Consider the following 57,671-nt stretch of genomic DNA (forward strand, 5'->3'; position numbering starts at 1 on the left):
AATAAAATATCAAAACCGTCTTTGGTCTTTTTCCAGTAATATCCGGAATATGGCCATGCGTCTGTCGCTGTTGAAATCACTTCCGGCTCACCGTATTTTTTCTTCAAGGCTGCCACCAATGATTCACTTTCTTTAAAATTTTTAGTTACAATAAAGTAACCCTGAAGCAGATTATCTTTCTGATTGTTGACCAGAAATCCGATCTCGCTTTTGAGAAACTTTTTTTCTTTGGGATAATCCACTACAAATTGGATGCCTCCATACTGATATTGGTCTACTTTATAGGTATTATAATAAGGATATCCCGTCGTTTGTTCAAGATCAGTTTGTCTCGTAGCATTTTTAAGGACAGCCTCATGATTCGCTCCGGGCTTCAGATCTGACAACTCCGTTTTTGATTGGGAGCTACAGCAATTAAACAATAGCAAAGTACTTATCAGTAGTATATTTTTCATATTATCCTTGTTGAATGAATGGTATTTGTGCAGATATTCCTGTAAATTTTTCCAGTTTTTGAATCACATCAAACTCAGGAAGTATCTGGTAGGTTTTATCAAAATCAACGAGTTCCATTTTTCGGTCTGTTTCTAAAAAACCTTTTTTAATGTACAATCCGACGCTGGCTTTTACCACTACGGTTGCAACGAGTCCGTCAAATTTCACTTCCGGCCTGTAATATAAGGTTTTTTGTGTACTGCTTTTCTGATCATACGTTAAACTCTGTCCGAAAGTAGCAGATGCTTTGCCGGTAGCTTTCAGTTTTCCTTCCGCATAGGCTTCCGCAATAATGACTACGAATTTAGCTTTTACTTCAATACCTGCGTCCAGTTCAATTACAATTTTGGTCGTCAGCTTTCCGTTTCCTCCGCCTGCATCTGAATTGGTATTAAAGTTCAGTTTGGTTTCTCCTGAAATGGTTCCTTTTACTTTTAAATCCATATACATGTTTAAAGTAACGGGATGGTCGTCATCAGCCAGCCATGCTCTTACCTCGTTCAAGACCTGTTTGGCTGCTACATTAGCCGTTCCTCCACTTACCACGCCTACTCCGGCCTGTATCAGCATATCGAGAAGGTCTACCGTAATGTCAATACCGATCAATGGCTCTGCTTTAAAATACATTTCCATGGCCGTTCCGATTGTTGGCAACGGTTTTCGGTTTTTCTGGCCTCTTTCCAGCTGCCATTCTCCCCCGAAACAGAAATTAGGAGGTTTCATTTCTATGGCTAAGGGAAGTTTACTGGTAAAGCTGTTCTTTCTGATTTTTCCTTTGGTCTGATCTGTCACTCCTTTTGAAAACTCTTTTAAAGAACTGAAGACTTTATAGAACCACTTGATTTTATCTTCAAACTTGAAAGTGGCATCAAAATGACCATTGTACTTATCATTGGCTACTTTGTCCCAATTGGCTTCCATAGTCACTCCAAAATCTACCGCCGTATTTTTACCTCTTTTTTCATTTCCGATTTTTCCAGCTTTGCTTTGCATTTCCTGATGTTTTTTCGGAGGGAGATTCTGCCATTTAACACTCAAGTCATTGCTCAAGTTTAAAAAGAAATGAAAATCCCATTTGATATCGGGAAACACATTCATTAAAACGGTCGTCTTTGATGTGTTGCTGTAAAACCTGCAACTATGGGCATGGAGATGAATTTTGTTTGGGGTTGTCCACTCCGGCCAGATATACTGCAGTGGAAGTGCATTGAATCTGGATAAATCGGAATACACCAGATAGTCAAAGGATGGAGAAGTAAATTTTCTTTCTTTATCACCTGCATCGATTACCTGACCTATATCCAGCAACCGAACTTCTTTGGCGTGGAGTGCTTTATTCCTGAAACAAGCTTTGGTATCAAGATCCGTCACTTCAATCGTAACATTTCTTTTGGTCGAAGAAGTGGGCCCAATGGTATGATAGATAATGGTATTGGCATCGTGGGGGAAATAATCAAAATAGATATCTACCCTACGGTTGTTTTTATATTCCTTTTCGTCTTTATGCTTGATATTATCGCCTCCTTTTTTATCATCGGTAGGGTTTACTTCACCTTTTCCCAACGATTTGATTCGTTTGGCATCCACACCTCCGTCTGTGAAGAACTTCTTGACAATGTCGGATCTTTTCTGGGATAGGGTTTTGTTGTATTCCATTTTACCGATCACACAGGCGTAACCGTCTACCGTAATCGTAGAATGCTGATGTTCCAGCAAAAAGCGAAGGATATTATTGAGTTTTGTTTCCCCGTCTCCTTCTATAATTGCAGAATTGAATTCGTAAAAAATGGTAGCATGGATGGTTTCTTTAGCTGCTGTATTTTTCACTCCTTTCCCGTTATCAAACACGGTAATGGGTGTTTTTACTTCTCCTTTTTTATCAAAACCAATGTCGGTGATATTGATCATTTCAAACTTACAGGGTTCGTAACGTTCAACATTTTTATCGGGCATGTAAACCTTGGTAGGCACTACATTTTGAGGTTGCTTGGGAGCCTGGGCCACCAGCTGATTTTTAATCCTTAAAAACCGGGCGTGAATGTCATCATTATTATCATCCACAATGTATTTTCCTTTGGAATCTTTTACTTTTACATAGAGTTCTTCGACATCTTTGATATCTTTGATCATCCCTTTCCATTGGGAAGTATTCTGGATTTTAACATTAATTTCACCGTCATTGACTTCTACATCCGTTAACGTTCTCAACAGGAGATCGTCTTTTGCTCCTCCTCCATATCGTATTCTCCTGTAAATTTCTATGGTAAGATCCTTCCTTCCATTAAGGCCTTCTGTACCCAGATACAGATAGATGATATGCCCGTAACTGAAATAATATTCTTTTCGTACGTCTTTTCCGCCTTCGGTTGTACTCCATTTGGAATCTACAATTCTCGGCGGACAGAATCCGAAAATATATTTTCCTACTTTGTTGACGGTATCGGGTTTTCCTCCTAAGCTGGCTTCAACATAATAAGAAAGAATTCCGCATTCTTTTTTGGTAAATTTATATTCAAATACATAGCCTGCCGGTCTTCTCAGCTGCTCGATGATTGTTTTCCTTGAAGATTTCTGCCTGATCCATACCACTTCTTTTTTCTTGTCTGCATCGGGAGTTCCGGGATACCATTCTGAAACGCTGAAACGGATGGGTTTTCCGGGTTCTACTCCAATCATATCTCCGCTGCTGACTACCACTTTTGCATTGTCAGCTCTTGGAGCAATATCTATTTTTTTATTCCTTTGTTTGCCATACAATCATTGTTTAAAAATCGTGTGATGGATCTTCATCATTTTTCTCATCTTTACGCATTTCCTCAGCATCCACCAAAGGATTGATCTGCTGCTGTACTTCAGGATCGGCATTTTTAAAGTTTTGCTGACTGGCTTCTGCTCTTTGTCCGTGGTCAATGATTTCGATGCAAGGGCTTCCGGCAACCGCACAAACTGCTTTGCTGTCTTCTACAATGATAAAGCCTCCGTTACTTAGCTGGACTTTATCATAAAAGTTCTGCCATTCGGTAACCATGATTTTACAAGGTGGCGGTGGGCCACCATGCTTTGTACAGTTACCAAATGTATTTTTTTCAAATGTAGCGCCTCCAATTTCTTTCGTGGTCACGATGAGTTTTTTGGAAGCATCTTTATCATTTGCATATTCTTTCTGGTGAGTAAGTACTTTGAGCTTATCGGGTGCCTGCCCAAACTGGCACTTGCACGTTGCTCCCTGTACTACAATATGTTTTTCTGCCATGGTTTATCTTCTCCTTTTTGACTGAAATGCAGGCTGCAAAAAGTAGAAGCCCATGCTGACAGTCTGTGTCTTAATTTAATTTTCATTTGTTTTGTTTTTTTATTCAGGAAGAGCGGCGATAGAAACAGAAATCTTCTTTTCTTGCCTCAAAAGAATGCTGCTTTCGAGATACATTGATTCGGGAAATATTGTTTTCTCATCCAGGTAATATCTCACCCTGAATTCACCATTATCGTTCATTACTGGCTCATCGTCAATTACCATAGAGAATGGAGCACCGTTCATAAAGTCAGATGCAGATCTCTCCTCATGTAATTTTCCGGTTCCGTCTATCCGGATGAGATTATGGTCATCTTTGAGAGGGTCAAGCTCCAGTTTTATTTTATATTTTGGTTCTATCGGATTATCTGTGACCGGGAAGCTTTGTATTTCTTCTATGCTAAAATCCTCTCCAAAGCTTTGATAAATCCCATAAAATAATGTTCTGATGAAATAATCATTTTTAAGATATAAATTAAGGGTTTCAGGAGCATCCAGTACTTTTTCAATCTGTCTGCAGTAGCGATCAACAGTCTCACCGTCAAATTCCTTGTACACTGCTTCTTTTACGGCCGGCCATCTTTCTTTAAAGACAGAAAGATTCTCAACTGTTTTAAATTTTCCGTGCTCATCGGTACTGATCTGCAGAGGATATAAAACTTTTGAGGTCTGATAAGCCAACATATCTGCTATTTCATTGACTTCTTCTTCGTTCAGATATATTTTGGAAATTCTGTTTATTTCAAAATAATGTTGTCGTCTTTCACTTCTGATCCATCGTACTGAAACTTCATATTTGAGCTCGTTGAGATGATCTCCGTTTTCAATAGTGACAACGGCACCGTATTTCCTGTATATTTTTGCAGGGTTAAATACCAGACTGTTAGCCCTACCCAGCGGTACTTTTTTATCCTGATCAACTGCTGAAGATCTGGGAATAAAAATCTCCTTCTGCCCGGTCAGCTCAATCAGAACCATATCTCTTACACTGCAAAGGTTATTGTGAAATAACTTCAGCGCATCTTTATCTATTCCATAAAGGGCTGCAATGCTTTTTAGGGTATCGTTTTCCTGAACGGTATGTATATTAAATTTCTGCATAATTATCCTGCTTCACAACGTGTTGATTATATTTTAATGCACCACTCTTTTCCTGTCTGACCTCGGGTCCATTCCTATGGCATACCGGTCGGCAGACCAGTGGAGGTATTTATTCCTTAAATCTCTGAGGTCTTTCTGCTCTGCGAGCTCTCTTATATAATCAGGATTAGTTTTATTATGGTTATATTTTTTATCCAGATCAGCAACCCACTTAAAATCATAAGGTTTTCCGTTTTTAAAGACATATCCCCTAAGTTTTTTTTCAACACGAACCAGAAGGGTATCTTTAGAAAAATCATAGGTCTTTTTTATCTTCGTCATGGATATCTGCTCACATTTAGCGGTATTGGCTTTTTCTGTCATAAATGTGAGGGGAATATAGCTGTAGGTATGCAGTAAATCTCTGACTCCTTTTAATGCAAAATATGCATTACCCCCAATGTAGGAGAGTTGATTTCTGTTATACCATCCTTCGGCAACCAATCTGTCTTCAAGAGGTTTAAGATCTCTTTTATCCGTCCAGTCGGTTTCTATTTCTCTTACCCATTCTGTTTCGGATAAGTAACTTCCTCCAATGTCTGAATGTACGCCCGGAAATGTTTTTTCTTCTCCATAGAAAACAGGAACCTGCTTTTTTCCTTTTGCATCTGTATCGTAGGCTACATTGGTAAGGTCGAAGTTCTCCCTGTGCTCATCAGTGGCAATAAAGTGTACAATTTTTTTGGCCGAGGTTATATCGTCCAGGTGTAATTCTTCTACATCATTGCTGAAGTTGGGCTTTGCAGAAACACCGGGATGATACGATGAAACGGTGTCATAAATTCCCAAAAAGCGAACGACAATCCGCTCAACGGTAATACCTGCCTCCATTAATTTTAATCCAAGATGTCCTCTTGGCGGCAGTTGGGTAATAGGCACTTCTTTTCCGTCATCATCACTGTAAAAGGTAACGCTTACTTTTCTTTTGGTATAGGTTTTCTTGTTTGCGGCGTACTTTCTTTTATTAATTTCATATACAAAGTTACGGGCTGCCGCCGCTCCTCTGCTGAATCCAAAGACATCCAATGTTAAGACGGCAACTTTCTTTTTATTGCCGAGTTTTTCCTTTAATCTTTTGACTGTTTCTTCACAGCCTTTTCTCACTTTCCCACGGATTCCTGTGTCTCCGCTCCCAAAAGCAAAGCCGCTATTTTCATCATCTTTACGGTCATCGGTTCCTATTCCTTCGATATAAATTCCATAATCAGCATTGCAGGCTTCCGACATACGAGCAACATTGCTCCAGCCATTATCATAACTGGTGTCTTTTTTCTCGCTTATCAGCTTTTTGGACCAGGTTTTAATCCCGTATTTTTTATAAACTTCCGTATTATTTTCCCGCTCTTTGGTATTGGCTTTATTGTTGAGCGTTCCATCAAAGAAAACTCCCAGTACAGCATCTATAGAATCATCTTCTATGTTTTCGGGAGTATAATTTCCAAAAACTACATTTGACATAGGTTTCTATTTGTTTTGCTTTACGTATTTATCGGTCTGTGTCACCGGATATTTTTTACCGTTTTGCTCGATATAAATCTCTGCAGTATTTCCACTGCTTATATCAATAACTATATCTGCAGAAGCTTCTTTATCTAATCCTCCAAATATTTTATACATATCGGTTTTTTCAAAATCCAGAGGAAGAAAAGTTCCGTTGTATACTTTATTGGCCTCTTTTATATATTGTGAATTCCCTGTACATACAATCTGTGAGCTTTCCTGTTTTCCGTCTTTATTTTTCCATTCGAAATAGAAAAGATACGGCACAGCTCTTTTGGCATACGGTAAAGCAGTAGCCGGCTGATCCTGCAGCGTACTTTCACGTTCACCGTTGGCCATATAAAAATTCCTTTTTTCAAGAGTACTTCCTGCAGGCAAGATAAGCTTGGGTCTCCAGTTTAATTTTTCTCTGAAATTTTCATATAAATCAGGGTTCGGGTAGCCTTCGTCTTTTATCTTTTGAGTAACGATGGGTTTTACGATTCCAGGGTCGTTCAGGATATCTTCTCTGTAGTTGGGTTCAAATACATATTTAAATTTATCGTAAGCTTCTGCTTGTGTAATTTGTATTTCTTTGCCCTGAAAATGTCCTACCTCAACCTGATGTCCGTCTCCATATAACCAAAGTATCAATTTCCCTTTTGGTCCTAAGCCAATGACAAAGGTGTCATATGTTCCTTTTTTTAAGGAATCAAAATAGGTCTGGCTGAATCCTTCATTAAACAATCGGGTAATTTTTTGGGTGTCCAACTCCCAATGTCCTGCATAAAATTTATTTTCTGCCAGAGAATACCAGGTAAATTCCAAGGTACGGGGAACTTTGACGGGATGATCTGTGCCCCCCATATGTTTTCCGGGTTCTCCCCATCCTCCGCCTGTAATTCCCCAGATATCAGAAAACGGAAACTGATAATCATCAGCGATCAGCTCTCCGTAATAAGCCTGCATCGGGTATTCATTGGGTGCTGACAAGGTTCCTGTCCATATATATTTTTCTTCCATTTTTTTATTTTGACATGTGATTAATGAGAAACTGCATACAATGAAAAGAATGAAAGTTTTCAATTTATTTATTCCCATGAGACATTATTTTTTTATTGCTGGACAAAATAAGATTTTCCCGCTGTGCTTCCACATTTATCTTTTGGGCAATCTTTTCTACCTTTTTTCCTACATTTAAATGATAAGAGTCTTTCACGGTGACCCGGATATTGGTTGCGGTTTTTCTAATGGCCATTTTAGAACAATTTTGATTTTTCAGCACTGTTGAATTCTACGATTTTTCCGCTCTGCATGGTCATATTTTCCAGCTCGCTGAACATGGATATTTCTCCTGCAATTTCATGAGAGGTTTCGGATTGTCTTTTGAATTCTTTTTCTACCATTTCGGTTCTGGTATCCGAAGATTCCCTGATATCACCGGAAGCGGTTTGTACAATATCCTGTCCTGCTACAGAAATAATATCATCATTAGCATTGCTCGTAATACTGTTTCCGGCTCCGATTGAAATTTCTTTTCCGGCTGTAATATTGATATTTTCTCCGGCATTCAATGTAAAATTCTTCGGGGCCTTCATATCAATATTTCCTTTACCATCCATGAAGTATACGTTTCCGCTTGGGTCAAGAATTTTCACACTTCCTTCTTCATCATTCATTAAAATCCTGATTCCGCTTCTGGTTTGTATCGATTTTAAATGGTTATTGATGCCACCTCCCAAAGCAACTCCTCCATGGAACATTCCTCCCATGACAAAAGGTCTGTCGGGATGGCTGTGCACGAAGTTTACCATGACCTGATCTCCTACTTCAGGAATAGCCACATATCCTCTGTTTTGGGTAATCTGGTCTGTACCCCCGCATCGGGGCTCATCATCCTGATAAAATGAGTGGTATCATTAGTTTGCCAGTCAAATCTTACCTGAATCCTTCCCTGCTTTTCAGGGTCTGTATTTGAAATTACGGTTGCCGTCTGCGGCTCGGCTTTAGGAACGGTATATTCTGGTCTGGGAAGGAAGCCTGTATCTGCAGCAATTCCGACAAAGCTTCCGTGATAATGGCCTATGGTATCAATTTCATGTTCCGACTCCGTAATCATGATTCTGGTAAAATAAGAAGTCTCATTGGAATCCGGTTTACGCATCTGCATATCTACGACACAACCCGGGTGCAGAAAAGGAACGGTTGTATTTCCTGAAACGGAAAAAACATTTACCGCTTCACTTCCTGAAGCACTTTTCTGTGAATATTCTACGTCAAGATGAGTAGAAGCTTTTATAGGAGCAACCTGTAATGCCGGTGTCTTATAAATAGAATCGTTATGGCTGTAAGCTGTCTTCGCAAGATCCCCCACATGTTTGATGGGTGTTGATCCGGAAGTTAGTTTTTCATTTTTATGACTGTTGTAACCGTAAAATTGTGGTCTGGTATGCACTGCTTTTAATTCAACCTTGATATCATTGGCACTGCTTCCGTAGGTTAAGATGATGGGTTTGTTCTGGGGAGGGAGTTTTCCGAAATGTACTACTTCGCCATCATAATAAAACTGTTCTCCGTATGCTTCCGCCATTCTTGCCAGATAATTATAATGCGTTTCATCATACTGGCTGCTGTAGATGATCTGTGAAAAATTATTAGCATCAACTCTTACGTCAAAACGGTTCTTATCTATTCCTTGTTTGATGACTTCTTCTGCAATAATTCCCATGTTGACGGGCTGATTTCCCCCAAAGCTCTGAATATGCGGAGCTCCGTCAAGAAGGATGGTGGGGCTGCTTCCGGTGAGTACGATATTTCCCAGGCTCATTTTTTCCTGACTGAATCCGACACCTGTAATGACTCCCACAAAAGTCCTTTCCGGACTGTTGTCGACATCTTTATAAGAAATAATGGCTGTGAGACGTTTTCCAAGAAATTTATTAGCATCTTCCAATGAATGGGTTTGCCTTTCTCCCAAGGTATCATGTGCCAAGGTGAGCGTAAACTCATGATGGCGTTTTGTACTTTGCTTAAGTTTAAAGTGTTTGTAATATTTGATCATCTTTCCCTCTATTACAAGAGAGAGTTTTACCAATCGGTTGATTCCTGTATGATGATTTTCAGATATACCGTCTGCATTTTGCGTCGGACGGAAAGTCCCCGCTTGATTCCCAGGCATGATTGACATATTGTGTAGTGATTTGTTAGGTTTTTAATTTTTTGAAGAATTTTAAACGAATAAAAATCCGGCAGATAATGACTTTCCAACAGGTAAAAAAAGACCGTCTTGTAAGGACAGTCTTTTAATATCTTGGAATGAAAGACCTAGCTCATTGGCCAAAGTCCTTCATAGAATGAGTTTCCGTAACTAATGCTTTCTGCACTTACTACAAAGCTGATCAGCATATTATTGCTGTCTAATGCATCAAAATCTACTTCATGCTGGATAACGTACCCGTTTTCCCATTTTAAAGTGATCAATGTACCTTCTTCGTGAGATTTGTTGAAATTGATTTCTCCTGTTGTAGGCTTGTATTTGCTGTTTAGTAAGCTTTCCAAAACATCAGATTTTTCTGTTGCTTCGATGGTTACTTTAATCAGTGCGTTTGACGGATCAGAGGCTACACGTCCTGAAACATCTGTAGCTCTTGATACACTGTAATTAAGCTTTAATAATTTTTGTCCCTCACCTCCATTGAATTTTAAGATTCCTCTTGAATTTCCTGCCATATTCTTACATTTTATTCTTTACTATATATTGTCCCTATAAGGTTTAATATAAACAAAGATAGACTTCATGTTCTAAACTGAAAAATTTTCGAGCAAGAGTTTCAGAAATTGTAGTAATTCTACGACTTTCAAATATCGGATATTATTATAAAAATCATAACCGACAGGTTTCTTTATCAGGTCTGTAAAAAAACATGTTTATACACATATGATCCTATAATGATCGTAAGATTGATGATAAGCAGGGCCATCAGTACAGGTCCATATTTTCTTTTCCTGTCTATAAAACTTATCCCAAGAATAAATAAAAACAACAATATGGTATATACTGCCGGATACATCTGAAACGCTTCTGAAAATTCCCCTTCAAATACGAGAACAACAGCTCTCTGCGCACCGCATCCGGGACATTCTACGCCCAGAAATCTTTTACTGGGACAAGTCAGCATGAAGTCATCAATATTCATTTTTCGGAAATGTTGGGATGATTTGATATTACGTTGAAATCTTTGCTCTGGTGTATTGATGAGGGAAGAAGCAGTCTTCATTCATTTCAAACGATCCCTGAACGGCGATATAGGGATTTCTTAAAATCTCTCTGGCAATAAAAATAAGATCTGCATCTCCGTTTTGAAGAATTTTCTCCGCCTGATCAATCTCTGTGATAAGACCTACGGCGCCTGTTTTCACAGAAGCTTCGTTTTTTACCTGAGACGAAAAAGGAACCTGATACCCGTCAAAAACAGAAATCTTCGCTCCATGGATATTTCCACCACTGGAAACATCTACCAGATCAACACCATGCTCTTTAAGCACTTTTGCCAGAGCCACGCTGCTTTCGATATCCCATCCGTTTTCGGCATATTCCGTTCCGGAAATACGTACAAAAAGTGCGGTATTTTCGTTTAATACTTCATTAACGGCATCTACGATTTCGATTAAAAACCTGATTCTGTTTTCAAAACTTCCTCCGTACTCATCCGTTCTGATATTGGAAAGCGGTGACAGAAACTGGTGAATCAGATAACCATGTGCTCCATGAATTTCAATGACATCAAATCCTGCTTTAACTGCTCTTTTGGCCGCTTCTTTAAAATTCTGAACCTGTTCTTTTACCTCACCGGTAGTCAAAGCATGCGGAATTCTTTCCGAAGGATGATATGGAATGGAACTGGGTGCAACGGTTTCCCAACCTTCTTCTACTGAAATCTGTTTATTATTCCAGGTAGATCCTTTTCTTCCTGCATGAGCTAACTGAATGCCTATTTTACTTTCAGAATTTTCATGCACGAAGTTGGCAATTCGTTGTAGTTTTTCAGCCTGTTGATCATTCCAGATTCCCATGCAGTGATTGGTAATCCTCCCTTTGGGTTCTACGCCTGTTGCTTCTACCACGATCAGACCTGTTCCTCCCTGTGCCCTGCTTCCGTAGTGTACAAAATGAAAGTCATTGGCCATCCCGTTTTCACATGAATACATGCACATTGGAGACATTACCCATCGGTTTTTGAGCTCAATATTTCTGAATTTTATTGGTGTATATAGCATTTTTATTATTTTAAAAATTAGAATTTGCGGGAAGAAGAATAAATATTGCCCACCTCATTAAAAAGAAGTAATTTTACCCCCCTTTTTTAGTCGACAATATATGAAAAAGACATACAGATCAGTTACGAATACTTTAAAAATAGCAGCGAACTGAGCGATATAGAGAAAAAATTATTTGAAAGAGCCAAAGAAGCTCGTGAGATGGCCTATGCTCCGTATTCTCAGTTTCTGGTGGGATGTTCTGTTTTGCTGGAAAACGGAGAAATCTATTCCGGGAATAATCAGGAAAATGCGGCGTATCCGTCCGGTCTTTGTGCTGAGAGAACTACCCTTTTCTGGGTGGCAGCGAATTTTCCTAATGTGAAAATAGAAAAGATTTTCGTCGTGGGTGGCCCGAAAGAATTCCATGAAAGCAACCCTCCGATTCCTCCATGTGGAGCTTGCCGTCAAAGCCTTATAGAATACGAAACCAAACAGAACGAAAATATAGACCTTTATTTCTCCAGCATGAATGAAGAAGTAGTGAAGGTTCATGCCGTGAAGGATTTGTTACCTTTTTACTTTGACTCTACCTTTTTGTAAAAAATAAGAAAGTAAATTTTATGAACAAATAACTAGTGGCTTTATATTAACCACAGAATTTTTGTTTTGATATGGGATCAGCTAAAGATCTTAAAAATCGTATTGATAATATTTAGTTTACAACCTGTAGTAATGAATGCTACAGGTTTTTTATTGGTGTTGAAAAAAATGCAAAGATTTAATAAATAACAAACCCTTTTACAACACAATAAAATCAAAGGTTTTCGTAAGAATTTTTATAGCCACTCATTCACGAATGATTTTATTCGTGCATGAGTGGTAAACCAATAAAAACTCCCGATACTTTCTATTTACGGAATCTCCCAAATCTGCGAGAAAATAAAAAAAACCGACTTTACTGACTAAAAAAAGGATAACCAATGTGCACCACATAAAATAGGCTGTCTTATTTCTAAAACAACCTTATTACTTTTTTATATCATCAGTTAATCTTCTGTTTCCTCTTCGTCCTCATCTTCATATTGCTCCAGATAGTAACTGAAAGTGAAATCTTCTACTTCTTCCTCCGCATCTTCCAGCGTAGTCAACAAGTCTTCAAAAATTTCCAACTGATCTACTGTCATATTAACAAACTCAAGGTGAAGCGGCATCTCGAGATCTCCCGTAATGGTATCAAAAAGTGCATCAAGATTATCCCCAAAATGTTCAGAAAGTTTTATTTTTTCCTTTAGCTGGGCGTAAAAATCTTCGTAATCGCCTATGTCTGTAAAATCTATATATATTGTCTTCATATCTAATTAAATTTCCAATTTTTATCTATTAAAAAAGCTTTGCATGTATTGCAAAAATCGGTCTCCTCATTGGTAGGATTTTTACCTTCTGCATCTCTCATAAAGCACATCTTCCTAGGGCAATGTGGCAGCCCTTGTGTATGTCCAAGCTCATGGATGGCTATTTTATAAAATTGTTCATTCGCATTCTCTTTACTGAGTCTGAATTTGGATGCTACACAGGCTTTTCCAGGTCTATACCCTAATCCCATAATTCCAAAATCTTTTATTTTCCCTCTGGTTGCACTTATATCTTTTGAGGTTAAACCAATCGTAACAAATCCATCTTTTGTTCTTTTATTCAAAAATTTAATGATTGAATCAGCCCTGTATCTATTTCTCTCTTTATAATAAGTATTCTTAGGAAAATCTATAGCCTCAAGAACCTGTACATTTGGGTAAACTTTTTTAATACCTTCTGTAACCGTTAACAAACTTTGAGAACTGACATCCTTAAAAGGTTGAATAAGTATAGTTATGAACTGTTTTTGCTCAATCTTCACTGTTTTATGTTTCTCTTTACATGAAATCATCAGAAGAAAAACCATAAGAAGATAAAAACTATAATTTTTCAAAATTAACTATTTAAAATAACTTATCAGGAATATCGGCTTTGTGACGAACGCAATGACATTATTGTTTATCAAAACTCTTATAATGATTTTTGGTAAGATAAACGTCTCCGCTTCTGGTAAAAATAATTCTGTCTGCCTGCCTGTTGCCGCAATGGTAATTCACATCCGCTTCAAAGTACTTTTCTCCATCCGGTAACCTTCCTTCACGGTTACCAAATTTATCTCCTCCAATAGCTTTTCCCGGGAGTACATCGCAAAGATTTCCTTTTGAAGGATTCCAGCCTTGTTTCCTGGCTTCATTTTTTGTGATATAATAGTCCGGTAATCTGTGATTTTGTTTAACATAACTGATAACGGTTCTTTCTTCCGTCAGTTTTTCAATGGGATCTTGACTTGCTGTATTTCCGACATTCAATTGATTTTCTGCAGAAGTACTTCCGTAGCTTACATTTTCTGTTTTTGCTATGTTTGCATCTCCTTTGTCAATAAAATTCTTGTAAATATACATCACTGACATCCCGAAAAGAAGTCCTAAACAGATGAAGAATACGGCTCTTATTTTACCATTCATAGTATTTTTATTAATATAACAATTTAACCTAGTTTCTCCATTCTTCAGGAATATCACAAATCGGAATAGGTTCCATTTTGTGTTTTGCGGCTTTATGCATTCTGTCAAAGATCAGGAATACTTCTTTATCTCTGCCTTCATAGTCGTCAGCTGTTTTGGTTCCGTATTCTTTCTGAATCTTTTCAAGTTCAGGATACGTGGCTCCGATCTGCTGTTCATCAGTTCTGTCTACATCCCAAAGTCCGTCTGTAGGAATAGCTTCCTGAATACTTTTGATAAGGTTCAATCCTTTCGCCAGGGTATACACTTCAGTTTTATAAAGGTCTGCAATTGGAGAAACATCTACTCCACCGTCTCCATATTTTGTATAGAAACCGATTCCGAAATCTTCTACTTTATTTCCTGTGCCACATACCAAAAGACCGTTCAGCTGGCCATAGTAGTACAGCGTAAGCATTCTTAAACGGGATCTTGTATTGGCAAAAGCCAGTTTTTCGTTGGGATACAGATCATCCTGCACATTAAATGTTTTATACAGTTCCTCGAAAGCAGGTGTAAGATCTACAGACATGATTTCAACATTGGAAAATTTTGATTTAAGATCATTCATATGGTCTTTCGCTCGGTCTACCTGATCGGCTTTCTGACGGATCGGCATTTCAATGAGCAGGGTTTTCAATCCTGTCATGGCCGCCAATGTGGAAACCACTCCTGAATCTACACCTCCTGAAACGCCTATTACATAACCGTTAACTCTGGCTTTTGTTGCATACTCTTTTAACCAGTCTACAATATGATCTATTACTTTTTGTGTCTGCATTATTTATATTTTTAATCTATACCAAATTCTTTAGGGTATTTCACCACCCCTTTTACATTTTTTAGTCCGTCTTTTACCAGCTCTATAGCCATTCCATTTTCTTCGGGAATTTCAAACGGAAAAGAAATCCCAAAATTACTTGTTTTTTCGTAACCAAACTTCGGATAATATTTTTCGTGCCCAAGAAGGATCACCGATTGATATCCTAATTCCCTGGCTATATGGTGTCCATGAAGGATAAGCTGGCTTCCGATTCCCTGATTCTGAAAGTCCGGCTTAACCGATACGGGAGCTAATGCCAGTGATTCAAAAGATTCTGAAGCATTTTCAATCCTGATTTTTGTAAACAGAATATGACCCGCAATTTCTCCGTCATCATCCTCCATTACCAATGATAATTCTGGAATGAATGCATCGGAAACTCTTAATTTTTCTACCAAAAACTGTTCCTGATGGTCACTATGCTCCATATTTCTGAATGCTTCTTCTATAAGTTGAAACACGCTTTCGTGATCATTTTCTTCTTCCTGTCTGATCCTCATGGTCTATGCAATATATTTTTCACGTTTCAGTTCGTACCAGAGACAAGGTATTCCCGAATCTTCAAACTCTCCTGTATTTTCAAAGCCAAGCTTTCTCAATATATGGTTGGAACCTGTATTTCCGGCATCTGCATAAGCATAAATAGTATCGGCACCCAATTCGTTAAAACCGTACTCAAGAGCAGCCCGTGCAGTTTCCATGGCATATCCTTTACCCCAGAACTCAGGGATAAAACGATAGCCGAGATCCAGAGTGTTCACATGCCCGTTGATGGGTTGTTTTAATAATTTCAGGCCGCTCCACCCTATCATCAGGCCACTTTCTTTTTCGATTACAGCTAGTCTTCCTACTCCGTTTTCGTCGTATTGCTTCTGAATCATTTTGATGGCTTCTTTTGATTCTTCAAGACTTGTCACGGGCTTACCAAGATATTTCATGACCTCAGGATCGGAATCCATCAGAAACATTCTTTCACAATCGGTCTCCTCAAGTTTTCTTAAAATCAATCTTTCTGTTTCTATTATCATCGTATTTTTTATTCCTTAGTTCCAAAAATTGTCACATCCGTTTTTGTGTCTTTTTTAATATCTGATTCTTTCATATTATTTCCTCCTACATTTATTGTTTGTAAGGCTGTATTGGCTGAGATATCTATTATCTGAATTTTATTATGTTCAATATTAAGCTTTTTCAGGTTTTTGAGTGTAGTAATATCAATAGTTTCTAACTGATTTAAAGATAATGTTAATTGTTCAACTTTTGGTGTTCCTTTCATTGAAATAGCCTGCATAAGATTATTATCTAAATATAATGATCCCAGGTTTTTTAAATTTTCTGCGGTGAATGAAGTGAGTCTGCATCCTGTACATGAAAACAATTCCAGTTTATCGAAATTCGCAATCCTTATATCAGGAATAGTATTATCATCGAGTACGGCCATTTTAACGTTTTTAAAATGCCGTAAATCATCAGCGGAAGTAATACCTTTCTGTACCAGAAATAAATTGGTTATCATTCCGGTTTCTACAGGTTCCATGATTCCATTTTTATTAAGGTCAAAATTTGCCAACACTGCTTTCTCAAAATTCTTGTCCTTAAACTCAAGCTTTTGACTATAAAAAAAGGAAGATCCGGCAATAAGGGCAAGGGTTGTAAATATTTTAATTTTCATCATGATATGTCCATTTAATCCTTACTTTTGTAAACTTAAATTCCTTGTAAAAATAATGAAGATTTTTAGATATATTGCGCTTTCTTCTGTTTTAATTCTGGGACTTGATTCCTGTAAAAAAGAGTCCGGAGATCAATGGAAAGTGGAAATAAAAGAACCTGTCGAAAAAATTAAAATCACGGATATTTCTAAAGAATTTTACAATCCGGGGATTCCGTTAGAACAATTTAAATCTAAGTTTCCATGGTTTCAGGGCACCGTTTCTGATGAAGATTTCGGAAAAAGAAGAACGGATGATGAAGAAATAAAAATCTATAAGGAAGCCATCGGAAAAATAGATCAGGCTAAATTACAAACAGAGCTTCAGGAGCTGTTTTCACATGTTAAATATTATTTTCCTCAGTTTAAGAGTCCGAAAGTTTATCTTTTTTCGTCTGCTTTACAGATGGTACAGGACCCGATCATTTATGACCGGAAAGGAAACTTCTTGTTTATAGACATTACAGGTTTCATGGGAGATGGTAATCCTCATTACAAAGGACTGGAGCTTTATTTTCAGAAATCTATGAATCCTCAGAATATTGTTCCGAAAGTGTCGCAGCTTTTTGCGGAAAACATCGTTACAGAATCTCCAGATCACCAGAAATTTATTGATCAGATCATTCTCAACGGTAAGGTGATGGTTTTACAGGATGCTTTCCTTCCTGACTTTCCGGATTATCTTAAAATAAATTATACCCAAAAGCAATATGATTGGGCTAAAGCCAATGAGGCCAACATCTGGAACTATTTCGTAGAAAGCAATTTGATTTTCGGAGATGACCCAAGATTGGGTGAGCGTTTTATTTCTCCGGGACCTTTTTCAAAGTTTTATACAGAAATTGATAATGAATCTTCCCCACAAATAGGGATTTTCACAGGATGGCAAATCTGCAAAGCCTACTTGAAAGAAAAACCTGAGACGAAATTAACTGATTTTCTGAAAATGGATGCGACCAGCATCTTTAACCAATCCGGATATAAACCTGTAACAAAGTAGAGAACATCACATACCTATAAAAGACCTTTTGTATTGCAAAGGGTCTTTTTTATTTTCAACACAAATCAACATGCACATGGAAAATTTAATTAGTATTCGGAATTTAAATTACGGATTTACGAGGGACAAGCTCATCCTGAAAAATATAGATCTTTCGGTTCCCAAAGGAAGTATTTTTGGTTTTCTGGGAGCTAACGGAGCGGGAAAATCCACAACTATGAAAATGCTGATCGGCAGTATTCCCGACGACCAAAATTCTATTCAGATTTTTGAAAAAGATTTATCAGATCTGTACCCGGAAGGCTTTCAGAAAATCGGTAGCCTGATTGATACAGCAGCATTCTACGACCATCTTTCCGGCTGGGATAACCTTGTCATTATTTCCAGACTTCGAAATTTACCCGGGTCTGAATGTGAAAGAGTTCTACATCTTGTGGGGCTTTGGGAAAGCAGAAAAATGAAAATGAAAAAGTATTCCCTGGGAATGAAGCAAAGGCTCTCTATTGCCATGACTCTCCTTGGGAAACCTGATCTGCTTATTCTTGATGAACCTGTAAACGGGCTGGATCCTAACGGAATGCTGGAGATGAGGGAATTACTCATCAAACTTAACAAAGAAGAAGGAGTTACTATTTTTATATCAAGCCATCTGCTTCAGGAAATTGAAAAAATGATCACTCATCTTGCTATTATTTCTCATGGTGAGATTCGCTTTACAGGAAGTATACAAGATCTTAACGAACTCTACAGATACAACCATATCCGAATTGGAATCATAAATGCAACTCGGTTTATTGATGAAGTTCCTGAGAATTATTCTCCTAAAATTATCAATGACCACACCATAGAAATCACTGCAGAGTCTAAAGAAAATATTGCAGCTCTTATCAAAAAGCTGGTTTTGGCTCAAGCCGAAATCTTTGAGGTAAAAAATAATGCGGGTCTTGAGGACTGGTTTATGGAAATAACAAAAAACTAAACACAGATGAAAAAATTATTAACCGCCATCGGTACAGAATGGCTAAAAACAAAAGGGTTGGGATTGACCTATATTGCCATTGTCCTTGGAACTCTAATCCCTTTTCTGAGCTTCGTTCCTGGGTTTTTCAAAAAAAGTCTCGTTATAGAAGGGACACTTAAGTATTCAATATTTGAAGATGCTATCGGTGGAGATGCCATCAAGTATTTTACATTTTTTATTGTACTGTTATTTGTCATTATTACAGCCAACAGAATAGCACAAACGGATCATAAAAATAACGGTTGGCAGCTGATGGAAACACAACCTGTGAGCAAATTTCAATTGTATCTGTCAAAATATATTATTCTCATATTCTTATGTTTTATATGTATTGTTTCTTATTTTGGATTCAATATTATTTTAGCCGTTGCAGATTATTATATACATCCTGATCCAGCCAAACTTATGACCTTTGATATCGTATGGATGATTAAGACCTTTATCAGAATTCTGATCACCATTTTAGGAATTGCTGCCCTTCAACTATGTGTTTCAATTGCTTTTCAAGGCTTTATCTGGTCATTTCTTATTGGCTCGCTGGGATTGGCTTCAAATATTACCTCCCTTGTACAAAAACAGGCCTACTTTTTTAATCCATATAGTTCTCTGTATACGTTTTGGAATGCCCCGGAAATAAAAAATCTCAACAGTTTTATTTCTCATTCTGAATACATGAGCCTTTTCTGGATGGTCATATTTCTTGTTCTTGGCTATTTCTGGTACAGTAAAAAAGGATTTAAAAATGCATTCCTTAAAAATAAAAAGCAGATTTTTATCTCCGCTGCTGCCTTAATTATTGGCTCCGGATTGCTTTATATTTTCCAAAAGCCCACATCATATCGCAGCGATGGTACCGGAGTTGTTATCAAAGGAAAGCTGGAAACTGATCTCAAAATAGATTCTGTACGAATTTATTCCAAAGATTTTCACAAGAAAATCGGTGCAGCCATTGTTAAAAATAACACATTCAGCTGGTTGACCACACAAGCACTCCCTCTTGATGAATATATCCTGGAAATCGGAAATAAAAAAATACATTTCATTATGGCCAGTGGTGATTGGTTTAATTTCGATATCAAGCTTAATACAACCCAGATTGTATCTTATGTACAATCAAACAGGAAAGCTGATCAGGTGTATAAAAACAGTGAAAATTCTTTTGGGTATGAATTTCAATATGCACTGGAGAAACAAAATTACAGTAATGATCCCACAAAATTTTATGATGTGGCAGAATCCGACTGGAAAGAAAACAAAAGAATTCTCAATATATTTGCTGACCCGGAAAATAACGCCCTTTCAGAGGACTATAAACAATACAGAAGACAACTCATGGCCATAGAGTATCTGAATGAGATTAATAATTACATAAAAATGACTTCTCTGACAGATACCAAGTTTGCACCACCCGCTCCTTTTTAAAAGAGCTTAATGAAAATATTCAGAAGCCGGGTAAACTTGTAAGCAAGAATGATAAATATCTGCAATATAAACTGGATCTGCTTTTGTCTGATAAAGAACAGGTTTCCAATCCGGATAGTATTCTTTTTGTGAAAATTGATCATATGCCAAAAGGACTTTCAAAAGATCAGCTGCTATCAAAACATTTAACAAAATCCATAGAACTACAAACGGACAGCATTGCAAGAAACAAACTTTTTAATGCTGAAATCGGTAAAGTAAGTAATATTGATTACAAAAAAGCTCTCTACTCAAAACTTGACGAAATCAATAGGTCTCAGAAGGGGTCTGTATTTCCGGATATTGCTCTTCTTAATGATAAAGGGATTACCCAAAAACTTTCAAAATATAAAGGCAAATATGTGATAATAGACTTCTGGGCAACCTGGTGTGGCCCGTGTAAACAGATTCGCCCTATATTTGAGTCGAGAAGTTACCAATACAGACATTATGATAATATTCAGTTTATTTCTATCAGTCTGGACGAAGAACAATCCAAATGGACAAATTATTTAAAAACAAAAACGTCTAACATACCACAGTTCTGGCTTATTAATGCAGAGCAGTTTATGAATAAATACAAAATACAGTCTATCCCAAGATTTATTATTGTTGATCCTGAAGGTAAAATTTTTAACTTTAATACACCATTTCCTGATGAAGATAATTTCGTAGAAATTTTAGATAAGCTCAAGAAGTATTAACTTTGCTGAAAATTTTAAATTGATATGAGAAAAACTCAGATTACGATAGATGTAGAGCTGGATGAAAACCACGTTCCTGAAAACATCACATGGAATGCTCAGGACGGTGGTATTGAAAAGGAAGAAACAAAAGCGACAATGATCTCTGTATGGGATGATAAAACAAAAGAAGCTTTACGAATCGATCTTTGGACAAAAGAAATGCCCGTGGATCAGATGAAGATGTTTATCCACCAGATCTTAATCTCTTTAGGAAACACTTACCAGAGAGCAACAGGTGAGGAAGATGTGGCACAGTGGATGGAAGAAATTGCAGAAGAGTTTGCGGTGAAATCAGCCATAAAATAAAAATATAAAAATGGATCAGTTTACTGATAAAACAATGCTGAAATATTGGTAAATTGGTACATTATTAGATTGGTAAATTATAAAATATTATGAATTTTAATACAAAAGTAATTCACGGAGGGCAGCATCATGAGTCTGCAACAGGTTCTGTAAATGTTCCTGTATTTCTAACCTCTACATTTGCACAAAAAAGTCCCGGAGTACATTCCGGATATGAATATTCAAGAGCTGCCAACCCTACAAGACAGGCATTGGAAGACTCTTTGGCAAGTATTGAAAACGGAGCGAGAGGTTTGGCTTTCGGTTCAGGTCTTGCAGCAATTGACTGTGTTCTGAAATTGTTGAATCCAGGTGATGAGGTAATTGCTGTGGATGACCTTTATGGTGGTACCTACAGAATGTTTACCAGACTTTTCGAAAAATATCAGTTGAAATTTACATTCGTGAATTTTGATGATGTTTCTAAAATTGCTGACGTTATTACTGACAAAACAAAACTGATCTGGGTGGAAACTCCAACCAATCCGTTGATGAAATTGGTAGATATCAAGGCAGTAGTAGACATTGCTAAAGGAAAGGATATTTTAGTTGCGGTAGACAACACTTTTGCCACGCCTTATATCCAGAGACCTATTGATCTGAGAGCTGATATCGTAATGCACTCTGCAACAAAATACCTCGGAGGTCACTCTGACGTTATTGCAGGAGCTCTTATTGCTAAAGATGCCGAATTAGGTGAAAAACTTCACTTTATTCAATTTGCAAGTGGTGGTATTTTAGGACCACACGATTCTTACCTTGTATTGAGAGGAATCAAAACATTGGCGTTAAGAATGCAGAGACATTCTGACAACGGTCTTGCGGTTGCAAAATATCTTGAAACCCATCCGGCCGTTGATAAAGTCATTTATCCGGGATTGGAATCTCACCCTCAGTATGAGCTGGCTAAATCTCAAATGAAGGAATCAGGAGGAATGGTGTCATTCACTTTCAAATCCGGAAAAAAAGAAGATGCCATCAAGTTTCTGGAAAAAGTAAGAGTATTCACACTTGCTGAATCTCTGGGAGGTGTGGAATCATTGGCCAATCATCCTGCATTGATGACCCACGCTTCTATTCCGGCAGAAAAACGTGCTGAACTGGGAATTACAGATGACCTTGTTCGTTTAAGCGTTGGAATTGAAGATGCAGAAGATCTTATTGCAGATTTAGAGAAAGCTTTTTCTTAAACAAAATAAAATAATGAGAAGGGATTTAATAAAAATATTCCTTCTCATTTTATTTTACACCAAAACACTATCTTATTATGAGAGATATACGAAAAGCAATCATTTCCGATTTGCCAAAACTTGCAGAACTCTTCGATCAGTATAGAATATTTTATCATAAAGACTCTGATATCCCTGCCGCTACTCATTTTCTTCAGGAAAGACTGGAAAACAAAGATTCTGAAATTTTCGTTGCCGAAGAAGATGGTATGTTAACTGGATTTGTACAGCTCTACCCTATTTTTTCTTCCACCAGAATGCAGCGATACTGGTTGCTTAATGATTTATATGTCAACGAAAAGCACCGTGGAAAAGGGTTTTCCAAAGCACTCATTGAAGAATCAAAAGACCTGTGTCGATCTTCCAAAGCCTGCGGAATTTTATTGGAAACAGGAAAAGGCAATGATATCGGAAATCAATTGTATCCGGCTTGCGGATTTGAACTTTATGATTCCGTGAATTTTTATGAATGGAGCAATTCATAGAAGCACATCAAAAATTACTAACTTATAACTCAAAACAATATGTCAGATTTTCAAAAATACGTTCAAAGATATTTAGATCAGATTCCGTCAGGAGATTGGTTGAAAGAATTAAAAATTTCCGGAGAAAAAACAATCGGAATCTATTCTAATCTCACAGAGGAACAATCCCGTTTCGCCTACGCTGAAGGAAAATGGACCCTGAAAGAACTTTTGCTTCATTTATCAGACTGTGAAAGAGTCTTTCAATACAGAATGCTCGCTTTTGCAAGAGGTGATAAAAATAATCTTCCTGGATTTGATGAAAATGAATATGCTGAAAAGTCATTCGCTCACGAAAGAACTTTAGAATCTTTAATTGAAGAATATACGCTGGTAAGAAAATCTACTCAGATTTTAGCTGAAACCCTAACTCCTTCCGCTTTACAAACGACAGGTATCGCCAACGGAAATGAAGTTTCCGTAGAAACAATCGGAAAATTGATCGTGGGCCACAATTATCATCACCTGAATATTATTGAGGAAAGATATTTATCTAAATTGGGATGGATGTAAATATAAATTTGTTAATGGGCCAAAGCCCATTTCTATTGACAATTTCCATATTTATCTTAATATAAAACAGACAAATCAAAATCAACAGGAACGGGCTTTAGCCCGTTTTTCAATAAATACATCTTCCATTGGCTTTAGCCAAAACTTAAAAAATAATTCAACATCCCGTTTCATTTACAGGTTAATTTTTTGTCTAAAAAACCTAGATTTTCTACCTTTATCGACTGATTTGAATTCAATACAATTATGGAACATATTATAGATGTTTTAAAATCCGGCGGAACTATTCTTTACCCTACCGATACGATTTGGGGAATCGGATGTGATGCCACCAATATAGAAGCTGTCAATAAAATTTTTGACATTAAAAAAGGGAAAAGAATAAGTCTATGATTATTCTGGTAGAGTCTGAAAAAAGGCTTCAGGATTTGGTAGATGTTCCTGAAATGGCCTGGGAAATCATTGACCTGAGCGAAAAGCCGGTAACTATCGTATATGAAAACCCACGAGGTCTTCCTAAGGAATTGCTTGCTGAGGATGGCAGTATAGGAATCAGATTGGTAAAAAATGATTTTTGTAAAAAATTAATTACAAAACTGAATAAACCTTTGGTATCTACCTCAGCCAATTTCAGCGGTGATAAAAGTCCTTTGAAATTTTCGGATATTTCTCCGGAAATGATCAAGCTTGTCGATTATGCAGTGGAAGAAGACAGAGATAAAGTTTCAAAATATTCAGGATCTTCGGTGATTAAAATATGGGCTGATAACAGAATAAAAGTCCTCAGGGAGTAATAAATTTTGTCTTACCTGATTTATTTTTGGAGTCTTGCCTGTACATATCGGCAGGATTTCTTTTTTTAGTTTTATCTTTGCAAAACTTCACCTCATAAAATACATGCTATGAATCATCAAAAATTTGCTCAGATGTGGGTAGATACCTGGAATTCTCATGATTTGGACGATATTCTTTCTCATTATTCCGAAGAAATCGAAATCACAACCCCGATGATAGCAATGGCTACCGGTGGTAAAGAAAGTTCATTACACGGAAAAGAGGCTGTTCGTGAGTATTGGAGGAAGGCATTGGAAAAATTTCCTGGTCTTCACTTTGAATTGATTCACTCAACTGCCGGAGTTGATTCAGTAGCATTATTTTATAAGTCTATTATGGATAAACATGCTGTTGAGGTCATGTTTTTTGATGAAGAGGGAAAAATTAGTAAAATGTATGCCCATTATGATTAGTGAGCAACATTGGTAGAAACTGACACTATTATAAACGATGAAAATTAATCTTGCTCAAAATAAAAATTTAAAACTTTTTAAAATCATTTCTGAAGCTGCAGAAAGAAATAATCAGTCTGTATATATTGTAGGCGGTTATGTGAGGGATCTTCTGATGAAGAGAAAGGCTTCTACTGATATAGATTTTGTGACGGAACAAAGTGGTATTGAGCTCGCTCAAAATGTAGCTAAGGATATTGATCCTAAACTGAAGGTATCTGTGTTCAAGACCTATGGAACGGCAATGATCAAATATAAAGATCTTGAGCTGGAATTCGTAGGGGCAAGGAAAGAAAGTTACACTGAAAACAGCAGAAAACCGGAAGTGGAAGGTGGAACGCTGGAAGACGACCAGAAAAGAAGAGACTTCACCATTAATGCAATGGCCATTTCTTTAAATAAGGATAATTTCGGTGAACTGATCGATCCGTTCAATGGTATTGAAGATCTCGAAAAAGAAATCTTAAGAACACCTTTAGAACCGGCCCAAACCTATTCTGACGATCCCTTGAGAATGATGAGAGCAGTACGTTTTGCATCTACACTGAACTTCACAATTGAAGAAAAGTCTTTAGAGGCAATCAAACAGGAAGCAGAAAGAATCAAGATTGTTTCTATGGAAAGAATCATGGTAGAATTCAATAAAATCATGCTTTCGGAAAAACCTTCTGTAGGATTAAAACTCATGGAACAAACAGGTCTTTTAAAGCTGATTATTCCTGAACTGATAGAGCTGAAAGGTGTGGAAGAAGTGGAAGGACAAACTCACAAAGATAACTTTTACCATACCCTGGAAGTTGTAGATAATATATCTGAAAATACAGATAATCTTTGGCTTCGCTGGTCTGCGTTACTGCATGACATCGGAAAAGCTCCTACCAAAAAGTTTGTTGAAGGGACAGGCTGGACATTCCACGGACATGAATTTTTAGGTTCAAAAATGACAAAAACACTTTTTCAGAGATTAAAATTACCGTTGGGAAGTGATATGAAATATGTACAGAAAATGGTAAAGCTTTCATCCAGACCTATTGCTTTGATTACTGATGATGCTTCAGACTCTGCATTGAGAAGACTTTTGTTTGATGCCGGAGAAAATCTTGAAGACCTGTTTACACTCTGCAAGGCAGATATTACTACAAAAAATTCAAAAAAACAGGAGAAATTCAAAAGAAACTTTGAATATGTAGCAGTCAAGATTAAAGAAGTGGAAGAAAAGGATCAGGTGAGAAACTTCCAGCCCCCTATTACCGGTGAAGAAATTATGGAAATGTTTAAATTACAACCGGGTCGTGAGATTGGTATTCTTAAGGAAAAAGTAAAAGAAGCTATTCTGGAAGGCGAAATTCCTAATGAAAAAGAGGAGGCAACAAAATTTGTAATTGCTGAAGCTGAGAAACTGGGATTAACATTATAAGAAAATTGATATCAAAAAGGCTGCGGCGGGACTTTGTCCCGCCGCAGCCTTTTTTGATCTGTATAAAACAAAGCCGGCCGGTTTCGAAGAAACCGGCCGGAAAAAACACAAATGATGAAAAAATAAAAATTTATATAATATACGCCGAAGCGCAATTTTTAGTTTTTATAGAAACCGTTGGTACCAATTCCGGCTATAAAGTTTTTCAATAAATTACCCCCAGCGGTATCATATACATACACTTTACTGTCGCTTGTAAAGCTAGCATCTGAAGCATAAAGTTTACCATCAATTACATCAAATCCGTACACATTTCCAAATAATGATAAAAGAGGTACTGTCGGAACAACAGTTGAACCAATGTTCATTTTAAATACCTCTTTACTACTGGTAAAAAGATAAAATTTATCATCATCAGCTCTAAGCTTTTGCCCCTGAGGAATTCCTGTAATAGTTGTTGTTGTATAGGTTCCTGCTGACGAGTTGATCTTATAAATATAAGAATTTGTATTATCAGAAGCTAACACATATGCCGCACCTTTATAAGAAATAAGATCTCTGATAATCCCTACATTAGGAAGGACAATAGGCTGTTCTGCAGTATTGGTAGATGGTTTTACTACCGTTATGGTATATCCGGTTGCGAATGAAGTAGCAGGTGTTGTACTAAAATCATATCCTACACCGTCCGTTTGTACTATAATATTTCCTTCAGCTTCTACAATTTTTTCTGCATAGCGAGGAAAATTAATGCTGGATACATAAGCATTATCCGAAACATTATATACATTCACTTTTCTTACGTTAGGAACTGTAGTAAAATTATTGTTCGTAACATAATATTTACCTCCTGAAAAAGCAATATACCTTGCATTATCAAGATTAGCAGTAACTGTTGTTATTTTTTTAAAATTAGTTCGATTAACAATATCAATCTTATTAGGAATATTAGAAACCAAATAAGCACGATCTCCATTTAAACCTATACTTTGGAGCACTTTTCCGAGCTCTTCCTTATTGGTGTTGGTATAGATATTATTATATCCGAAAGCTAATGTATTGCTTAAAAAAGAAACATCTGCTGTAGGCGTTGTGAAGCCTCCTTCATTAGCAATAAGAATGCCTTTTTCATAACTTGTAGGAAGATTGGTATCCGTTCCTAAATCGATATCGTTACTACAAGAAACACTAAAAAGTAGTGCTGATAATAACGCAAGAGGTAAAATTTTTCTGATATTCATATGCAATTAATTTATTTTAAAAGTTAATGTTTAAATTTATACTATAATTTCTTCCAGGCAATGGATAATACCGCATAGTATAATATGTTTTATTAAAAATATTATTTATTTTTAAACCTAAGTTATAATTTTTAAAAAATGTTGCTCTAAGTCCCGCATTCATTATAAAATACGATTCTAAAGCCTGATCTTTAATTTCATTGGAATCTGTATAAGTAAGTCCGTTAAACATTCCCTGTACATACACTTTTATAAAATCATACTGATAATCGATACCACCTACAAATTTATGTAGAGGTACGTACATCAGTTGTTTCTGAATTTCAAGATCAGTAGATTTTGTATAGGAATATCCCAGATTCGTTTTCAAAACGTGTTTTCCAAACTTTTTCTCATATTCAAACTGAGCTTCGACTCCATAAGATTCTACTTTATTGGTATTTGAAGCTGCGTAGTACCCTGCAGAAGTAGGAAGCCATCTGATCATATCCCTGATATCCATATAATAAGGGGTAACAGATAGCGTAATCCCTTTGACCTTAAATTGATTTCTTAATTCCAGCTGGTAAGAAGTTTCAGGTTGTAAATCTTTATTCCCTCCCGGCTGCCAATATAAATCATTAAATGTCGGAGCTTTGAAATTCCTCGAAACACTTAATCCTACATGGTACCATGGTGTGGCATTCCATTTTCCTGAGAAGGAAAACAGAAACAGTGAACTAATTTCCTCGACAAAATCTTTTCTTATTCCAGCTTCAAAGTGTACATCTTTCGCCGCAAAATAACGTATTAACCCAGCTACATATCCTGCATTTCTACTTACATTCCCCAGCATTGAAGTTCCTTCTCCGCTTCCTTTATTCAACTGGTATTCTCCGATAATATTAAAGTTCCATTTTGAACTAAGAAAATAATTGAAATCGTTTTTCAGGATATAGTTTTTTCCTGCCCCTCCACTTGTTTCCGGGCCTTCAATATTAGCATAATATTGAAAATTTTCTTCCGTATATGCAGCCCTGAATGAATTGGTAAATCGTGTCGTGTTCCAATCCCAGGAAACTAAACTTCTCACATTTTGGGTTCCGTACTTGGTACCTTTTTCAGTATCAAAGAAAACCGGATAATGCTGCATGCCGTTAAAAAACTCCGTAATCCAGGATATCTGGTGATGAGGAGCTAATTTATAAGCAGCTGATATATTAAAATTGGTATTATAGTATTTTCCGTTGTTATTGGTATATTTCCTTCCGTCTTTTACATCTACCTGATAATCATTCTCACTTACAGAATGACTTCCGGAAGCCTGAAAGCTTAGTTTTTCATTGCTGTAAGAACCTTTAACCAGATTATTAAATGTATTAAAAGAAGCTCCTTCAGAAAATAAAGAACCGTGAAATCCTTTATTAAAATCTAGATTATTATTAAGGTGAATACTTCCGCCAATAGCACCGGAGCCATATATGACACTTCCTCCGCCAGCCTTTATTCCTATCTGATCATATCCCAATAAAGCGATATTATTAATGTCGCCCTGCCCTAAAAAAGCAGAATTAATATTAATCCCATTCCACACAAAAGCGGTCTGCTGCGCAGTCGTTCCTCTGAAAGAAGGTGAAGAAACAGCCCCACGGCCATTTTCTTTGATATAAACAGGAGACTGGAATCTCAACAGCTCTGAGAGATTGGTTGAATTTTTTTCAGCGTCTTCGGTATTGATAATCTTTACAGGATGAAAAAGCCTGACTTTATTGATCTGACTGTCGAAGACATAAATTGTATCAATAGCTTTCTCTTGTGCAAAAAGAAAACAACCATAAGACGAAAAAAGCAGTACTAAAGATCTTTTTATACTCATACTCTTTTACTTTTCCTCCGAAAGCAATATGTTTGGGTTATAAAACTGGCAGGTCTCCTGACTTTCGCTTTCTGTACCTTCCCGTTTTTACACAGTGGCTATTTACAGAAATTTTTATTGCGATTTACAGTTGCGGGGACAGTCCGGGAGTTACACCCGATTCCCTTTTCATTCCAATATGCTGGAAACCAATTTTTTTGCAAAGATAGCTTTTTAAATGTATTGGGCAAAAGGAAGAATTCCTGAATAATTACCCCTGAAAAAAGGCTGCCTTCACATAATGAAGGCAGCCTTTATAAAATAAACATCTTTTTAATTTATTTACCGATAACCTCTGTAATCGGGTTTCCGACATTCCCACTTGGAAACTGGATCTTTAACAGAGAAGAAACAGTAGGGGCAATATCTGTCATATGATAAGCCTTGTTACTTTCTCCGTGTTGTACTCCCCATCCCATAAAGATCAAAGGAATATGAGAGTCGTAAGAATTCCATACACTGTGTGTCGTTCCTGTTTTTGAATATGGAGGCAGCATAGAGTCGTGTGAAATCAATTGAATATCACCACTCCTTTGTCTGTTGATTCCATTGATAATCCTTTGTTTGATTGGCTCCGGAATACTTGATTCCTGCACTTTATCTACAGAAACAGCGTATAAAACGGTAGGATCTTTTTCCAATTCTTTTACGGCAAAGTTTCTTACGTCATCCAATTCAAGTTTATTGTCTGCCAATACTTTTCTGTCAAAATAAATCTGATAGTTATCAATAGCATTGATCAGTTTATCAGCTCCGAATTTATCTTTTAACTTTTGGTTAATATTTTTTTCAGCTCCTTCTCCAAAGAAACCGGTCGGGATTTTATGCTCTTTAAGGAAACCTACAGAATGTGCTCCTCCGTGGTCGGCAGAAAGGAAAACAGTATACTCCCCTTTTCCAACTTTTGAATCCAGATATTTGAAGAATTCTGCCAGATCCTGATCAAGTCTGATATAAACGTCCTCTACTTCAATAGAATTCGGACCGAATTTATGTCCGGCATAATCTGTAGAAGCTAAGTTAATTGCTAAAAAGTCAGTAATGTTGTCACCTCCCAATTTTTCACCTTCTACTGACGCTTCAGCCAATTTCAGGGTCAATGTATTTCCAAATGGTGTATAACGGATGTTGTCTTTTTTGGTCTGATAATCCTGCGGCAAATTGCTGTAAGGGAAAGTTGGTGTTTTGGCACTTCCTAACAATCCTTCCCAAGGAGAATTATCGGGAGCACTTTCTGTATATTGATTAATTGGAAGCAAAGTATTCCATCCGTTTGCCACTAATTTTTCAGGTAAATTCTGTGAGTTGAATGATTTTACCCATTGAGGCAGATCATTCATATACCACGTACTGGTAATAAAGTTTCCGGTACTGTCATCAAACCAAAAGGCGCCGTTGGGCGTGTGTCCTGCTGGAAGGATAGAAGCACGGTCTTTTAAAGAAACTCCGATTACTTTTCCCTGGAAATTGGTTGCCAGCCTCAATTCATCAGTTACAGTGGTAGACCAAAGATTTTTTTGGAGAGTGGCTTCCTGTTTTGGTATTGGTTGTTCCTACAGGCTGAACGGCTTCATCTGCTGTACAATATACTCCTTTACCTGTTTCTTTATCTGTCCAGTCGTTTCCTGCAATTCCATGGATCGCAGGTACTGATCCCGTATAAATACATGTATGTCCCAAAGCTGTAATCGTAGGAACATAAGGAATGTGCACGTTATTCAGAGAATATCCGGTATTCAGTAGTCTTTTAAAACCGTCATTTCCATATTTACCATAAAAACGGTATAAATAGTCCCAACGCATCTGATCTACTACCAGACCTACGACCAGTTTTGGCCTTTCCAATTGAGTGTTTTTGTTCTTCTGTGCATTGATTGTAACTACGGACAAGAAAGTAGCTGCCGCAATTGAAATGTTCCTAAGCATCCAAGTAAAATTTTTATTGGTCACAAATTTAAGGGTTTTGAAAGTTTTGGAGTATGAAATTTTATTTAATTTTGATATTTTACAATGTATCAAGCGATTTTACTATGATTTTAGGAGTATACTGGTATTTTAAATTTCCTGAAAATTTATATCATTTCAAATTTTTCAAATTTTTTGAAGGAATTGGAGGACATGCTGATAATGCAGCAGAACTGATCACCAGAATTAAGGTCAATAATCCCAAGGACTTTATCCTAAAACTGGAAACTCTTAAAACAGAATACAAACAAGCATTTCTGCATTTGAGTAGTGACGATAATCAGCTGGTTATTACATTAGGAGGTTATCATCTGTTTGATTACTGCTTTCAGTTTGCTCTGGAAATCGAAGAATTGCTTATTCTCGAGCATGCAATATCAATAGATTTCAGTACTCCTTTTACAGCAAAGGCCAGTAAAATCTATCATGCCGAAACTACATTCACAAATATTAAATACAATTTTATCCAGATTGTAGGCTCAGACTTTAAAAAAGACAATGCAGAAGTACTTTCCGTCAGGATTGACTGTAATCTTCCTTTATCATCAAAGAGAGATATGCTTCATGCTCTGACGTCTATTTGTAAAGAAGAAAATATCAGTGTTTTTTATTACAATACGTATGAATTTAAAGATCAGTGTAATCTGATGTTATTTTTCACCAATGGCAGACAGTATAAAGATCGTATTCAGCACGTTGATGTCAATTCACTGGGAAGCAAAGTAAGAAATCTTTCCCAGAAATTTCAGCTTCAGTTTGGCCATTTTGGCGGGATGCCCTATTATCCCCGTAACGGACCTCATGTTGAACTGATGCAGGATGAAAATTATATTTTAAATTAACAATAATTAATATTCAAAACCCATGGCTAAGATTCAATTCAAATATGTAATCCTGTATGTAGAAGATGTAGAACAATCTATGAATTTCTATAAAAATACTTTTGAAGCCGAAATAAAATTCATCACCCCTGAAAAAGACTATGGAGAGCTGTCAACCGGAGAGACGAGTCTTTCTTTCGCTTCCGTTGATCTGGCTTCATCCAATGTGAAACAAGGTTTTTTATCCTCTAAAGCAGAAACAAAACCCTTTGGAATAGAATTAGGGTTCACAACTGATCATGTAGAAGAATTGGTGGAAAAAGCAATTAAAAACGGAGCTGTTTTATATGAAAATATCGCTGTAAAACCTTGGGGTCAAAAAACAGCTTATATTAAAGATCCCAACAATTATCTTATAGAAATCTGTACTTCTATATAATACATTCAATACTTTATGGAAATAAAAAGACTTCTGAAACTGATCTCCGACCCAAGTATAAACTGGGGCCACAACGGCTATACTACTGAAAAGATCTACACCGTTTCTTCTATCGAATTCTCCGGCTCTTTTGAATTTGTAGTTAAAGAAAAACCTTTATCTTATTCCAAATTATGGGAAACCAGCGACGAAGATTTCAAGGATCTGAATAAGATTATTGAAAAAGGACAGTCTTTTGCGGCCTACATTGATGATGAAATTATTGGCTGGATAATCTGTGAACAAAGAGCCTGGAACAACAGCTTTTATATCGAGAATATTCTGGTTGATCAAAAATACAGAAGACACGGAGCCGGCATCATGTTGATAAAAAGCGCAATCAGGGAGGCCAGACGCCTTAACTCCCGGATCATTGAGCTTGAAACCCAGAATACCAACTATCCCGCCATACAATTTTACAGAAGAATGGGTTTTAATATTACCGGGCTCAATACCAGATTATACGAAAACTCAGATGAGATCGCATTGTTTATGAGCCTGGATGTGGAGTAAAGTTTTAATATGATCATAATATCAACTGTTTTTTAAATTAAAACACCAAAAAGTGTCTTTAGTAATCATTCATTATTCAATTATGGAAAATCTCCTTACGTACATCCGCTCTCTTACAAAATTTTCCGACGAAAGCTGGTATTTACTCCAGCCTGCTCTTTCTAAAAGAACATACAAAAAAAATGAAATGATGCTTAAGGAGGGTGAGATTTGTTCTTCCTTATTTTACATCGATCGCGGGTTTTGCAAGAGTTATTATGAAGTAAACGGCGTTTCTAAAAATACCGGTTTTTTCTTTGAGAATGAAATAGCAACCAATATCACCAGCTTTGGAAGCGGACAAAGGTCTGAGTTTAATATGATAGCTTGTGAGCCTTTACAAGCCATTGTTTTTGATAAAGAAAAGCTGTTTGAAGCAGCAGGTCAATCTCCTGAAATAGAAGCGTCAGGGCGTCATTGCATCCGCACATTCGCTTCGAAACAGGAAGAATTTTCCAATCTTTTTAAACTATACACCGCACAGGAAAGGTTGGAATATCTGGAAAAAAATTATCCGGAGATGATACAGCGCGTATCACTTTCTCAACTTGCCTCTTTCCTGGGAGTGGCAAGAGAAACACTAAGCAGGATAAGGAAACGACGGATTTCTAACTAAGTGAGCCTAACTACACATTAAAATTACAAAAATGAAAACATTAATATGGAAAGGGATCGCCTATGAATCCCTGGAATATTTTACTCTCAGAAAGCGTGAGGATTATACGGTAGAATCTACAATTATAGGTTGCTATCAGGATTATCTATATACGGTAAACTATAAACTCGCTATTGATAAAGACTGGAAAATCTTAAAATCATGATTGAATCTGAAATCAACACCATAAAAAATAAGATAACCGGCAGAAAGCTCCATGATGAATGGGAAATCAATACCGTAATTGATCCAGATTTTAAAGATTTCACATTTATTGATATTTCATTAACCCCTTTTACAAATACATTACCAGTAAATAACCTCCAGTTACAGGAAAATACTTCCCGGGTAATCGACGTAATTTATATTGATGTTTTAAACAATAACATCAGACCTGTACAGCAACAATACACCCGGAAAAATGGCAACAACTATCTTTATGAAAATCTCGAAAACGATTTTAAAGCCAATGTTCTGTTTGACGAAGAAGGATTGGTAACTGAATATCACCAACTGTTTAAAAAAATTGCCGGGTTATAGCGGAAAACAACAACACATCAATCTACTGCCGGATGTGTATCCGTTTTTACTATAGGTGTTAATTAAATATGACTGTTGATAAAATCAGGGCATCTGCTTTTGCCTTTAAACCCCAAAATAAACAAGAGCTCTCTGATAAATTAAAAGAACTACAAGAAAATAGTATCTTTTTTACGATGCACTGCTTTTTCACAGTATAATTAACACCTGTCACTTTCAGAAGCTCGAAAACAAATATTTGATTTTGAAGCCTGGACCGAAGAAGAAAAACAGAGATCAGATACTATCAGAATCTTATGTTGAGCGAACTTATGGATAGCGCAGATGAAAACTGCTTCCCTGAAAAAGATCAGATAAAAAGTAATAAACAATCACTTACAACTGTTATATAGGATATGAAAGCCTATATATTTATTTTTTTATTCGGTTCTCTGATGGTCATTTCAGCGCAGAGCAAGGAAGACGGAGCTTTTTTTGAAACTTCCGACCATGTCAAAATAAAATATAAGATCTCCGGAAAAGGAGAAGCGTGCATCTATGTTCCCGGTGGTCCAGGGCAAGGCTATCCATCTTTTGAACTGATGGGAGGCAGCAGCCTGGAAAAAGAACTGAAAATGGTTTATATGGATCAACGCGGATCCGGAAAATCCGGAACCTCAGTAAACTATCATCTTGAAAAAATGGTTCAGGACATTGAAGAACTCAGGCAACATCTTCAATTAAATAAAGTTTTTCTATTAGCCCATTCTTTCGGAGGAATCATCGCCGTCAATTATGCAAAAAAGTATCCCCAGTATATCAAAGGGCTTATCCTTGCTAATGTCACACTGCATTTCCTTAATCACGAATCCGTAAAAGAACAGATTGAATATGGAAACAGTCTTCTGCAACAAAAAAGCAGGGTTATCCCACAAGACAGCCTTTCCACCGAGCTTTCCAAAATAAGTGCCGCATTAAGAAAGAAAAGAATCGGTTACAAATTTCTTACCGATGATATTGAAACGATCAAGCAATCGGATAAAATTGACTCCCTGCATCCCCGGATTATCGACTTTGGGATGGCGGTGATCTCCCCAACCTAAAGATTTCCCTGAATATTATGCTGATTATACACCTATGACCAGCGACATCAGGGTTCCGGTCCTGATAATTACAGGAAAAAAGATAAAGCTGTCGGTACCCAGCATTATAAGACCTTTCGGTTTCCTCATCAGAAAGTGATCGCTATAGATGGCGGACATCTTTTGTATTATGAAAAGAATAAGAAATTTGTGAACGCCATTATGAGTTTTGTACGCGGAATACAATAGAAAATAACTACTTATAATAGTTTCGGCGCGGCCTTTGGCCGCGCCGAAACTAAAAAACCGCGCCCAAAGGGCGCGGTTTTCATTTATATAAAAATCCAATACATTAGAATTTCAGATCTCCATTCACTTCTCTTACTGCATTGGCAGCTTCAGAGAATTTCAATTGCTCTTCAGCCGTTAAAGTAACGTTCACGATTTTCTCTACTCCGTTTGCTCCGATGATCGCTGGAACTCCTAAGCAGATATCGTTTTGACCGTATTCTCCTTCAAGCATTAAAGAACAAGGAATCATCTTTTTCTGGTCGCATGCAATTGCCTGAACCATTACAGAAACAGCGGCACCCGGTGCATACCATGCAGAAGTTCCTAATAATTTAGTAAGTGTTGCTCCACCTACTTTTGTTTCTTCGATTACATATTTTTGTTGCGCATCGTCTAAGAATTCAGTTACAGGAACTCCGTTTCTTGTCGCTTTGCTTAATAATGGAAGCATACCTGTATCACTGTGTGCTGCGATTACCATTCCGTCAACATCAGAAATCGGAGATTCCAATGCTTCAGCCAATCTGTATTTAAACCTTGCAGAGTCTAACGCACCACCCATTCCGATGATTTTGTGCTTAGGAAGACCTGAAGTTTTATGAACAAGATAAGCCATTGTATCCATTGGATTAGAAACCACGATGATGATTACTTCCGGAGAATGTTTTACTAAGTTTTCAGTAACTTCTTTCACGATACCTGCATTGATACCGATCAGCTCTTCTCTTGTCATTCCTGGTTTTCTTGGAATACCTGAAGTGATTACTGCCACATGAGAACCTGCAGTTTTGCTGTAATCTCCTGTTGTTCCGGTAATTTTTGTATCGAATCCGTTAAGAGACGCAGTTTGCATCAAATCCATTGCTTTACCTTCAGCAAAACCTTCTTTGATATCTACCAAAACTACTTCTGAACAGAAGTTCTTCATTGCGATGTATTCTGCACAGCTTGCTCCTACAGCGCCTGCTCCTACTACAGTTACTTTCATATTGTTACTTTTTAAATTATTATTTGTTAGTTAAGTTTTATTTTGAAACTCCCCAAATTTAACAATTCCTGAAAAAATGCGCAATTTTTCAGAAATTTAATTAGAATTAAAATAAATTAGTTAACGTTTAGCAAAAACGTATAAAGTTTTTTCGCACCTGAAAGCACTTGAGGATAGTTTTCTTCTGCCACTTCAGTATCCAGTACTTCCTTAAAATTCTTCCACATCGGACCTGTATTCTCCTGGTAGCAACCGAAAAAATTAAAACTTACCTCATCAAAACCTTCCGTTTTTGACAGCTGCTTGGCAATGACGTTTCCACCGAGTGTAGAACCTTCGATGACATACATTGCTCCTAAAGCTTCATGCTCATTTTCAAACTCAAGAGGATGAGATGCTGTTTGGTTTTTCAGGGAAAGGCTTTCAAGATCCTTTTCAATGAGAGAAAGTTTCTTTCTGTTATCCAGCTGAAGTTTTTCAGCATATTTGTCCGAAAGGCTGGTAAATATTTTATCTTCACTGTGAAGAAGCATCAGATAATTGGTATGGATAATTTTTTTGTAGTCTTCCAGTGTGAAGGTTTTATTAAAAATCTTTTCAGAATTAAAAAGCTTTTCTGCTGCATCGTGATAGCCTGCTGTATTTTGTTTAAGATATTCTGATACCATAATAACGTTTTTAAAAGTTTCTCAAATGTAAGGCTTTTTAAACGTTAAAATGAAAGAAGTTCCCTCAATATTACTCTCATAATCTACATTTCCACCTAATCTTTTCATGATCCGGTGAACGATAGACAACCCTACTCCGTTACCCTTAAATTTCTTGGCATTATCCATCCTGTTGAAGATTTTAAACATCTTATGCTTTTCCTCTGCAGGAATACCGATTCCGTTGTCCGAAATTCTGTAGATAATGGTTTGGCCATCCTCCGTTCCTTCAATATGAACTTTAGGCATTTCCTTGTGGGAAGAATATTTTACGGCATTATTGATGATATTTAAAAATACCTGGTGAAGCATGGTTTTATCAGCCATCACATCCGGGCATTCTTTAATGATGATCTCAGTCTTCGAACTTCCGTACGTCATTTTTGCGTTTTCGGAAATCTTTTGAATGGTATGGGATGTTTTAAGATTTTCAAGTTCTATTTCACTATGTTTCGCACGGCTTAGCTGCAATACATCCTGCATCATTTCAGCCATATTGTCGATTTCCTCGATAATAGTATTGATTTTGGTTTTGCTTTTTTCAGAACCGTCGGTCAGATTTTTCAACAGCATCTGAGCATTTAGCTTCATGACTGTTAAAGGTGTACCTAAATCATGAGATATGGTATACGAAAAACTGTCGAGTTCCTCGTTTACTTTTTTAAGTTCATCATTAAGCCTTTTGATTGCATTATAGTTTTTATGGGAAGTCTCAAGAATCAAATCCCTGATAGCCTGTACAGCACTTATATTTCTGGAATTCCATCGCTTGGAATGCCCTTTGATATTCTCAGTGAAAATTCTGAAGGAGCTTCTTGGCGAAACCATTTGTCTGTTCTCTCCGTTTTGAGAGAATACCTCTATATTTTTTTCAGGATTACCAGCCCAGTTAATATGCTCATCAAATTCTTTTCTGAACCAGATCAGCATTTCATGTTTTTCCCGTTCAATAAAGTAGATAATAATTCCCGCCGCATTGTCAGATAATCCTAATTCTTCACCGTGATCTTTAAGAAAACTTCGGCTGATATATATGCGTTCTCTCGTATTCTCCAATGCCCATTGTACGATTTTTGCAATAGTTTCCGGTCGCGGTGTCGTACCTTCCATCACGATGCTCTCATCTGAAACGATCGCTAGACCATCAGATTCAGGCAATTGTTTAATCTGAACTTTATTTTCAAACAGAGAATCCAATAAATTATTATGCTTTAAAAATTCCGTTTTCATCTGAGATAATTTCTCATTCAGCTCAAGACGGTAATGCAGTTCGCTTTTAGATTTAAAGGAAGAGTAGGCATTCGCAGCCAGCGTGGTAAATATCCCTGCCTGTACCCTATCTTCAAGATCAATATGTTTAGGTCGGATATTCTGGCAGGTAACCAATCCCCAGAGATGATCATCAATGATAATGGAAACACTGAAGCTCGAAGACACCCCCGAATTTTTAAGATATTGCATATGTACGGGGGACATACTTCTTGCCCCCGAAAAAGTAAGGTCGATGGGATCTTTTGTTTTACTTAACAACGGAACGGGCTCCGCATCTACATTACTGAATATTCTTTTTCTCTTTTTAAGGTAAAGCTCTCTCGCCTGTTTGGGAATATCCGATTCAGGATAATGAAGGCCTAAAAAAGCTCTCCATATTCTCATTTGTTCTCTCTGCGATCACTTTTCCGGAACCGTCCATCATAAATTTATACACCATCATCCGGTCATAGTTCACCACTCTTGATAATGTTTCCAGTAAATGGTTCCACAGGTCCTGTTCGTTATCTATGATATAAAAGTTATCGTACTTATTGGAAATCCTCTTATCAGGATTCATCAGAACTTTCTCGAATTCAAGGAAAATATAGGGACCGTTTTTAAAAACAGAAAAATGATACTCTTCTTCATCAATAAAAATTTTGTCAAAATAAGTCTCATTTTCTCTTCTGGTAAACCTTTCCAATGAAGTGTAAATATCCGAATCGATAATGCTCTGAAAGCTTTCCGGAAAGTCTGTAAGCTCCCTGTCGAAAAGTTTTTCCATACTATCGATTTTAAAAATATCCGAAATATTCCTGCTGAAAAAAGTAATGGAACGGGATTCCGCATCAATGCCAATCAAATAACCAAAACTTTGTATATACCCGGGAATATGGATGGGCTCTTCATGGCATTCTACAAAATTCATATTTCTCTTCAGTCTATCTATCAAATATAGTGTTTTTTTAGACAGCTTTTTACTTTGTGGTATTTTAAATTCTGCAGGCCCATGCCACCGCTTATTCCCCCGATAGGTCTCATCAAAATTATGTTAAAACATTCTCTGTTTTTCACTCATTTTACTGCGACATTTTTAAAATATACGAAAAAAAATCGGATAATAAAAACCTTTCTATATTAACCATGATTCATAACATGAAATACATAATATACGGTAATTTAATTATGATATTAAAGTGAATTTTGCTAAATTTATATCACCAAATAATGAATATGATTACAATTCCAATGAATTATTCACAATAAAATTCAATATAAATTTAAAATTCAAATAATACTATTATGAAAAAGTTCCCATTAATTTTATTTTCTTTGATTCTCTCTGTAGGATTATGGAATCCGTCAGAAGCCTGTACCCGCGTCGTTTACAAAGGTCCACAAAACACCGTTATCACAGCCCGTTCTATGGACTGGCGTGACGAAATCCCTGCCAACCTGTGGGTTTTTCCAAAAGGAATAGACCGTACAGGAGAAACAGGTCCGAAATCTGTAAAATGGACCTCCAAGTACGGAAGCCTTATCAGTTCGTCATGGGATATCGCTTCAGCAGACGGAATGAATGAAAAAGGACTGGTTGCTAATTTACTCTGGCTCGGTGAATCTCAATATCCGAAATATGACCCCAAAGGAAGTAAAAAAGGACTGGCCATCTCACTATGGGCTCAATATTATCTCGATAATTTTGCTACCGTAAAAGAGGCAGTTGAATTTTCCAGAAAAGAACCATTTGTAATAGTAAGTGATTATATTCCCGGAACCGAAAGATTTACAACCATTCACCTATCCATTTCTGATGCTACCGGAGATAACGCCGTATTTGAGTATATCAATGGAAAACTGGTTATTCACCATGATCCCTCATATACGGTAATGACCAACTCCCCTATTTTCGAAGAGCAACTAGCTCTGAACAATTATTGGAAAGGAATTCCGGGAACGGTTATGCTTCCTGGGACTAACCGCGCAGCAGACCGTTTTGTAAGAGCATCCTACTATATCAATGCCATCCCGCAAACCGCAGATACCCGTACTGCCGTAGCCAGTGTATTCAGTGTGATCAGAAACTGTTCCGTACCTTATGGTATTACTTCGGCAACAGAACCTAACATCTCTTCTACAAGATGGCGCTCTGTTTCGGATCAGAAAAATCTGGTGTATTATTTTGAAACCGTCTTTACCCCGAATACATTCTGGGTAGATCTTAAAGATTTTGATTTAAGCGCTAAAGGAAAGGTGATGAAACTGGATTTGAGTAACAACCGCACTTATAACGGGAAATCAAATCAGGATTTTAAGGAATCCGTCCCATTCAAATTCTTAGGCTTAAACTAAGATATCAACCGCAAAAGTTTTTAAAAACCCGAAGCACTTAATTTATTTTTTAAGCGATAGGGAAACTGTGAATCAATGCTGATGACCTTGTGGGTATTTCCATTTTATGGACTGACGCTACACAACAAGTAAGGCTTTTACAGTAAAATAAAATTCAAACTATACAAATAAACAAAAAGATATGGCCTTTTTTTCATTCAAAAAGAGAAGCCTGCTCCTATGCATTTTTTTCTGCTGGTTGTCAGCACATGCACAGAATCAGGATTCTCTTCAAACCCAGCCTCCCAAACAGGAAGAAGACAACATTAAATATCCGCAACTGCAGATCAAAGGGCTTTTTCAGGCACGTTATCTCGTAGGAATGAGCAAGGATGTAGATGTCAACGGACTTCACCACACGGATGGTTCCGGGACGGATAATAATTTCATGCTTAAATACATGAGGGTTCAGGTGCGTGCACAGATCAGCAAACGTACCGAAGTGGTAGTACTGGCAAACCTTGCTGATTTTAAAAATGATCCTAAAAGCAGGGTTCTTGAAAATGCTTATTTAAAATATACCTTCAGTCCCAAGTTGGCATTGACTGTTGGACAATTCAGACCCTGGTTCGGAATTGAAGAAACTTATCCTATTGACATTATTAAATCTTTAGACTGGTCTAATCAATATACAGAATTCGGAAAACTGGGCTGGACAAGCTTCCAGATCGGGATGTCTGCCACAGGACAGCTTCAGCTCGGAGAAATTCCATTTCAATATGCTGTCTCTGTGGTGAACGGAAACGGGAAAAACCAGATCAATGATAATGACAACGGAAAACAATATTCTACCAGATTGGTTTTCGGATTGTCTAAAAAATACAATTTCAATGTCGGCCTGAATGGTGGTATCGGGGAAGTATTTAGCAAAAAAGTATATGCCCTGGGTGTTGACCTGAGCTCACTGATTCACTTTGATCCCAAATGGAGCCTTGATATGCAGCTGGAAGCCAAACAGGCGACCAATCACGTCCTGTACAATTCCATTGATCCGGAAATACGGCCTTTCAATCCTGACCAGTATCTGATTCGCGGGGTATACTTTCTTCCGAATCTCAGATATGAAATCAATCATAAAAATTTGAGTGCCTTCGAGCTTTCCTGCCGGTACGAATATCTTGACACCAATTTCAGAATGGCGTCCAACCCCAGACAAACCATTACCCCGATGTTCGGATTGGAATTCCTGAAAAATTACGGAGCGAGAATTCAGCTGGGAGTACAATTTGACCGATACAAGCATCAGGTAGACAATACATCACAATATAATAACAATCTATTCATTGTGCAGGTGCAAAGTAGATTTTAACAGAATAAATAGAAAGTATCATGAAAGAAATTAATATTAAAAATGTAGCGATCACATTCGTCGTTGCATTGATTATATGGTTCATTCCTGCTCCGGAAGGTGTTGCCGGGAATGCCTGGCATTTGTTTGCCATCTTTGCCGCGACCATTTTAGGAATTATTTTAAAAGCCGCCCCTATGGGCACCATGTGTATGATGGCCATAGGATTCACAGCATTAACGCAGGTGGTTGCTCCCGGAGACGCAGGAAAATCAATCACAAAAGCGCTTTCCGGATTTGGAGATAAAGTCATCTGGCTCATCGGGATCTCATTTTTTATTGCGAGAGGATTTATCAAAACAGGTCTGGGAAACCGTATTGCCTTTTTATTTATCAGAGTTTTTGGTAAAAGTTCATTGGGACTGGCATACGGATTAGGACTGGCAGATGTATGTCTTGCACCGGCTATTCCAAGTAACACGGCCAGAGGCGGAGGTATCATCTACCCTATTATGAAATCTATGGCCATCAGCTTCGACTCTGTTCCGGAAAAACCGGAAACCCACAGAAAATTAGGCTCTTTTTTAACGCTGAACAGTTATTACATGAACCTCATCGCTTCTTCCATGTTCCTGACAGGGACTGCGAGTAACCCGATGTGCCAGAAGTTTGCGGCCAACCTTGGCATTGATATTACCTGGATGTCATGGGCTGCTGCCGGTTTTATCCCCGGAGCGGTTGCTTTCTTTATCGTTCCTTTGGTTTTATACAAATTGTATCCGCCTGAATTGAAAAAAACAGGGGACGCTCCCAAAATGGCCGCCCAGAAATTAAAAGAAATGGGTCCTATTTCAAGAAATGAATGGTTGATGCTATTGGCATTTTTTATCCTTCTGGCTCTTTGGATATTTGGAGGTGCTCTTTCTATTGATGCTACAACGACAGCTTTCATCGGATTAACCTTATTGTTATTAACATCAGTATTAACATGGGAAGATGTAAAGGGTGAAAAAGGAGCATGGGATACCATCGTTTGGTTTGCTGTTCTTGTGATGATGGCAAGCTCTTTAAATGAACTGGGCTTTATCGGCTGGTTCAGTAACCTTATCAAGGTCCAGATCGGTGGCCTGAGCTGGCAGGTAGCTTTCCCGGTGATTATTGTTGTCTATTTTTTCAGTCACTATATTTTTGCAAGTGCTACAGCTCACGTAGCTGCTATGTATGCAGCCTTGTTAGGCGTGGGAGTTTCTTTAGGAATTCCTCCTATGTTACTGGCAATGATGCTGGGTTTCATGGGTTCAATTTATGGGGTTCTTACCCATTACGGACACGGTCCGGCACCGGTATTCTTCGGAAGCGGATATGTTGATCTCAAAGCCTGGTGGCTCAGAGGTCTTGAAATCGGGATTGTATTATTAATTATCTACATGGTTGTAGGAGGATTGTGGATGAAAGTTTTAGGATATTATTAATTATTAAATCAACTCTATGTTATCAACATTGTCAAGAAAAATGCTGATGTGTCTCACGGGACTCTTTCTGGGATTCTTCCTGCTGATTCACTTTCTGGGAAATCTCCAGTTATTTTTACCGCAGGAACAGGCACATCTTCAGTTCAACGCCTATTCTCACTTTTTATCAGGAAATATTATCATTAAGATCGTGTCCTATGTTTTGTATGCCAGTATTATTCTGCATGCGGTAGATGGATTAATGATTACTTTAAAAAACAGAAAATCAGGAGGAAGCTATCAGAATGACAGACGCGGAAGAGCCAGCCAATGGGCTTCCCGTAATATGGGAATTCTGGGAACATTAATTTTAATCTTCCTCGTGATCCACTTCCAGAATTTCTGGTATATCTATAAGTTCGGAAACCCGCCATTGGATGAAAACGGAAATAAAGACTTGTACATTCTTGTCGTAACGGTGTTCAGAGAATGGTGGTATGTGATCATTTACGTTATCTCCATGATTGCGTTATGCTATCACATGATTCACGGAATTCACAGTGCGGTAAGAACATTGGGATTATACCATCCAAAGTTTGTCAAATGGGTTAAAATAACAGGAATTGCCTACTCCGTCATCATCAGTGTAGGTTTTGCCCTGATGCCCGTTTATGTGTTCTTTACTTATCATTAAACAGACCTCATCATGATTTTAGATTCAAAAATACCACAAGGCCCATTGGAGCAAAAATGGGACAACTATAAAAAAGAAAGCCAAGCTCGTTAATCCTGCGAATCGTAAAAAACTGGATGTTATTGTTGTAGGAACGGGGCTGGCAGGAAGCTCAATTGCCGCTTCATTGGGCGAGATGGGATATAATGTCAAATCCTTCTGTTTTCAGGACAGTCCCAGAAGAGCGCATTCTGTAGCCGCTCAGGGTGGAGTAAATGCAGCTAAAAATTACAAAAACGATGGGGACAGTGTTTACAGAATGTTTGTAGATACGCTAAAAGGCGGAGATTTCAGAGCACGTGAAGCCAATGTATATCGCATGGCTGAGTGTTCTTTAAACCTTATCGATCAATCTGTTGCTCAGGGAGTTCCTTTCGGACGTGAGTACGGAGGTTACCTCAACAACCGTTCATTCGGGGGTGTACAGGTAAGCCGGACATTTTACGCAAGAGGGCAAACCGGGCAGCAATTGCTTTTGGGAGCCTATCAGGCGCTAATGAGACAGGTCGGAAAAGGTTCTGTACAGCTTTTTTCGAGACATGAAATGCTGGATCTGGTTGTTATTGAAGGTAAAGCCAGAGGAATTATTGTAAGAAATCTAGATACCGGGGAAATTGAAAGACATGCGGCCCACGCCGTCATCCTGGCAACAGGAGGATATGGAAAAATCTATTACCTTTCTACTTTAGCTATGGGATGTAACGGATCTGCAATCTGGAGAGCTCATAAAAAAGGAGCTTTGATGGCCTCACCAAGCTGGATTCAGGTACACCCTACTTCGCTTCCTCAGTCCGGAGATTATCAATCGAAATTGACATTGATGTCCGAATCATTGCGTAATGACGGAAGAATCTGGGTTCCTCTGAAAAAAGAAGAAAACAGACTACCCAATGATATTCCTGAAAATGAAAGAGATTATTACCTGGAAAGAAGGTATCCGGCTTTTGGAAATCTGGCACCAAGAGATATTTCTTCCCGCGCTGCCAAAGAAAGGATTGATGCAGGTTTCGGAATCGGACCCTTAAAAAATGCGGTATATCTTGACTTTTCAAAAGCAATCAAAGAGCAGGGAAAAGAAAAGATCAAAGAGAAATACGGAAATTTATTCGATATGTATCTTAAAATTACGGGATATGATGCGTATAAAGAACCTATGATGATCTCGCCTTCCGCTCACTTTTCAATGGGTGGGCTTTGGGTAGATTATGAACTGATGACGACTATTCCAGGGTTATTTGCATTGGGAGAAGCCAATTTTGCAGATCACGGGGCCAATAGACTGGGAGCCAACTCTCTTCTGCAAGCCTCTGTAGACGGATATTTTATTGCTCCCTATACGATTGCGAATTATCTGGCGGATGAAATCCACACAGGTAAAATTTCACCGGACGCCCCGGAATTTGAACACGCTGAAAATGCCGTTAAAAAACAGATTCAGGAATTAATCAATATCAAAGGAACAAAAACCGTTGATCATTTCCACAAAACATTGGGAAAGCTTCTTTATGATTACTGCGGACTGGCAAGAAACGAAAAAGGATTACAATTTGCCATTCAGGAAATCAGAAAATTAAAACAGGAATTTTACAACGATGTAAGGGTTTCCGGACAAGGAGACAACATGAATTCCGAACTTGAAAAAGCAGGCCGCGTTGCCGACTATTTTGAAATCGGAGAGCTGATGTGCTACGATGCTTTAACCCGTAATGAGTCCTGTGGTGCTCACTTCCGGGAAGAATTTCAAACACCGGACGGTGAAGCCCTTAGAAATGATGCGGAATATCAATTTATTTCTGCATGGGGGTGGACAGGTGAAAACAGCGAGCCGGAACTGAACCGGGAACCTCTGATTTTCGAAGAAATACAGCCAACGGTAAGAAGTTACAAATAACAAAAAACAGAAATTATGGATTTACACCTTAAGATATGGAGACAGAAAGACAGAAAAAGTGAAGGAAAACTGGTCGGTTATGACCTGAAAGGATTGAATTCCCAAATGTCTTTCCTCGAAATGCTGGATACTTTAAATGAAAAACTGATTACTGAAGGCGATGAACCGGTAGAATTTGACCACGATTGCCGTGAAGGAATTTGTGGACAATGCGGAATGATGATTAATGGTATCGCTCATGGTCCGTTAAAACATACCACAACCTGTCAGCTTCACCTAAGATCGTTTAAAGATGGGGAAACCATTTTAATAGAACCTTTCCGTGCAGAAGCTTTTCCGGTTAAAAAAGATTTAAAGGTAGACCGTTCTGCTTTTGACAGAATCATTTCTTCAGGAGGTTTCGTCTCTATCAACACCGGGCAGGCGCCGGATGCCACGGCCATTCCGGTTACCCACCAAACGGCAGAGGAAGCTTTTGATTCTGCGGCATGTATCGGATGTGGCGCCTGCGTTGCAACCTGTAAAAACGGAAGTGCGGCTTTATTTACCTCAGCAAAGATTACGCATATGGCACTTCTTCCTCAGGGTAAAGAAGAAAGAAGCAAACGCGTTGTAGATATGGTTACCCGGATGGATACAGAATTATTCGGGCACTGTTCAAATACGGAAGCCTGTGAAGTGGAATGTCCGCAAGGAATTTCGGTACTCAATATTGCCAGAATGAATTTTGAATATAACAGAGCATTATTCTTTAAAAAGAAATAGTTTAATGTAAAGACTGTTAAACATAAAAACAAACCACATAGACACATAGTTTTTTAATTCCTGTTATAAAGGGAGGTCTATGTACCTATGTGGTTTTATACAATTTAAATAAGCTCAGTACATACAATGATGAATTTCGTTTAATTTTTTAAGCCGTCCTCTTATTTGTTTTATCAGGTACTGATATTTGGATCTCTAAAAAATCTTCGGGATCATAATTTTTTTAGGATCATTCTCATCATACAGAATCTCTATATTGCCATGTTTAGGAACTGACGAAAGATTCAAAAGGGTGACAATCTTTTTATATACGGCAATATGTTCGGTTCCTCTGAAATCTTTGAAACCTACCTGGATCATAATTTCAGGCTGGTCATTAACGGTTAAGCCTGTCTGGCTTACACTGATGATATCCGCTTTTGCATTTCTTCCCGAAAACAGGATTTTTTCATCCTTTTTATTTTTAAAAAACTTCCCGACAATCAACTGAAAAACCAAAACATAAATAAGGGTCATCACTCCACTGAAAATAATGGGATGCATAAAGGTGAGGAACTGCCAGCCGAAATCAAAAGAGTCCCTCATGTAGAAATAATAGTATAATCCCACAATATAAGCAATCAACAATCCCACAAATATTCCTCGCAAAATGATTCCTGATGGATTGATAGCCACTTTCTGGTCGCTTAAGATAAAGTATGGCTCTTGTGAAATATTTGGATTCAGCAGGACTTTTACTTTCTTTCCGACATCAAATCTTTTTTCCTGTGGCTTGGAGTCGTGGAACGTCATTTCATGCTCAATGACTGTATTTCTGAGGTTAGGAAAAGATAGTACAATCTGAATGGCATTCATATTGGATTCGGGGAAACATTTTATGAGCTGGTAACGTGTAACAGCAGCTTCTCTTGGAATTCCGTTTCTGAGAATGGAATAAATGGTGCTTCTCTGTTGAAATGTTTTAACAAAAAGGTTGTTCACAAAGAAAACAATAATGTACCCCCAGATTAACAAAGAAAAACCGAGGTATCCATAGCTGATCGCTAATGAATTTCTCGGTTCTGTTGTAAGTTCCTCCGTCATCATATAAATGAATATCGGAAAAGGAACGCAGAAAAAGAAGAGGAAAGCTCCCCAGAAAATGATCATGAACTTCATAGCTGTTGTTTTGTAATCAGCAATAAAGTTATGATATTATTACTTAATCTGAGTTGCGCTACGAAAAATCTACAGTCCTGAAGCCAGAAGGTACTCCCAGCTTCTTTCTTCCAGCTTCCAGCCGTTATTTCTCATCTTCAATAACGCTTTTCTACTTATACTTCTTTGTCAAAATAAAGTCTGTAGTATTTTCCTTTATCATCTTCGCCGGTTTCGATTTTCTGTCTGTCTCCGTGAATATAGATGTGGAAATTTTTATCAAGTTTAATGATACTTTTAAAATGTCTCTGTGTCTTTTTCACCGCTGCCTCACTGATTGGAAATTCTTCCGCAATATTAACCTGCATATCCTGCTCGTAATCAGTTTTAAAGTTGACAAAGCTCTCAATAACATGCTCATCACCCAACACTTCATTAGCGAAATCATCCAATTTAAACTCTTCTTTTTCCTTGAAGAAATTGATGGATTTATTAAGGAAATCTGCCTGATCAGCTTTAGAGACTTCAAATTCCTGTGGTAACTGTTTCGTGATATAATCTTTATACACCATTAACGCTTCCTGGGTATGGAAATATTCGTCGTCACGTTGTTTCACTTTCAGGAAGTCTTCGAACCAGTAGTACATGTCTCCGTTTTTGTTGTTGTCAACCACAGAAAGTACGTAGCCCGTATCTTTATCATTATTATATATTAAGGCTGCTTTATCAATTTTAGATAAACCGATTCCCTGATCTTTTTCAATATCAAATGTTTCTTCCCCGGATTAATTTTCAGGAAAGATTCTCTTTTCTCGGTTTTAAAGATCCCGATTTTATCCACTCTGTCCGGGCGGTCACTATCATCTTCAAAAAGAACAATGAAAAGCTCGCCACTCTGAACTCTAGGGTTCTCTGCTGCTTCGAAAAGGTGCTTTGCAATATTTTCAGATTCCCATATAAATTTGGATTTATCATCAAAAATTTCAGAAACCGCACTGTAAACCGGATTGTTTACCAGATACGTATCACTGTAAAAATGAAAAGTTTCTTCCGATTTGAAAGATCCTAAAAAGTAATCTTCAAGCAATTCTGCCATTCCTTCCTCAAGCTTCAATTCCTCCTGGGAAAGCGTTAGGGAATCTCCGTTGATCTTATTTCCGACTCTGTGTACTATTATTTTTGAAAACATCTTTCTGAATATTTGGACTGCAAAGATATTCATTCTAATCTTTATGCGAAACTTAAAAACAAGGTTGATGTACGGAGTTTTGAACCGCAAAAGAATATAAAATCTGTTCCGAAAACACTTTAGTTCGCTTGATAACTTCAAAGCTTTGCTTTAAAAAAGACCAACCAGGATAACATTCAGGGATATTCAAAATGTAAGTGTTACCATTCTTACTAAGTTTTATAGCGGATCCTGATATTTTTTTCCAATTTGATAAAAACCTTCTCATTTTGAAATGCTTTTTTATTCTAAAACATGAACAAAAAAACACGCAAAACATTAAAAATCAAATAATTGCATTAAAATCATTTTCAACGGAATAGTCTTGGCATCATAGTTTGAAAACATAGAAAAATGGACTTAAAAACATTAAACAGAATAGACAAGTTAAGAAGATTAAAAAGCAGAGGTCCTAAAACGCCTTCGTGGTTGAAGCCTTATCACATGCTATTTTTTGCTTTTTTGATCGTTTTCATCTTCGGAGCATTTATGAAAATACTTGAACAGAATCACTTTTAATATATCATCTTATGAATTATTTACAAGCCGTACAGGAAATCACTGATGTGGTTCCTGACTTTGAAAATGAAGTAAAAGAAATTAAAATTCAAAACTCCTACAGCATTATACGGACATTTACAGAGCGCATAAAAAATATGATCCGCCAAAATGACAGAAATCTGCTGTTCAGAAGTTTACAGAAAATGGACAAAATCTATACTGACGGAGATACGGTATTAAAAAATGCTATTGAGACTACATTTATTTATTCTCTGGACAATTGTACCGCTTTTTGCAGCGAAGAATACAGAAAAGTGATCTTTAGTCATATTTCTGTCAATCTTCAGAAGGTATATTCCAGACAAATTTACAATCACGGTATATAGCGCTTTATTACATTTTTCGTCCCTTTCATTACAAAGTGTTTAAATTAAACAAAAATTAAAATAACTCACAATCAATAGATTATGAAAAATAAAATCAGAAGAATTTCAGACTGGAAAACCTGGAAAACCACGACAAACAGACATAATTCCGAAATACTGTTCACTCATATCGCAGTGATTGCAGCCGTATTTATTTTTGCAGCCTGCCTTTAAATTTTGGTATACATTTCGCTGCAATAATAAGTGTTTGAAAAATTCTTAATTATGATGAAAGTACAAATGCAAACAATTAATCAAAAAACAGCTGTTGAATACTTAAAATTTTTCTATCCGCCACTTCGCAAAGAAATCATACAGTTATCCGCTCAGGATAATTTTGCCGGGATCATGCAGGCAACGGTTAATTATCTAAAGAATCTCCTTCAGGAATCTAAGATCAGCATTATTGCGCATCACATCAAACTGATGGACTGCATCTACAGGAATGGGAATTCGTATGTAAGAAGCATGATCGAAAATCTCTTTGTAAGATCATTCGAAAGCTTTAAAAAACATGCAAAGATCCAGCATTGGAAAATCCTTTATCAATACATGCCTGTAAGCTTCCAGATTATTTACAATGAGCAGCAGAAGCAGGACAGGATATATTTTAAAAAATAATATGATATAGAATCAAAAAGACGAAATGGGCATTTCGTCTTTTTGATTTTACTGTGATTAGGTATATCTTTACAAAAAATTAATATCGATGAAACACCTTCTCTATTCCATGGCCTGTATGGCTTTCTTTTCATGTGGAAATAATGACAATACGATTGATGATCCTAAACCTATAGACAAGGATGTTTATCATTTCCAATTTAAGTATTACCGGATAAAAGATACTGTTTTGTATCAAGGATCAACAGGTAAAAAATCGACACCTGAGGAATCTTACCTCAATACGTATTGGGAATTTTATAAAGAACCGGCCTGGAAGCAGATAGAGCTGAATATGAAAAGCCACTCCATCACCCTGATCTCAGGAACTTCTGAAAAAACCACTTATCCTTTTACGTTATCCAATGACTCTGTTCTGATTCATAACAACAATGCCAAGCCAGATTATATAGGTGACTTTGATAAAAACAATGCATCCTTTACTTTAAAAAGAACTTTCAGATATATTAAAAAAGTGCCAAGAAATGATTCTGAGGGACTGTTGATCCATAAAAATTCTCTTTTTGGAACCACCGAATTCCAGAATATATTTGGAACTGTCTTTACCAACCCTGCTGATATGACAAAATCAGAAGATCAGATTTTATGGACTAATATTGAGTATACATTTTCATTGCAGTAGGTCTTCCATTCTTGACATTTCGGATGGCAACCCCATAAAAACTCCCTGGAAAAATTTCCGGGGAGTTTTTTATATCCAAACATGATTAATATCATCATAAAGAGAATTACATTCATTAAAACCAGTGAGTTACATTTTAAAAAATCAATATTAATAAGGCTTAACAAAGAATTAATACAATATTATTTCCCTTATTCGTGTAAAAAATATATTTTTGGGGCTCAAACTTTAACCATGAAGAAACTAATTTTACCAATGACATTATTGGCTCTTGCCGGTATTACGTCAATTTCGTGTCAGAACGACATTAATGAAGAAGCTCAGCCAACTGCTGAAACTTCAAAATCCTTTAAAGGAATCAACCCAGTAGTAAGTCTTCCTTCAAAATACCTGAATTATGACGAGGTTTCCGTAGGAGGTAAAAAAAATCGCCAATACTCAAAAAACAACTACTGTGACCTTAAACAGCGACCAGATGGTTGTAACGTCACCTAACAAAACATTTATTGGTGGTGTTTACAACTCTACTACGCTGGATAACCTTACCTATACACCCATCTCATATCCGACGAAACCTATTACCGTATCGTATTCGTTTCCGTCAGATTTTATTGTTGATACTATTGAAAAACCTTCGCTTTCAAGCATGAGATCATCCATGTTTAAAGCGATGAAGAGTGCAAATTTCAGTGGCCAGCAGTCATTGGCATTTGATTACAACATCAAGCAGTTCTCTTATTACAGCGAACTTAAAATCGCATTTGGAGCGAATGTAAATATTGGAAGTATTTTCAGTATTGATATCAGCGGCAGTAATAATAAGGTGAAAAAGAATACCGGAATTTTTGCAAAATTCACTCAGAAGAATTTTACCATCGATATGGATATTCCTGACAATGGTAATATCTTCAAAAATGAATCCGATCTGAATCTGGCAGCTTCTAAAAACCCGGTATACATCAACTCAATCACCTATGGAAGATTAGGAATTATTTCTCTTGAATCTGACTACTCTTACAATGAAACAGCTTTTGCTCTTAAAGCAGCATTAAATGCAAAGATGGTTAACGGATCGATCAGCATTGATGTACAGAGTAAAAAAATCCTTGAGGAATCTGACCTTAAAGTATATATTCTGGGAGGTGTAGGATCTGATGCCGTAGAGGTAGTACAGGGATACCAGGGATTCATCAACTTTATTGTTAACGGAGGTGAGTTTACCGCCAATGCTCCGGGAGTTCCAATTAACTTCACAGCAGCACACGCAGGGGACAATTCTGTATACTATACAACATTCACTGTAGAAAAATAATAATGAAAAAATTAATGTATATGATGGCAGCCATTTCAATGGTTGCCTTATCAAGTTGTGCTAATGAACTGGATAAACAAGGGAATGAAAAACCTTTGAACCGTACCCCTGAACAGGTAATCAATATTACCTCGTTCGGAACTTATCCATCGGTATTACAATCGGGCAAGAACAGAAGCATGCTGGGCAAAGGAGATCCTGAAACATTTACGGAGACCCGCGAGTTTGAATCTTCAGAATCTATCGTATTGCCCCATTTGCAGATGTATATTTTCCCAGGGTCCCTGCTGAAAGGAAATTCTATACAGGACATGAATTTTAAACCGATTACAGCTTCTGTAAAACCAATTACCGTTTCCATGTCAATTCCGGCATTGAATAAAAAAACCGCATTTACCATAGATAAACCTTCTTTGTCAAATACCAGACAGGTGGTCCAGGATTATATCCAGTCTGCGGACTTTACCCAAAACGGAATATTAAGCTACAGTGTTGAGCAATTTACTTCTTATGATGAGCTTAAAGTGGCTTTCGGGTCTAATGTTAATACAAGATCTTTGTTTGGAAAAAATTCTTCTTCTACCAATATTGAAGAAGGGATGATCACTAAGAGAACGGGGTTCTATGTAAAGTTTTACCAGACGTCATTCACGCTGGATATGGATATTCCATCCGGATCACTGGTTAATGATACCAACCTTGATACCGGAGGTGTAGAACCTGTGTATGTAAGTTCTATATCGTACGGAAGAATGGGAGTTTTGGCCATTGAAACGAATGAACTGGCAGAAACAGCCAGAACGACAATCAATGAAACGTTCAGTAAGTTATTTGTAAAGGGAGAAAGCTATCTTACTCAGGAGGAGAAAAACTTTTTGAACGGGGCTGATTTCAATCTTTATATGATCGGAGGCAGCGGCGTTACGGCAGCGCAGTCTTTCAAAGGATATGAAGCTTTCGTTAATCATGTTTCCAAAGGCACATTTTCAAAAAGCCAGCCGGGAGTTCCTATTTTCTGTACCTATTCTTATTTAAATGATAATTCTCCGGTAAAGACTTCATTTAAATTTGATATTAAAAATCCACCGGTTTATGTAAAACTGGTTAAAGAAAATATCGTAACCAGCAGCCGAATTAAAAATGCGGACATCAAGCTCTACTTTTATTCCAGTAAAAGCCAGACCAATACCATTGCCCACCCCAGCATCCGCTTTGTCATTAATAAAACAACAACGAATGGAGTGAGCGGTAACGGAGATCATTTTACTTACACGACTACCACAGAGCCTATTGTATTGCAAAATGCAGGTTTGAATACCAATATGACCATTCCCAATCAACGTTTATCAAGCCAGCAAGGAGTCTGTAAGCCAAGAGGGCAACATCCTTGTGAATTTATAATCACCAAAACGGAAGATGTAGCATACACCATCGCTCCAAGCGATAAGTACAATTATATTGTGATCAATTAAAAGATCATCGTAATTTTTATAGTTAACCAAAATTCCCCGGACTTCGTCCGGGGAATTTATTTTATTAATTTTTCTTCATAAAAACATTCTGAATCTTCTGGCTTTCTTCTTTTGTCAGCGGAGAAGCTTTTCCCAGCTTGGCAATGAAATCAGATACTTCATCCTGAGTAGCGGGAGATCCCAGGTTTTCACCTTTAGCATTGAAAGAATCAGCCAACACCTCTCCTTTGGAATTTAAGACCAGCCAGAAAGGGAGACCTGCATTTTCACCTTTGAACTTATTCATCAGTTCCTGCCCGCCTGGATTTTCAAGGGCTTTCTTTTCACCTCTTTCCTGAACATCGATGTATGCGATAACAAATCTTTTATCAAAAATAGGCTGTGTTTCCGGCAGGTTCATATTTTTTTCCATCATTTTACACCATTTGCACCATGAGGCATGGAATACCAGCAAAACATTTTTCTTAGCTGCTTTAGCCTCTGTCAGTGCATTATTGATTACAACATCTGCTTTTTCCTGAGCCATTCCCCATTGAAAAAACAATAAAGCTGCAACCAACACGATCTTAGAATATTTCATTTACATTTTGTTTTTTAATTCTCTACGAATGTAAACATTTTCTTTAATTTAGTATATGATAAAAAAATAATCCATCAATCTAATTATTAAAGTTGATACAAACATAAAAAATGGTTGAAATAAAAAAATATTATAATCAGGAAGGCCATTCTGAACCGAGAAGGGTTATTAAGTATACTCTATTCTGGTGCTCAGGAGGAACGGCAGAAATTCTTATTGATGAACATATTTTTGCGTTGAAAACTCATCAGGCAGTCACGATTACCTCGGGACAATATCATCAGCTGATGACTGTAAACGGAGAGGTCATCGCTCTTGAATTTACGCTTGATTTTTTCAGTAAAAGCGACAGCGATATTGAGCTTATCTTTCACAACGGACTTTTCTGCCATTTTGGAATGAACGAAATAATCACGATCCGGAATGCGTCCTTTTTCTCTGAAACCCTTGACAGGATTGAAAAAAAAATCGAGGAAAAACCTTATCAATATCTGATTTCCACTCATTCTATGATTGAATTACTATTGGTAGAAATCAACCGCAGCAAAATTGCCAACGGCGATGAAATCTGGAAACCGGATGCCTTGTTTTTAAAATTTCTGGAGAAGGTACGCCAACATTTTTCAGATAATTATCCGGTAGCTCAGTTTTCAGACTTATTAAATACAACTGAGGCGAAATTGAATGAAGTATCAAAGCTTCACACCCAAAAAACAGCCCAAAACGTCATTTACAGTCTCATCATTTCTGAAGCTAAACGGCTATTGCTCTATGAAAAACTGACCATCAAAGAAATAGCGTATCAACTGGGCTTTAATGATCCCTTTTATTTTTCCAACTTTTTTAAAAAGCATACCTCATTATCCCCCAAAGACTATCAAAAAAACTTAAAAAGATCTTAAGTTCAGACATCCATATCCTTTCCATCTTCAACTTTCAATTCTCAATTTTCCACTCTACTAAATTTTACATGCTTTTCCCGAAATTGTCTATTCTTTAGGCCCTGTTTTTCACTGAACTTTGTCCCTATAATTGAAAACAAAAATTACAGGTATGAAAACCAGACAAGACATCGCCGTTTTCTTATTAAGAATCGCATTAGCAACGGGGTTTTTATCGGCAGTAGCCAGCAGGCTGAATCTTTGGGGAACCCGATCATCCGGATGGAAAAGTTTTGTACAATACACGGCTGAAACCAATTCTTTCCTTCCCTCTTCATTTGCTCCTTTTTTGGCGATCCTGTCAACCATTGCGGAGTTATCTTTCGGACTTCTTCTTCTTGCAGGATATCAGGTAAAAAAAACAGCTCTTTTTGCCGCTGTCCTTAGTCTGTTATTTGCCATGGCGATGAGTATTTCTTTCGGCTGTAAAGAACCGCTGGATTATTCAGTTTTTGTTTTCAGTGCCGGAGCATTTTTATTGAGTACTTTTTCTCAATATCAATGGAGTATTGACCAGATATTACCTCAAAAACAATAATTAAAAATCATTTATCATGCATACCAACATCAACGATTACATCGTAAAAACAACACAAAACGAATGGCAACCTTTAATTGAAAAAGGAATTCATTATGAAGGTATTTTCGTACAATCATTAAAATTTGATCCTGAGAAAAACCGTTCTACCAACATTCTTCTGAAATTTGAACCGGGAGCAAGCTATCCTTATCACAATCATCCGGCAGGAGAAGAACTCTTTATCTTGGAGGGTGAAGCTTTCATTGCAGGTGCCCATCTTGAAAAAGGAGATTTTTTATACACCCCGCCGGGTTTTAAGCATTCAGTAAAATCAGAGAACGGATGTATTATATACTTCATGATTCCTGAAGAAGTTGAAATTCTCTGACAACAGTACTTTATCTGAAAAAAGTAAAGCCACCGTAAATCATTCTTACAGTGGCTTTCTTATATGCCCAGAATATACATTTAAAATCATACACTTTCTTCCATGGAAGTTCTCCGTAACAGAACAAGTGTTTTTCTCTTTCTTATCAGGTCAATACTGATCTGAACTGAAAAAGTAAGAACGATATACAATACAATAAGTACCATCACATAACCTATTTCGTGCTGTCTGTACCCGAATATTCCTTTTCCCCAGGATATCAGAATCCATTGGATCATGTACATGGAAGTCAGATTTTTGCTGCAATATTGTAACAACTGCATGAATCTGTTTTTTTTGACATTTAAGGTGATTCTGAAGATAATCCATAGAAAAATTAACGTCCATCCGGCAAAATAAATAACACCTCCCGGCCCCATATGATAAAAACCATTGTAATTGTATTTGCCATATTTAAAAACCAATGGAGCCACAACAGCTATGAATAAAAGTCCAGCATACAACATATTTTTAAATAATTTTTTGCTGTCGTACTTCAGTTCCTGAAACCATTTCCCAAAGAACATTCCAATAATAATAAA

The 57,671-nt window shown here is 37.3% G+C and carries 54 protein-coding genes, 7 pseudogenes and 1 riboswitch (2 of these 62 only partly in view); of the genes and pseudogenes, 33 read left to right on the plus strand and 28 right to left on the minus strand.

Annotated elements, in window-relative coordinates; genetic code table 11:
* The 11 genes and pseudogenes from H3Z85_02085 to namA form a co-directional block, all read right to left on the minus strand.
* Nucleotides 1-455, minus strand: partial view of a hypothetical protein gene (locus H3Z85_02085; protein ID QPQ52316.1) — the 5' portion only. 151 nt of this gene lie to the left of the window's left edge; only the first 455 of its 606 coding nucleotides appear in the window; its start codon is at nucleotides 453-455; its stop codon lies off the left edge, out of view.
* 1 nt (nucleotide 456) lies between these two features.
* Nucleotides 457-3,252, minus strand: a complete 2,796-nt coding sequence (locus tag H3Z85_02090) for an OmpA family protein (protein ID QPQ52317.1) — start codon at nucleotides 3,250-3,252, stop codon at nucleotides 457-459.
* A gap of 7 nt (nucleotides 3,253-3,259) precedes the next feature.
* Nucleotides 3,260-3,748, minus strand: coding sequence for a DUF4280 domain-containing protein (locus tag H3Z85_02095; protein ID QPQ52318.1), 489 nt, complete (start codon nucleotides 3,746-3,748; stop codon nucleotides 3,260-3,262).
* A 99-nt stretch (nucleotides 3,749-3,847) separates the two neighbouring features.
* Entirely contained in the window at nucleotides 3,848-4,888 is a 1,041-nt protein-coding gene (locus H3Z85_02100; GenBank protein ID QPQ52319.1) for a LysM peptidoglycan-binding domain-containing protein, read from the minus strand.
* A 33-nt stretch (nucleotides 4,889-4,921) separates the two neighbouring features.
* On the minus strand, nucleotides 4,922-6,385 hold the full coding sequence (locus tag H3Z85_02105; GenBank protein ID QPQ52320.1) for a DUF2235 domain-containing protein: 1,464 nt from the start codon (nucleotides 6,383-6,385) through the stop codon (nucleotides 4,922-4,924).
* 6 nt (nucleotides 6,386-6,391) lie between these two features.
* The gene (locus H3Z85_02110) at nucleotides 6,392-7,507 is read right to left on the minus strand and encodes a DUF2931 family protein (GenBank protein QPQ52321.1); all 1,116 of its coding nucleotides are present in this window, start codon (nucleotides 7,505-7,507) and stop codon (nucleotides 6,392-6,394) included.
* Nucleotides 7,494-7,664 (minus strand): hypothetical protein, encoded by a 171-nt coding sequence (locus tag H3Z85_02115; protein QPQ52322.1) that lies wholly within the window; start codon nucleotides 7,662-7,664, stop codon nucleotides 7,494-7,496. The genes H3Z85_02110 and H3Z85_02115 overlap by 14 nt, the downstream gene beginning before the upstream one ends.
* A 1-nt stretch (nucleotide 7,665) precedes the next feature.
* A pseudogene (locus H3Z85_02120) lies at nucleotides 7,666-9,593 on the minus strand (Vgr family protein).
* Between the two features lie 137 nt (nucleotides 9,594-9,730).
* Nucleotides 9,731-10,135: a hypothetical protein gene (locus H3Z85_02125; GenBank protein ID QPQ52323.1), complete on the minus strand. Its 405-nt coding sequence runs from the start codon at nucleotides 10,133-10,135 to the stop codon at nucleotides 9,731-9,733.
* Nucleotides 10,136-10,311: 176 nt separating this feature from the next.
* A complete protein-coding gene (locus H3Z85_02130) occupies nucleotides 10,312-10,602 on the minus strand; it encodes a DUF2752 domain-containing protein (protein ID QPQ52324.1) in 291 nt (96 codons plus the stop codon).
* A gap of 28 nt (nucleotides 10,603-10,630) precedes the next feature.
* Complete coding sequence (namA, locus tag H3Z85_02135) at nucleotides 10,631-11,683, minus strand: NADPH dehydrogenase NamA (protein QPQ52325.1); 1,053 nt, start codon at nucleotides 11,681-11,683, stop codon at nucleotides 10,631-10,633.
* A 96-nt stretch (nucleotides 11,684-11,779) separates the two neighbouring features.
* On the opposite strand from namA, the gene H3Z85_02140 reads away from it, so the two are divergent.
* Nucleotides 11,780-12,265: a cytidine deaminase gene (locus tag H3Z85_02140; protein QPQ53821.1), complete on the plus strand. Its 486-nt coding sequence runs from the start codon at nucleotides 11,780-11,782 to the stop codon at nucleotides 12,263-12,265.
* Nucleotides 12,266-12,711: 446 nt separating this feature from the next.
* Here H3Z85_02140 and H3Z85_02145 read toward each other — a convergent pair whose 3' ends face one another.
* The 7 genes from H3Z85_02145 to H3Z85_02175 form a co-directional block, all read right to left on the minus strand.
* Complete coding sequence (locus H3Z85_02145) at nucleotides 12,712-13,017, minus strand: barstar family protein (protein QPQ52326.1); 306 nt, start codon at nucleotides 13,015-13,017, stop codon at nucleotides 12,712-12,714.
* A 2-nt stretch (nucleotides 13,018-13,019) separates the two neighbouring features.
* Complete coding sequence (locus tag H3Z85_02150) at nucleotides 13,020-13,604, minus strand: Zn-dependent protease (GenBank protein ID QPQ53822.1); 585 nt, start codon at nucleotides 13,602-13,604, stop codon at nucleotides 13,020-13,022.
* An 85-nt stretch (nucleotides 13,605-13,689) separates the two neighbouring features.
* Complete coding sequence (locus tag H3Z85_02155; GenBank protein QPQ53823.1) at nucleotides 13,690-14,148, minus strand: ribonuclease N; 459 nt, start codon at nucleotides 14,146-14,148, stop codon at nucleotides 13,690-13,692.
* Between the two features lie 82 nt (nucleotides 14,149-14,230).
* Nucleotides 14,231-15,022 (minus strand): NAD(+) synthase, encoded by a 792-nt coding sequence (gene nadE / locus H3Z85_02160; protein QPQ52327.1) that lies wholly within the window; start codon nucleotides 15,020-15,022, stop codon nucleotides 14,231-14,233.
* An 11-nt stretch (nucleotides 15,023-15,033) separates the two neighbouring features.
* Nucleotides 15,034-15,564, minus strand: coding sequence for an N-acetyltransferase (locus H3Z85_02165; protein ID QPQ52328.1), 531 nt, complete (start codon nucleotides 15,562-15,564; stop codon nucleotides 15,034-15,036).
* A gap of 3 nt (nucleotides 15,565-15,567) precedes the next feature.
* Nucleotides 15,568-16,092, minus strand: a complete 525-nt coding sequence (locus tag H3Z85_02170; GenBank protein ID QPQ52329.1) for a GNAT family N-acetyltransferase — start codon at nucleotides 16,090-16,092, stop codon at nucleotides 15,568-15,570.
* 8 nt (nucleotides 16,093-16,100) lie between these two features.
* Nucleotides 16,101-16,739 (minus strand): leucine-rich repeat domain-containing protein, encoded by a 639-nt coding sequence (locus H3Z85_02175; GenBank protein QPQ52330.1) that lies wholly within the window; start codon nucleotides 16,737-16,739, stop codon nucleotides 16,101-16,103.
* Between the two features lie 52 nt (nucleotides 16,740-16,791).
* On the opposite strand from H3Z85_02175, the gene H3Z85_02180 reads away from it, so the two are divergent.
* The 11 genes and pseudogenes from H3Z85_02180 (at nucleotide 16,792) to H3Z85_02230 (ending at nucleotide 26,317) form a co-directional block, all read left to right on the plus strand.
* Nucleotides 16,792-17,775 (plus strand): gliding motility protein GldB, encoded by a 984-nt coding sequence (locus H3Z85_02180; protein ID QPQ52331.1) that lies wholly within the window; start codon nucleotides 16,792-16,794, stop codon nucleotides 17,773-17,775.
* Between the two features lie 76 nt (nucleotides 17,776-17,851).
* Nucleotides 17,852-18,754, plus strand: a complete 903-nt coding sequence (locus H3Z85_02185; protein QPQ52332.1) for an ABC transporter ATP-binding protein — start codon at nucleotides 17,852-17,854, stop codon at nucleotides 18,752-18,754.
* 6 nt (nucleotides 18,755-18,760) lie between these two features.
* On the plus strand, nucleotides 18,761-20,218 hold the full coding sequence (locus H3Z85_02190) for an ABC transporter permease (protein QPQ52333.1): 1,458 nt from the start codon (nucleotides 18,761-18,763) through the stop codon (nucleotides 20,216-20,218).
* 83 nt (nucleotides 20,219-20,301) lie between these two features.
* Nucleotides 20,302-20,961, plus strand: coding sequence for a TlpA family protein disulfide reductase (locus H3Z85_02195; GenBank protein ID QPQ52334.1), 660 nt, complete (start codon nucleotides 20,302-20,304; stop codon nucleotides 20,959-20,961).
* A gap of 24 nt (nucleotides 20,962-20,985) precedes the next feature.
* A complete protein-coding gene (gene gldC, locus H3Z85_02200) occupies nucleotides 20,986-21,309 on the plus strand; it encodes a gliding motility protein GldC (protein QPQ52335.1) in 324 nt (107 codons plus the stop codon).
* Nucleotides 21,310-21,398: 89 nt separating this feature from the next.
* Entirely contained in the window at nucleotides 21,399-22,538 is a 1,140-nt protein-coding gene (locus H3Z85_02205; protein QPQ52336.1) for a cystathionine gamma-synthase, read from the plus strand.
* A gap of 77 nt (nucleotides 22,539-22,615) precedes the next feature.
* Entirely contained in the window at nucleotides 22,616-23,062 is a 447-nt protein-coding gene (locus H3Z85_02210; protein QPQ52337.1) for a GNAT family N-acetyltransferase, read from the plus strand.
* A 39-nt stretch (nucleotides 23,063-23,101) separates the two neighbouring features.
* Nucleotides 23,102-23,614 carry a DinB family protein gene (locus H3Z85_02215; GenBank protein QPQ52338.1) on the plus strand — a complete coding sequence of 171 codons (513 nt, stop codon included), beginning with the start codon at nucleotides 23,102-23,104 and terminating at the stop codon, nucleotides 23,612-23,614.
* Nucleotides 23,615-23,860: 246 nt separating this feature from the next.
* Nucleotides 23,861-24,408: pseudogene (locus H3Z85_02220) on the plus strand (threonylcarbamoyl-AMP synthase).
* Nucleotides 24,409-24,516: 108 nt separating this feature from the next.
* Nucleotides 24,517-24,861, plus strand: coding sequence for a nuclear transport factor 2 family protein (locus tag H3Z85_02225; GenBank protein QPQ52339.1), 345 nt, complete (start codon nucleotides 24,517-24,519; stop codon nucleotides 24,859-24,861).
* A gap of 37 nt (nucleotides 24,862-24,898) precedes the next feature.
* Complete coding sequence (locus tag H3Z85_02230) at nucleotides 24,899-26,317, plus strand: HD domain-containing protein (GenBank protein QPQ52340.1); 1,419 nt, start codon at nucleotides 24,899-24,901, stop codon at nucleotides 26,315-26,317.
* 158 nt (nucleotides 26,318-26,475) lie between these two features.
* On the opposite strand, the gene H3Z85_02235 is transcribed toward H3Z85_02230, so the two are convergent.
* The 3 genes and pseudogenes from H3Z85_02235 to H3Z85_02245 all read right to left on the minus strand — a co-directional run bounded on the left by H3Z85_02235 (nucleotide 26,476) and on the right by H3Z85_02245 (nucleotide 31,378).
* Nucleotides 26,476-27,558 (minus strand): hypothetical protein, encoded by a 1,083-nt coding sequence (locus H3Z85_02235; protein ID QPQ52341.1) that lies wholly within the window; start codon nucleotides 27,556-27,558, stop codon nucleotides 26,476-26,478.
* 16 nt (nucleotides 27,559-27,574) lie between these two features.
* On the minus strand, nucleotides 27,575-29,413 hold the full coding sequence (locus H3Z85_02240; protein ID QPQ52342.1) for a TonB-dependent receptor: 1,839 nt from the start codon (nucleotides 29,411-29,413) through the stop codon (nucleotides 27,575-27,577).
* Between the two features lie 29 nt (nucleotides 29,414-29,442).
* Nucleotides 29,443-29,621, minus strand: a riboswitch (cobalamin riboswitch).
* Nucleotides 29,622-29,730: 109 nt separating this feature from the next.
* Nucleotides 29,731-31,378 (minus strand): annotated as a pseudogene (locus tag H3Z85_02245) (alkaline phosphatase family protein).
* 53 nt (nucleotides 31,379-31,431) lie between these two features.
* Between H3Z85_02245 and H3Z85_02250 the strand changes: the two are divergent.
* The 7 genes from H3Z85_02250 (at nucleotide 31,432) to H3Z85_02280 (ending at nucleotide 35,545) form a co-directional block, all read left to right on the plus strand.
* Nucleotides 31,432-32,259, plus strand: coding sequence for a hypothetical protein (locus tag H3Z85_02250; protein ID QPQ52343.1), 828 nt, complete (start codon nucleotides 31,432-31,434; stop codon nucleotides 32,257-32,259).
* A 22-nt stretch (nucleotides 32,260-32,281) separates the two neighbouring features.
* Entirely contained in the window at nucleotides 32,282-32,677 is a 396-nt protein-coding gene (locus H3Z85_02255; GenBank protein QPQ52344.1) for a VOC family protein, read from the plus strand.
* A 15-nt stretch (nucleotides 32,678-32,692) separates the two neighbouring features.
* Nucleotides 32,693-33,229: a GNAT family N-acetyltransferase gene (locus H3Z85_02260; GenBank protein ID QPQ52345.1), complete on the plus strand. Its 537-nt coding sequence runs from the start codon at nucleotides 32,693-32,695 to the stop codon at nucleotides 33,227-33,229.
* An 82-nt stretch (nucleotides 33,230-33,311) separates the two neighbouring features.
* Entirely contained in the window at nucleotides 33,312-33,884 is a 573-nt protein-coding gene (locus tag H3Z85_02265; protein ID QPQ53824.1) for a Crp/Fnr family transcriptional regulator, read from the plus strand.
* Nucleotides 33,885-33,915: 31 nt separating this feature from the next.
* Nucleotides 33,916-34,089 carry a hypothetical protein gene (locus H3Z85_02270; protein QPQ52346.1) on the plus strand — a complete coding sequence of 58 codons (174 nt, stop codon included), beginning with the start codon at nucleotides 33,916-33,918 and terminating at the stop codon, nucleotides 34,087-34,089.
* On the plus strand, nucleotides 34,086-34,463 hold the full coding sequence (locus H3Z85_02275; GenBank protein ID QPQ52347.1) for a putative glycolipid-binding domain-containing protein: 378 nt from the start codon (nucleotides 34,086-34,088) through the stop codon (nucleotides 34,461-34,463). Before H3Z85_02270 ends, H3Z85_02275 begins: the two co-directional genes overlap by 4 nt.
* Before the next feature lie 395 nt (nucleotides 34,464-34,858).
* Nucleotides 34,859-35,545: an alpha/beta fold hydrolase gene (locus tag H3Z85_02280; GenBank protein QPQ52348.1), complete on the plus strand. Its 687-nt coding sequence runs from the start codon at nucleotides 34,859-34,861 to the stop codon at nucleotides 35,543-35,545.
* Between the two features lie 331 nt (nucleotides 35,546-35,876).
* Here H3Z85_02280 and H3Z85_02285 read toward each other — a convergent pair whose 3' ends face one another.
* The 3 genes and pseudogenes from H3Z85_02285 to H3Z85_02295 form a co-directional block, all read right to left on the minus strand.
* Entirely contained in the window at nucleotides 35,877-36,803 is a 927-nt protein-coding gene (locus H3Z85_02285; protein QPQ52349.1) for a malate dehydrogenase, read from the minus strand.
* Nucleotides 36,804-36,919: 116 nt separating this feature from the next.
* Nucleotides 36,920-37,471 carry a biliverdin-producing heme oxygenase gene (locus tag H3Z85_02290; GenBank protein ID QPQ52350.1) on the minus strand — a complete coding sequence of 184 codons (552 nt, stop codon included), beginning with the start codon at nucleotides 37,469-37,471 and terminating at the stop codon, nucleotides 36,920-36,922.
* A 21-nt stretch (nucleotides 37,472-37,492) separates the two neighbouring features.
* A pseudogene (locus H3Z85_02295) lies at nucleotides 37,493-39,692 on the minus strand (GAF domain-containing protein).
* Nucleotides 39,693-40,066: 374 nt separating this feature from the next.
* Here H3Z85_02295 and H3Z85_02300 point away from each other — a divergent pair.
* The 6 genes and pseudogenes from H3Z85_02300 (at nucleotide 40,067) to H3Z85_02325 (ending at nucleotide 47,283) form a co-directional block, all read left to right on the plus strand.
* A complete protein-coding gene (locus H3Z85_02300; protein ID QPQ52351.1) occupies nucleotides 40,067-41,116 on the plus strand; it encodes a linear amide C-N hydrolase in 1,050 nt (349 codons plus the stop codon).
* 181 nt (nucleotides 41,117-41,297) lie between these two features.
* Nucleotides 41,298-42,464 (plus strand): porin, encoded by a 1,167-nt coding sequence (locus tag H3Z85_02305; GenBank protein ID QPQ52352.1) that lies wholly within the window; start codon nucleotides 41,298-41,300, stop codon nucleotides 42,462-42,464.
* A 20-nt stretch (nucleotides 42,465-42,484) separates the two neighbouring features.
* Nucleotides 42,485-43,915, plus strand: a complete 1,431-nt coding sequence (locus H3Z85_02310) for an anion permease (GenBank protein ID QPQ52353.1) — start codon at nucleotides 42,485-42,487, stop codon at nucleotides 43,913-43,915.
* A 16-nt stretch (nucleotides 43,916-43,931) separates the two neighbouring features.
* The gene (locus H3Z85_02315) at nucleotides 43,932-44,588 is read left to right on the plus strand and encodes a succinate dehydrogenase cytochrome b subunit (protein ID QPQ52354.1); all 657 of its coding nucleotides are present in this window, start codon (nucleotides 43,932-43,934) and stop codon (nucleotides 44,586-44,588) included.
* Nucleotides 44,589-44,600: 12 nt separating this feature from the next.
* Nucleotides 44,601-46,518, plus strand: a pseudogene (locus H3Z85_02320) (fumarate reductase/succinate dehydrogenase flavoprotein subunit).
* Nucleotides 46,519-46,533: 15 nt separating this feature from the next.
* Nucleotides 46,534-47,283, plus strand: coding sequence for a succinate dehydrogenase/fumarate reductase iron-sulfur subunit (locus H3Z85_02325; GenBank protein ID QPQ52355.1), 750 nt, complete (start codon nucleotides 46,534-46,536; stop codon nucleotides 47,281-47,283).
* A 195-nt stretch (nucleotides 47,284-47,478) separates the two neighbouring features.
* Here H3Z85_02325 and H3Z85_02330 read toward each other — a convergent pair whose 3' ends face one another.
* Both H3Z85_02330 and H3Z85_02335 read right to left on the minus strand, forming a co-directional pair.
* Nucleotides 47,479-48,441, minus strand: coding sequence for a hypothetical protein (locus H3Z85_02330; GenBank protein ID QPQ52356.1), 963 nt, complete (start codon nucleotides 48,439-48,441; stop codon nucleotides 47,479-47,481).
* A 155-nt stretch (nucleotides 48,442-48,596) separates the two neighbouring features.
* Nucleotides 48,597-49,609, minus strand: a pseudogene (locus H3Z85_02335) (nucleoid-associated protein).
* A 569-nt stretch (nucleotides 49,610-50,178) separates the two neighbouring features.
* Here H3Z85_02335 and H3Z85_02340 point away from each other — a divergent pair.
* From H3Z85_02340 to H3Z85_02360, 5 genes and pseudogenes are all read left to right on the plus strand, one after another.
* A complete protein-coding gene (locus H3Z85_02340; GenBank protein ID QPQ52357.1) occupies nucleotides 50,179-50,535 on the plus strand; it encodes a hypothetical protein in 357 nt (118 codons plus the stop codon).
* 264 nt (nucleotides 50,536-50,799) lie between these two features.
* On the plus strand, nucleotides 50,800-51,195 hold the full coding sequence (locus H3Z85_02345; GenBank protein ID QPQ52358.1) for a hypothetical protein: 396 nt from the start codon (nucleotides 50,800-50,802) through the stop codon (nucleotides 51,193-51,195).
* An 88-nt stretch (nucleotides 51,196-51,283) separates the two neighbouring features.
* Complete coding sequence (locus H3Z85_02350) at nucleotides 51,284-51,877, plus strand: hypothetical protein (GenBank protein ID QPQ52359.1); 594 nt, start codon at nucleotides 51,284-51,286, stop codon at nucleotides 51,875-51,877.
* A 234-nt stretch (nucleotides 51,878-52,111) separates the two neighbouring features.
* A pseudogene (locus H3Z85_02355) lies at nucleotides 52,112-53,189 on the plus strand (thiol-activated cytolysin family protein).
* 2 nt (nucleotides 53,190-53,191) lie between these two features.
* Nucleotides 53,192-54,661 carry a thiol-activated cytolysin family protein gene (locus H3Z85_02360; GenBank protein QPQ52360.1) on the plus strand — a complete coding sequence of 490 codons (1,470 nt, stop codon included), beginning with the start codon at nucleotides 53,192-53,194 and terminating at the stop codon, nucleotides 54,659-54,661.
* Between the two features lie 64 nt (nucleotides 54,662-54,725).
* On the opposite strand, the gene H3Z85_02365 is transcribed toward H3Z85_02360, so the two are convergent.
* Nucleotides 54,726-55,241, minus strand: a complete 516-nt coding sequence (locus H3Z85_02365) for a thioredoxin family protein (protein ID QPQ52361.1) — start codon at nucleotides 55,239-55,241, stop codon at nucleotides 54,726-54,728.
* 110 nt (nucleotides 55,242-55,351) lie between these two features.
* Here H3Z85_02365 and H3Z85_02370 point away from each other — a divergent pair, with 110 nt between their 5' ends.
* From H3Z85_02370 to H3Z85_02380, 3 genes are all read left to right on the plus strand, one after another.
* The gene (locus tag H3Z85_02370) at nucleotides 55,352-56,143 is read left to right on the plus strand and encodes a helix-turn-helix domain-containing protein (GenBank protein ID QPQ52362.1); all 792 of its coding nucleotides are present in this window, start codon (nucleotides 55,352-55,354) and stop codon (nucleotides 56,141-56,143) included.
* 151 nt (nucleotides 56,144-56,294) lie between these two features.
* Entirely contained in the window at nucleotides 56,295-56,720 is a 426-nt protein-coding gene (locus H3Z85_02375) for a DoxX family protein (protein ID QPQ52363.1), read from the plus strand.
* Between the two features lie 16 nt (nucleotides 56,721-56,736).
* A complete protein-coding gene (locus H3Z85_02380; protein ID QPQ52364.1) occupies nucleotides 56,737-57,090 on the plus strand; it encodes a cupin domain-containing protein in 354 nt (117 codons plus the stop codon).
* 86 nt (nucleotides 57,091-57,176) lie between these two features.
* Here H3Z85_02380 and H3Z85_02385 read toward each other — a convergent pair whose 3' ends face one another.
* Nucleotides 57,177-57,671, minus strand: partial view of a DUF1624 domain-containing protein gene (locus H3Z85_02385; GenBank protein ID QPQ52365.1) — the end only. 609 nt of this gene lie beyond the right edge of the window; only the last 495 of its 1,104 coding nucleotides appear in the window; the start codon falls outside the window, past its right edge; its stop codon occupies nucleotides 57,177-57,179.

Source organism: Chryseobacterium indologenes, from assembly GCA_016025055.1.
GTDB lineage: Bacteria > Bacteroidota > Bacteroidia > Flavobacteriales > Weeksellaceae > Chryseobacterium > Chryseobacterium indologenes.

Coding starts and splice junctions, on each gene's coding strand:
- H3Z85_02325 (QPQ52355.1), top strand. CDS start 46,534: ATGGATTTACACCTTAAGATATGGAGACAGAAAGACAGAAAAAGTGAA.
- H3Z85_02275 (QPQ52347.1), top strand. CDS start 34,086: ATGATTGAATCTGAAATCAACACCATAAAAAATAAGATAACCGGCAGA.
- H3Z85_02350 (QPQ52359.1), top strand. CDS start 51,284: ATGAAACACCTTCTCTATTCCATGGCCTGTATGGCTTTCTTTTCATGT.
- H3Z85_02110 (QPQ52321.1), bottom strand. CDS start 7,507: ATGGGAATAAATAAATTGAAAACTTTCATTCTTTTCATTGTATGCAGT.
- H3Z85_02270 (QPQ52346.1), top strand. CDS start 33,916: ATGAAAACATTAATATGGAAAGGGATCGCCTATGAATCCCTGGAATAT.
- H3Z85_02310 (QPQ52353.1), top strand. CDS start 42,485: ATGAAAGAAATTAATATTAAAAATGTAGCGATCACATTCGTCGTTGCA.
- H3Z85_02300 (QPQ52351.1), top strand. CDS start 40,067: ATGAAAAAGTTCCCATTAATTTTATTTTCTTTGATTCTCTCTGTAGGA.
- H3Z85_02190 (QPQ52333.1), top strand. CDS start 18,761: ATGAAAAAATTATTAACCGCCATCGGTACAGAATGGCTAAAAACAAAA.
- H3Z85_02210 (QPQ52337.1), top strand. CDS start 22,616: ATGAGAGATATACGAAAAGCAATCATTTCCGATTTGCCAAAACTTGCA.
- H3Z85_02365 (QPQ52361.1), bottom strand. CDS start 55,241: ATGAAATATTCTAAGATCGTGTTGGTTGCAGCTTTATTGTTTTTTCAA.
- H3Z85_02255 (QPQ52344.1), top strand. CDS start 32,282: ATGGCTAAGATTCAATTCAAATATGTAATCCTGTATGTAGAAGATGTA.
- H3Z85_02170 (QPQ52329.1), bottom strand. CDS start 16,092: ATGATAATAGAAACAGAAAGATTGATTTTAAGAAAACTTGAGGAGACC.
- H3Z85_02175 (QPQ52330.1), bottom strand. CDS start 16,739: ATGATGAAAATTAAAATATTTACAACCCTTGCCCTTATTGCCGGATCT.
- H3Z85_02165 (QPQ52328.1), bottom strand. CDS start 15,564: ATGAGGATCAGACAGGAAGAAGAAAATGATCACGAAAGCGTGTTTCAA.
- H3Z85_02315 (QPQ52354.1), top strand. CDS start 43,932: ATGTTATCAACATTGTCAAGAAAAATGCTGATGTGTCTCACGGGACTC.
- H3Z85_02185 (QPQ52332.1), top strand. CDS start 17,852: ATGGAAAATTTAATTAGTATTCGGAATTTAAATTACGGATTTACGAGG.
- H3Z85_02125 (QPQ52323.1), bottom strand. CDS start 10,135: ATGGCAGGAAATTCAAGAGGAATCTTAAAATTCAATGGAGGTGAGGGA.
- H3Z85_02280 (QPQ52348.1), top strand. CDS start 34,859: ATGAAAGCCTATATATTTATTTTTTTATTCGGTTCTCTGATGGTCATT.
- H3Z85_02345 (QPQ52358.1), top strand. CDS start 50,800: ATGATGAAAGTACAAATGCAAACAATTAATCAAAAAACAGCTGTTGAA.
- H3Z85_02260 (QPQ52345.1), top strand. CDS start 32,693: ATGGAAATAAAAAGACTTCTGAAACTGATCTCCGACCCAAGTATAAAC.
- H3Z85_02235 (QPQ52341.1), bottom strand. CDS start 27,558: ATGAATATCAGAAAAATTTTACCTCTTGCGTTATTATCAGCACTACTT.
- H3Z85_02145 (QPQ52326.1), bottom strand. CDS start 13,017: ATGAAGACAATATATATAGATTTTACAGACATAGGCGATTACGAAGAT.
- H3Z85_02225 (QPQ52339.1), top strand. CDS start 24,517: ATGAATCATCAAAAATTTGCTCAGATGTGGGTAGATACCTGGAATTCT.
- H3Z85_02240 (QPQ52342.1), bottom strand. CDS start 29,413: ATGAGTATAAAAAGATCTTTAGTACTGCTTTTTTCGTCTTATGGTTGT.
- H3Z85_02095 (QPQ52318.1), bottom strand. CDS start 3,748: ATGGCAGAAAAACATATTGTAGTACAGGGAGCAACGTGCAAGTGCCAG.
- H3Z85_02265 (QPQ53824.1), top strand. CDS start 33,312: ATGGAAAATCTCCTTACGTACATCCGCTCTCTTACAAAATTTTCCGAC.
- namA (QPQ52325.1), bottom strand. CDS start 11,683: ATGCTATATACACCAATAAAATTCAGAAATATTGAGCTCAAAAACCGA.
- H3Z85_02380 (QPQ52364.1), top strand. CDS start 56,737: ATGCATACCAACATCAACGATTACATCGTAAAAACAACACAAAACGAA.
- H3Z85_02115 (QPQ52322.1), bottom strand. CDS start 7,664: ATGGCCATTAGAAAAACCGCAACCAATATCCGGGTCACCGTGAAAGAC.
- H3Z85_02180 (QPQ52331.1), top strand. CDS start 16,792: ATGAAGATTTTTAGATATATTGCGCTTTCTTCTGTTTTAATTCTGGGA.
- H3Z85_02150 (QPQ53822.1), bottom strand. CDS start 13,604: ATGGTTTTTCTTCTGATGATTTCATGTAAAGAGAAACATAAAACAGTG.
- H3Z85_02250 (QPQ52343.1), top strand. CDS start 31,432: ATGAAATTTTATTTAATTTTGATATTTTACAATGTATCAAGCGATTTT.
- H3Z85_02105 (QPQ52320.1), bottom strand. CDS start 6,385: ATGTCAAATGTAGTTTTTGGAAATTATACTCCCGAAAACATAGAAGAT.
- H3Z85_02230 (QPQ52340.1), top strand. CDS start 24,899: ATGAAAATTAATCTTGCTCAAAATAAAAATTTAAAACTTTTTAAAATC.
- H3Z85_02305 (QPQ52352.1), top strand. CDS start 41,298: ATGGCCTTTTTTTCATTCAAAAAGAGAAGCCTGCTCCTATGCATTTTT.
- H3Z85_02285 (QPQ52349.1), bottom strand. CDS start 36,803: ATGAAAGTAACTGTAGTAGGAGCAGGCGCTGTAGGAGCAAGCTGTGCA.
- H3Z85_02155 (QPQ53823.1), bottom strand. CDS start 14,148: ATGTCAGTGATGTATATTTACAAGAATTTTATTGACAAAGGAGATGCA.
- H3Z85_02375 (QPQ52363.1), top strand. CDS start 56,295: ATGAAAACCAGACAAGACATCGCCGTTTTCTTATTAAGAATCGCATTA.
- H3Z85_02100 (QPQ52319.1), bottom strand. CDS start 4,888: ATGCAGAAATTTAATATACATACCGTTCAGGAAAACGATACCCTAAAA.
- H3Z85_02130 (QPQ52324.1), bottom strand. CDS start 10,602: ATGAATATTGATGACTTCATGCTGACTTGTCCCAGTAAAAGATTTCTG.
- H3Z85_02215 (QPQ52338.1), top strand. CDS start 23,102: ATGTCAGATTTTCAAAAATACGTTCAAAGATATTTAGATCAGATTCCG.
- H3Z85_02290 (QPQ52350.1), bottom strand. CDS start 37,471: ATGGTATCAGAATATCTTAAACAAAATACAGCAGGCTATCACGATGCA.
- nadE (QPQ52327.1), bottom strand. CDS start 15,022: ATGCAGACACAAAAAGTAATAGATCATATTGTAGACTGGTTAAAAGAG.
- H3Z85_02205 (QPQ52336.1), top strand. CDS start 21,399: ATGAATTTTAATACAAAAGTAATTCACGGAGGGCAGCATCATGAGTCT.
- H3Z85_02360 (QPQ52360.1), top strand. CDS start 53,192: ATGAAAAAATTAATGTATATGATGGCAGCCATTTCAATGGTTGCCTTA.
- H3Z85_02370 (QPQ52362.1), top strand. CDS start 55,352: ATGGTTGAAATAAAAAAATATTATAATCAGGAAGGCCATTCTGAACCG.
- H3Z85_02340 (QPQ52357.1), top strand. CDS start 50,179: ATGAATTATTTACAAGCCGTACAGGAAATCACTGATGTGGTTCCTGAC.
- gldC (QPQ52335.1), top strand. CDS start 20,986: ATGAGAAAAACTCAGATTACGATAGATGTAGAGCTGGATGAAAACCAC.
- H3Z85_02330 (QPQ52356.1), bottom strand. CDS start 48,441: ATGAAGTTCATGATCATTTTCTGGGGAGCTTTCCTCTTCTTTTTCTGC.